Annotated in this window: 51 protein-coding genes and 1 tRNA gene (1 of these 52 running past the window's edge); 38 read left to right on the top strand and 14 right to left on the bottom strand. The window is 51.1% G+C overall.

Translation table 11 applies throughout. From position 1 onward, the window contains the following. The 5 genes from H8S75_RS10800 to H8S75_RS10780 form a co-directional block, all read left to right on the top strand. Nucleotides 1-121: the final stretch of a hypothetical protein gene (locus tag H8S75_RS10800; RefSeq protein ID WP_002600463.1), read on the top strand. The gene continues 293 nt to the left of window position 1, outside the view; 121 of the gene's 414 nt are visible here — the last part of the coding sequence; its start codon lies beyond the left edge, outside the window; it ends in the stop codon at nucleotides 119-121. Nucleotides 122-184: 63 nt separating this feature from the next. Continuing rightward, on the top strand, nucleotides 185-1,588 hold the full coding sequence (gene radA / locus H8S75_RS10795) for a DNA repair protein RadA (protein WP_187021492.1): 1,404 nt from the start codon (nucleotides 185-187) through the stop codon (nucleotides 1,586-1,588). Between the two features lie 94 nt (nucleotides 1,589-1,682). Continuing rightward, on the top strand, nucleotides 1,683-2,159 hold the full coding sequence (locus H8S75_RS10790) for a metallophosphoesterase family protein (RefSeq protein ID WP_187021490.1): 477 nt from the start codon (nucleotides 1,683-1,685) through the stop codon (nucleotides 2,157-2,159). Beyond that, nucleotides 2,156-2,728: a DUF6434 domain-containing protein gene (locus H8S75_RS10785; protein ID WP_187021483.1), complete on the top strand. Its 573-nt coding sequence runs from the start codon at nucleotides 2,156-2,158 to the stop codon at nucleotides 2,726-2,728. The genes H8S75_RS10790 and H8S75_RS10785 overlap by 4 nt, the downstream gene beginning before the upstream one ends. A 15-nt stretch (nucleotides 2,729-2,743) precedes the next feature. After that, complete coding sequence (locus H8S75_RS10780) at nucleotides 2,744-3,184, top strand: GNAT family N-acetyltransferase (protein WP_187021481.1); 441 nt, start codon at nucleotides 2,744-2,746, stop codon at nucleotides 3,182-3,184. Nucleotides 3,185-3,413: 229 nt separating this feature from the next. On the opposite strand, the gene H8S75_RS10775 is transcribed toward H8S75_RS10780, so the two are convergent. After that, a complete protein-coding gene (locus H8S75_RS10775) occupies nucleotides 3,414-4,304 on the bottom strand; it encodes a LysR family transcriptional regulator (RefSeq protein WP_187021479.1) in 891 nt (296 codons plus the stop codon). A 153-nt stretch (nucleotides 4,305-4,457) separates the two neighbouring features. Between H8S75_RS10775 and H8S75_RS10770 the strand changes: the two genes are divergently transcribed. From H8S75_RS10770 to H8S75_RS10720, 11 genes are all read left to right on the top strand, one after another. Further along, a complete protein-coding gene (locus H8S75_RS10770) occupies nucleotides 4,458-4,901 on the top strand; it encodes a MarR family winged helix-turn-helix transcriptional regulator (RefSeq protein ID WP_187021477.1) in 444 nt (147 codons plus the stop codon). Between the two features lie 2 nt (nucleotides 4,902-4,903). Next, a complete protein-coding gene (locus tag H8S75_RS10765; protein WP_187021475.1) occupies nucleotides 4,904-6,682 on the top strand; it encodes an ABC transporter ATP-binding protein in 1,779 nt (592 codons plus the stop codon). Continuing rightward, entirely contained in the window at nucleotides 6,679-8,580 is a 1,902-nt protein-coding gene (locus tag H8S75_RS10760; protein WP_187021473.1) for an ABC transporter ATP-binding protein, read from the top strand. Before H8S75_RS10765 ends, H8S75_RS10760 begins: the two co-directional genes overlap by 4 nt. Before the next feature lie 119 nt (nucleotides 8,581-8,699). Beyond that, the gene (locus tag H8S75_RS10755) at nucleotides 8,700-10,760 is read left to right on the top strand and encodes a methyl-accepting chemotaxis protein (RefSeq protein WP_187021470.1); all 2,061 of its coding nucleotides are present in this window, start codon (nucleotides 8,700-8,702) and stop codon (nucleotides 10,758-10,760) included. 162 nt (nucleotides 10,761-10,922) lie between these two features. Then, nucleotides 10,923-10,993, top strand: a tRNA-Trp gene (locus H8S75_RS10750). A gap of 192 nt (nucleotides 10,994-11,185) precedes the next feature. Continuing rightward, a complete protein-coding gene (locus tag H8S75_RS10745; RefSeq protein WP_002600454.1) occupies nucleotides 11,186-11,527 on the top strand; it encodes a hypothetical protein in 342 nt (113 codons plus the stop codon). Nucleotides 11,528-11,623: 96 nt separating this feature from the next. Then, nucleotides 11,624-12,145 carry a metallophosphoesterase gene (locus H8S75_RS10740; RefSeq protein ID WP_187021468.1) on the top strand — a complete coding sequence of 174 codons (522 nt, stop codon included), beginning with the start codon at nucleotides 11,624-11,626 and terminating at the stop codon, nucleotides 12,143-12,145. A gap of 327 nt (nucleotides 12,146-12,472) precedes the next feature. Continuing rightward, nucleotides 12,473-12,715: an HPr family phosphocarrier protein gene (locus H8S75_RS10735; RefSeq protein WP_002600452.1), complete on the top strand. Its 243-nt coding sequence runs from the start codon at nucleotides 12,473-12,475 to the stop codon at nucleotides 12,713-12,715. A gap of 44 nt (nucleotides 12,716-12,759) precedes the next feature. After that, nucleotides 12,760-12,912, top strand: a complete 153-nt coding sequence (locus H8S75_RS10730) for a hypothetical protein (protein ID WP_187021466.1) — start codon at nucleotides 12,760-12,762, stop codon at nucleotides 12,910-12,912. Then, nucleotides 12,888-15,266, top strand: a complete 2,379-nt coding sequence (locus H8S75_RS10725; protein WP_187021464.1) for an ATP-dependent DNA helicase — start codon at nucleotides 12,888-12,890, stop codon at nucleotides 15,264-15,266. Before H8S75_RS10730 ends, H8S75_RS10725 begins: the two co-directional genes overlap by 25 nt. After that, a complete protein-coding gene (locus tag H8S75_RS10720) occupies nucleotides 15,263-15,772 on the top strand; it encodes a GNAT family N-acetyltransferase (RefSeq protein WP_187021462.1) in 510 nt (169 codons plus the stop codon). Before H8S75_RS10725 ends, H8S75_RS10720 begins: the two co-directional genes overlap by 4 nt. Before the next feature lie 61 nt (nucleotides 15,773-15,833). Here the strand turns inward: H8S75_RS10720 and H8S75_RS10715 are convergent, their stop codons facing one another. Next, nucleotides 15,834-16,709 (bottom strand): LysR family transcriptional regulator, encoded by an 876-nt coding sequence (locus H8S75_RS10715; RefSeq protein WP_002600449.1) that lies wholly within the window; start codon nucleotides 16,707-16,709, stop codon nucleotides 15,834-15,836. 136 nt (nucleotides 16,710-16,845) lie between these two features. Between H8S75_RS10715 and H8S75_RS10710 the strand changes: the two genes are divergently transcribed. Continuing rightward, nucleotides 16,846-17,442 (top strand): sigma-70 domain-containing protein, encoded by a 597-nt coding sequence (locus tag H8S75_RS10710; protein WP_187021460.1) that lies wholly within the window; start codon nucleotides 16,846-16,848, stop codon nucleotides 17,440-17,442. Continuing rightward, nucleotides 17,439-18,053 carry a histidine phosphatase family protein gene (locus H8S75_RS10705; protein WP_187021458.1) on the top strand — a complete coding sequence of 205 codons (615 nt, stop codon included), beginning with the start codon at nucleotides 17,439-17,441 and terminating at the stop codon, nucleotides 18,051-18,053. The genes H8S75_RS10710 and H8S75_RS10705 overlap by 4 nt, the downstream gene beginning before the upstream one ends. Nucleotides 18,054-18,068: 15 nt before the next feature. On the opposite strand, the gene H8S75_RS10700 is transcribed toward H8S75_RS10705, so the two are convergent. Beyond that, complete coding sequence (locus H8S75_RS10700) at nucleotides 18,069-18,242, bottom strand: hypothetical protein (RefSeq protein ID WP_187021456.1); 174 nt, start codon at nucleotides 18,240-18,242, stop codon at nucleotides 18,069-18,071. Beyond that, on the bottom strand, nucleotides 18,239-18,850 hold the full coding sequence (locus H8S75_RS10695; RefSeq protein ID WP_187021454.1) for a hypothetical protein: 612 nt from the start codon (nucleotides 18,848-18,850) through the stop codon (nucleotides 18,239-18,241). The genes H8S75_RS10700 and H8S75_RS10695 overlap by 4 nt, the downstream gene beginning before the upstream one ends. A gap of 154 nt (nucleotides 18,851-19,004) precedes the next feature. On the opposite strand from H8S75_RS10695, the gene H8S75_RS10690 reads away from it, so the two are divergent. From H8S75_RS10690 to H8S75_RS10620, 15 genes are all read left to right on the top strand, one after another. After that, nucleotides 19,005-19,256, top strand: a complete 252-nt coding sequence (locus tag H8S75_RS10690) for a hypothetical protein (protein WP_002600444.1) — start codon at nucleotides 19,005-19,007, stop codon at nucleotides 19,254-19,256. Between the two features lie 184 nt (nucleotides 19,257-19,440). Next, nucleotides 19,441-20,697 (top strand): 6-phosphofructokinase, encoded by a 1,257-nt coding sequence (locus tag H8S75_RS10685; protein ID WP_002600443.1) that lies wholly within the window; start codon nucleotides 19,441-19,443, stop codon nucleotides 20,695-20,697. An 84-nt stretch (nucleotides 20,698-20,781) separates the two neighbouring features. Next, the gene (locus H8S75_RS10680) at nucleotides 20,782-21,333 is read left to right on the top strand and encodes a DUF2628 domain-containing protein (protein WP_349768904.1); all 552 of its coding nucleotides are present in this window, start codon (nucleotides 20,782-20,784) and stop codon (nucleotides 21,331-21,333) included. 162 nt (nucleotides 21,334-21,495) lie between these two features. Beyond that, nucleotides 21,496-25,281: a phosphoribosylformylglycinamidine synthase gene (locus H8S75_RS10675; protein WP_187021452.1), complete on the top strand. Its 3,786-nt coding sequence runs from the start codon at nucleotides 21,496-21,498 to the stop codon at nucleotides 25,279-25,281. Between the two features lie 149 nt (nucleotides 25,282-25,430). Continuing rightward, nucleotides 25,431-26,855: a sulfatase family protein gene (locus H8S75_RS10670; RefSeq protein ID WP_187021450.1), complete on the top strand. Its 1,425-nt coding sequence runs from the start codon at nucleotides 25,431-25,433 to the stop codon at nucleotides 26,853-26,855. Between the two features lie 4 nt (nucleotides 26,856-26,859). Continuing rightward, nucleotides 26,860-28,695 carry a sensor histidine kinase gene (locus H8S75_RS10665; protein ID WP_187021448.1) on the top strand — a complete coding sequence of 612 codons (1,836 nt, stop codon included), beginning with the start codon at nucleotides 26,860-26,862 and terminating at the stop codon, nucleotides 28,693-28,695. Continuing rightward, complete coding sequence (locus H8S75_RS10660) at nucleotides 28,673-30,217, top strand: response regulator transcription factor (protein WP_187021446.1); 1,545 nt, start codon at nucleotides 28,673-28,675, stop codon at nucleotides 30,215-30,217. Before H8S75_RS10665 ends, H8S75_RS10660 begins: the two co-directional genes overlap by 23 nt. Next, nucleotides 30,192-31,694: a sulfatase gene (locus tag H8S75_RS10655; protein ID WP_187021444.1), complete on the top strand. Its 1,503-nt coding sequence runs from the start codon at nucleotides 30,192-30,194 to the stop codon at nucleotides 31,692-31,694. Before H8S75_RS10660 ends, H8S75_RS10655 begins: the two co-directional genes overlap by 26 nt. A 64-nt stretch (nucleotides 31,695-31,758) precedes the next feature. Then, nucleotides 31,759-34,161 carry a leucine--tRNA ligase gene (gene leuS / locus H8S75_RS10650; protein ID WP_187021442.1) on the top strand — a complete coding sequence of 801 codons (2,403 nt, stop codon included), beginning with the start codon at nucleotides 31,759-31,761 and terminating at the stop codon, nucleotides 34,159-34,161. A gap of 343 nt (nucleotides 34,162-34,504) precedes the next feature. After that, complete coding sequence (locus tag H8S75_RS10645; RefSeq protein ID WP_187021432.1) at nucleotides 34,505-35,581, top strand: ABC transporter substrate-binding protein; 1,077 nt, start codon at nucleotides 34,505-34,507, stop codon at nucleotides 35,579-35,581. Nucleotides 35,582-35,600: 19 nt separating this feature from the next. Further along, on the top strand, nucleotides 35,601-36,386 hold the full coding sequence (locus H8S75_RS10640; protein WP_187021430.1) for an ABC transporter permease: 786 nt from the start codon (nucleotides 35,601-35,603) through the stop codon (nucleotides 36,384-36,386). A gap of 1 nt (nucleotide 36,387) precedes the next feature. After that, complete coding sequence (locus H8S75_RS10635) at nucleotides 36,388-37,185, top strand: ABC transporter permease (RefSeq protein ID WP_187021428.1); 798 nt, start codon at nucleotides 36,388-36,390, stop codon at nucleotides 37,183-37,185. Continuing rightward, on the top strand, nucleotides 37,161-37,940 hold the full coding sequence (locus H8S75_RS10630; RefSeq protein WP_187021426.1) for an ABC transporter ATP-binding protein: 780 nt from the start codon (nucleotides 37,161-37,163) through the stop codon (nucleotides 37,938-37,940). Before H8S75_RS10635 ends, H8S75_RS10630 begins: the two co-directional genes overlap by 25 nt. An 11-nt stretch (nucleotides 37,941-37,951) precedes the next feature. Continuing rightward, nucleotides 37,952-38,701: an ABC transporter ATP-binding protein gene (locus H8S75_RS10625; protein WP_110325894.1), complete on the top strand. Its 750-nt coding sequence runs from the start codon at nucleotides 37,952-37,954 to the stop codon at nucleotides 38,699-38,701. A gap of 222 nt (nucleotides 38,702-38,923) precedes the next feature. After that, complete coding sequence (locus tag H8S75_RS10620) at nucleotides 38,924-39,754, top strand: MerR family transcriptional regulator (RefSeq protein ID WP_187021424.1); 831 nt, start codon at nucleotides 38,924-38,926, stop codon at nucleotides 39,752-39,754. 136 nt (nucleotides 39,755-39,890) lie between these two features. Here the strand turns inward: H8S75_RS10620 and H8S75_RS10615 are convergent, their stop codons facing one another. Further along, nucleotides 39,891-41,090, bottom strand: a complete 1,200-nt coding sequence (locus H8S75_RS10615; RefSeq protein WP_187021422.1) for a coenzyme F420-0:L-glutamate ligase — start codon at nucleotides 41,088-41,090, stop codon at nucleotides 39,891-39,893. 269 nt (nucleotides 41,091-41,359) lie between these two features. On the opposite strand from H8S75_RS10615, the gene H8S75_RS10610 reads away from it, so the two are divergent. Next, entirely contained in the window at nucleotides 41,360-43,057 is a 1,698-nt protein-coding gene (locus tag H8S75_RS10610; RefSeq protein WP_187021420.1) for an alpha-glucosidase, read from the top strand. Nucleotides 43,058-43,236: 179 nt separating this feature from the next. On the opposite strand, the gene msrB is transcribed toward H8S75_RS10610, so the two are convergent. The 3 genes from msrB to H8S75_RS10595 all read right to left on the bottom strand — a co-directional run bounded on the left by msrB (nucleotide 43,237) and on the right by H8S75_RS10595 (nucleotide 45,661). Then, nucleotides 43,237-44,229 (bottom strand): peptide-methionine (R)-S-oxide reductase MsrB, encoded by a 993-nt coding sequence (gene msrB, locus H8S75_RS10605; RefSeq protein WP_187021418.1) that lies wholly within the window; start codon nucleotides 44,227-44,229, stop codon nucleotides 43,237-43,239. 119 nt (nucleotides 44,230-44,348) lie between these two features. Beyond that, entirely contained in the window at nucleotides 44,349-44,804 is a 456-nt protein-coding gene (gene mscL / locus H8S75_RS10600; protein WP_055655536.1) for a large-conductance mechanosensitive channel protein MscL, read from the bottom strand. 62 nt (nucleotides 44,805-44,866) lie between these two features. Continuing rightward, nucleotides 44,867-45,661 carry a MerR family transcriptional regulator gene (locus tag H8S75_RS10595; RefSeq protein ID WP_187021408.1) on the bottom strand — a complete coding sequence of 265 codons (795 nt, stop codon included), beginning with the start codon at nucleotides 45,659-45,661 and terminating at the stop codon, nucleotides 44,867-44,869. Between the two features lie 207 nt (nucleotides 45,662-45,868). On the opposite strand from H8S75_RS10595, the gene H8S75_RS10590 reads away from it, so the two are divergent. Further along, nucleotides 45,869-47,164 (top strand): FAD-dependent oxidoreductase, encoded by a 1,296-nt coding sequence (locus H8S75_RS10590; protein WP_187021406.1) that lies wholly within the window; start codon nucleotides 45,869-45,871, stop codon nucleotides 47,162-47,164. 141 nt (nucleotides 47,165-47,305) lie between these two features. Here H8S75_RS10590 and H8S75_RS10585 read toward each other — a convergent pair whose 3' ends face one another. The 3 genes from H8S75_RS10585 to H8S75_RS10575 all read right to left on the bottom strand — a co-directional run bounded on the left by H8S75_RS10585 (nucleotide 47,306) and on the right by H8S75_RS10575 (nucleotide 51,095). Next, on the bottom strand, nucleotides 47,306-47,656 hold the full coding sequence (locus H8S75_RS10585; RefSeq protein ID WP_187021403.1) for a hypothetical protein: 351 nt from the start codon (nucleotides 47,654-47,656) through the stop codon (nucleotides 47,306-47,308). Between the two features lie 131 nt (nucleotides 47,657-47,787). Continuing rightward, nucleotides 47,788-49,638 (bottom strand): asparagine synthase (glutamine-hydrolyzing), encoded by a 1,851-nt coding sequence (gene asnB, locus H8S75_RS10580; RefSeq protein WP_187021401.1) that lies wholly within the window; start codon nucleotides 49,636-49,638, stop codon nucleotides 47,788-47,790. Between the two features lie 86 nt (nucleotides 49,639-49,724). Beyond that, nucleotides 49,725-51,095, bottom strand: a complete 1,371-nt coding sequence (locus H8S75_RS10575; RefSeq protein WP_187021399.1) for a citrate transporter — start codon at nucleotides 51,093-51,095, stop codon at nucleotides 49,725-49,727. Between the two features lie 139 nt (nucleotides 51,096-51,234). On the opposite strand from H8S75_RS10575, the gene H8S75_RS10570 reads away from it, so the two are divergent. After that, nucleotides 51,235-53,091, top strand: a complete 1,857-nt coding sequence (locus tag H8S75_RS10570; RefSeq protein ID WP_187021397.1) for an ATP-dependent nuclease — start codon at nucleotides 51,235-51,237, stop codon at nucleotides 53,089-53,091. 449 nt (nucleotides 53,092-53,540) lie between these two features. Here the strand turns inward: H8S75_RS10570 and H8S75_RS10565 are convergent, their stop codons facing one another. Next, a complete protein-coding gene (locus H8S75_RS10565) occupies nucleotides 53,541-54,341 on the bottom strand; it encodes a MerR family transcriptional regulator (RefSeq protein ID WP_187021395.1) in 801 nt (266 codons plus the stop codon). Nucleotides 54,342-54,655: 314 nt separating this feature from the next. Here H8S75_RS10565 and H8S75_RS10560 point away from each other — a divergent pair, with 314 nt between their 5' ends. Then, nucleotides 54,656-55,594, top strand: a complete 939-nt coding sequence (locus tag H8S75_RS10560; RefSeq protein ID WP_243270238.1) for a helix-turn-helix transcriptional regulator — start codon at nucleotides 54,656-54,658, stop codon at nucleotides 55,592-55,594. After that, nucleotides 55,591-56,187, top strand: a complete 597-nt coding sequence (locus H8S75_RS10555; RefSeq protein WP_187021393.1) for a uracil-DNA glycosylase family protein — start codon at nucleotides 55,591-55,593, stop codon at nucleotides 56,185-56,187. The genes H8S75_RS10560 and H8S75_RS10555 overlap by 4 nt, the downstream gene beginning before the upstream one ends. A gap of 175 nt (nucleotides 56,188-56,362) precedes the next feature. Here H8S75_RS10555 and H8S75_RS10550 read toward each other — a convergent pair whose 3' ends face one another. Together H8S75_RS10550 and H8S75_RS10545 are read right to left on the bottom strand one after the other, a co-directional pair. Continuing rightward, nucleotides 56,363-56,932 (bottom strand): GNAT family N-acetyltransferase, encoded by a 570-nt coding sequence (locus tag H8S75_RS10550; RefSeq protein ID WP_002600410.1) that lies wholly within the window; start codon nucleotides 56,930-56,932, stop codon nucleotides 56,363-56,365. Nucleotides 56,933-56,944: 12 nt separating this feature from the next. Beyond that, nucleotides 56,945-57,421: an SAM-dependent methyltransferase gene (locus tag H8S75_RS10545; RefSeq protein ID WP_187021391.1), complete on the bottom strand. Its 477-nt coding sequence runs from the start codon at nucleotides 57,419-57,421 to the stop codon at nucleotides 56,945-56,947. Nucleotides 57,422-57,671 lie beyond the last annotated feature (250 nt).

The raw sequence follows: 57,671 nt of genomic DNA, 5'->3' as shown, positions 1-57,671 counted from the left end.
TGAGGTATTCGTGGACGACGCGGCAGTGGGAAGCATGATGACCAACATGAGCGGTAAGCTGTCTGTCAGTGTGGAACTGAACGAGGAAGAACCTGTGTCTGTTAAAGTCGTAAGAAGATAAAATCAGAATGGCAGAAAGAGGCTGGCGGTTTACCAGCCTCTTTTTTAGTAGGAAAGGAGCAGCATGGCAAAAGCGAAAGCGACATCATTTTTCTGCAAAGAATGCGGATACGAATCGCCCAAATGGCTGGGACAGTGTCCCGGATGCAGGCAGTGGAACACCTTTGTGGAAGAGCTGACGGCGAAGAAGGAACCGGCGGCGAAGAGAGGTCTTGGAGCTTCCTATGGGAACGGCCAGGGCGGCGCAGGGGAAGGCGGCTTGTCAAAGATCAGGCCTTCCTATCTATCGGAGATATCGCTGGATGAACAGGACCGCATGCAGACCGGATACGAGGAACTGGACCGGGTGCTGGGCGGCGGCGTGGTGAGGGGCTCCCTTGTTCTGGTGGGCGGAGACCCGGGAATCGGCAAGTCTACTCTGCTCCTGCAGGTGTGCAGGAATCTGGCCGCGTCGGGACAGAAGGTGCTCTATATTTCGGGCGAGGAATCGTTAAAGCAGATCAAGCTGAGGGCCAACCGGATCGGGACTGTGACAGGGGAACTGAAATTTCTCTGTGAGACGAATCTCGATACGATCGAGGGCGCCATCTCCGGGGAGAAGCCGGATGTGGTGATTATTGACTCCATTCAGACCATGTTTCGGGAAGAGGTGACTTCGGCTCCCGGCAGCGTGGGGCAGGTGCGGGAATCCACGAATCTCCTGCTCCAGATCGCAAAGGGAGTGGGAATCGCCATTTTCATCGTAGGTCATGTGACGAAGGAAGGCGTGGTGGCCGGCCCGAGAGTATTGGAACACATGGTGGACACGGTGTTATATTTCGAGGGGGACAGAAGCGCCTCCTACCGGATTATCCGCGGTGTGAAGAACCGTTTCGGCTCCACTAACGAGATCGGCGTCTTTGAAATGAGGGAAAGCGGGCTGGAAGAGGTAAAGAACCCGTCGGAATACATGCTGAGCGGCCGGCCGGAGGACGCGTCAGGCGCCGTGGTAGCCTGTTCCTTAGAGGGGACGAGGCCGGTGCTTTTAGAGGTGCAGGCGCTTATAACGCCTACTCTGTTCGGTATGCCCAGGAGAACGGCCGCGGGCACGGACTATAACCGGGTAAACGTGCTGATGGCGGTGCTGGAAAAGCGGTGCCACTATGAGCTATCCCGGTATGACGCCTACGTGAATATTGCAGGCGGCCTGCGGATGAATGAGCCGGCCCTGGATCTGGCCATCGTCATGGCCGTGATCTCCAGCTTAAAGGACAAGCCTGTGAACCCGAGAACGATTATCTTCGGTGAAATCGGCCTGGCCGGTGAGGTGCGCGCCGTTCCCATGGCGGAACAGCGGGTGAATGAGGCGAAGAAGCTGGGATTCGAGACGTGTATACTCCCGAAGACCTCACTGGACAAGATGAGGAAGATGGAGGGAATCCGCATGGTCGGAGTGGAAAATATCCGGGAGGCGATTTCACTGCTGTAAGAGTGATAAATAGAGTGGGGACTGCCATTGCGGCAAAACCTGTAATGGCAGTGCATCAGTCATCACCATAATAATGAAAGAGTGGAAAGCTGGTATGAGAGTCGGAATTCTGTCGGATACCCATGGCCTTTTACGGCCGCAGGTAAAAGACATATTAAAGACGTGCGATGTAATTTTACATGGCGGCGATATAAACAGAGAAACCATTATAAAAGAACTGGAAGCCTTTGCGCCCCTCTATGTGGTGCGCGGCAATAACGATAAGGAGTGGGCGGAGGGGATGCCGGAGGAATTGAGCTTCTCTCTGGAGGGCGTGTCATTTTACATGGTCCACAATAAAAAAGGGGCTTCCCACGAAAGCGTATCCGGCGCCGATGTGGTTGTGTATGGCCATTCCCACCGCTACGACGAACGGGTCATCGACGGCACGCTCTGGCTGAATCCGGGAAGCTGCGGTCCGAGACGGTTTCACCAGCCCATCACCATGGCGGTAATGACCATCGAAGGCAGAGCATACCAGGTGGAAAAGCTGGAATTTGCCCATGAGGAAGCGGGAGGAGCAGGTATATGAGTGAGCGGCCCAGGCTGGACAGAACCCTGGATGGGAAGACCTTTAGAAGCTACTATTATCTGAAGGAAGAGCTGACGGCATTTTGCCGGGAAAACGGGCTGCCTGTCTCCGGCGGCAAGATCGAGATTACGGAGAGAATCGCCTGTTTCCTCGATACGGGAGATGTGCTCCCGGTTTCTGCAAAGACAAAGAGCAGGCCGGAGGTGGGAGAGATCAGCGAGGATAAAAAGATCGAACCTGATTTCGTGTGCAGTGAAAAGCACAGGGCCTTTTTTCGAAAAGCCATCGGCAGTGGATTTTCCTTTAACGTGTCCTTTCAGAAATGGCTGAAAAGCAACACCGGTAAAACCTACGGAGAGGCCATAGATGCTTACGGCCAGATTATGGAGGAGAAGAAGAAAGGAAAGACAACGATCGACCGGCAGTTCGAGTACAATACGTATATCCGGGATTTCTTCGCGGACAATGAAGGACGCACCCTGGATGAGGCGATTCGGTGCTGGAATTATAAAAAAGGGATTCAGGGACACAACCGTTATGAAAAATCAGATTTATCAGCACTTTCATGAGGAACAGGAGAAGTCATGCAGATAAGGAAAATGAGAATCGAGGATTATGAAAACGTCCGCAGGCTGTGGATGAGCACTCCCGGGATGGGACTGAATGATGTGGACGATTCCGAGGCGGGGATCGGCAGATTCCTGATGCGCAATCCCAATACGTGCTTTATCGCTGTCAACGGCGATGAGGTAGCCGGTGTTATCCTAAGCGGACACGACGGACGCAGAGGCTATGTCTATCATACCGCGGTGGCGGCTAAGGAGCGGAACCGGGGAATAGGAAGCACTCTGGTGCAAAAAGCGATGGACGCTCTGGAGAACGAGGGGATCAGCAAGGTAGCTCTGGTGGTATTTGACCGGAATGAAACCGGGAATAAATTCTGGGAAAAACGTGGATTTACGGTGAGAAACGATCTGGTTTACCGGAACAAAGCCGTGAAAGAAATGGTCAGGATCGATACGTGATTCGGGAAAGTATGGCCTGTCCGGCATCACCCCCCTGTCAAGTAGACAGGCTGAATATCTAAAGCAAAGTACAGATTAACGATCACACAGATTTGTGTGGTCGTTTTTTTATGCACTCCATTTCTCTATATATTTCTCAATTCTCTTATTGGTAGGAATTGGATATTCTTAAATTATCTCAGACTGTAACGCTTCATTCCTTACTTCCAATGGTGTTTTACAATGATATCTATCGCCTGGCATATGGAAAGTGCTCCTTCATGATGCGGATAAAGCTCTTTAGCATCTCGTTTCCCTGAAGCGTCTTATAATACGCCCCGAAGGAGAGCGGCTCCAGCCCGGCTACGGGAATCCGGATGAGGGAGGGATCCGGGGGAATCAGCAGATCCGGGAGTACAGAGATGCCGTAGCCGGCCTTTACCAGGACCGTCTCGGCTTCACTGGATTCGCAGAAGTAGAAGTCAGAAGGTGAACGGCCGCCCATCAGCTGCCCCTGGAACTGGGCGACAGCAGCCGGCGTCTTGGCCGGATCGTTTAAGACCAGTTTTTCCTTTTCTAAATCCGCCACCGTCACGGTTTCCAGGGCAGACAGGGGATTGTCCCGGGAGCAGACACAGGAGATGGTGACCTTCCGCAGCTCTTTGTAGAATCCGGGTACTTTTCTGGAGTCAGGCTCCTGAAATCCGATGACCGTATCCACCTCTTCCTCCTCCAGAAGACGGTAGAGCTGCCGGAACGGTACGACGCGAAGCTCCGGATGCACCGTTGGACAGGAGGCGGCCAGCAGGCGGAGAACATCGGCCAGAAGGAACATGTGGGAGTAGCTGTGGCAGCCGATGGAGAACAGCTGTATTTCCTGTTCCAGGGGATTCTCGAACCGTTTTGTGGCCCGGATGGTCAGGGCGAGTATGTTCCTGGCGTCGTTTAAAAAGAGCGTGCCTTCCTGTGTCAGGTTCACCGTGCGGGTGGTGCGCACGAAGAGCTTCACATTCAATTCTGTCTCCAAGGAGTGGATCTGATGCGTGACGGCCGGCTGGGTGATGCTTAACTGTTCCGCGGCTCTGGCAAAGCTCAGCGTCTCCGCGACAGCCAGAAAGCAGGAAAGTTGAAAGGTATTCATGGATTTACCTCCTCTGATTAATAAAAGTATTTTATTAATGATAACATTTTTTGAATTCACTTACAAGGGAAAATCGAGTAGAATCATTCGTAACCGGTCTGTTAACCATGAAACAGTTAGGGACCGAATAATCAGAAAGGAGTTAGAAAAGGCATGTATGAGAGTAATATCATCTGGCTTTTGAAACAGTTGAATATTTCCCTGGACCAGTATGGAAGGGAGGAGATGAAGAGTGAGGATATTACTCCGTCACAGGGCTGGGTACTGAATTATCTGTTCTCCTGCGGGGAACAAGCCACGTATGCCACGGATATCCACGCGGAATGTGGGATTTCCAGAGCCGCGATCTCTTCCATGCTCAAGGGGCTGAAGAAGGGCGGTTATATCGAGATGAGGGCGGTCTCCGGTGACGACCGGAAGAAACGGATCACCCTGACTGCGAAGGCGTACAGGGCCAGAAAGACGATCGAGAGTGTCCTGAAACGGCAGATGGAGCGGCTATGCAGCGGGCTCTCCGGGGAAGAACTGGAGCTCTTTACATACACCTTGAACAGAATGATTTCAAACATAAAAACAGATTGTGTAAAGGAGGAATAACTATGATAAAAACACTGCTTAAGCAGGTGAAACAGTATAAAAAGGAGTCGCTGCTGACTCCGCTGTTTACCGCGCTGGAGGTGCTGATGGAGGTGCTGATCCCGTTTATAACGGCTTCCATCATAGATAAGGGAATCGAACAGGGGAACATCGGCCAGGTGTATTTCTACGGAGGGCTGATGCTCATTATGGCATTTTTAAGCCTTCTGTCCGGTGTTCTGGCGGGGAAATATGCGGCAGCGGCCTCGTCGGGATTTGCCTGTAATTTGAGAGACGGAATGTATGAAAACATCCAGAGATTTTCATTTTCAAACATCGACAAGTACAGTACAGCCGGCCTGGTTACCCGAATGACGACCGACGTCACTAATGTACAGAACTCTTACCAGATGATACTGAGGATTGCGGTGAGGGCGCCGTTAATGCTGGTATGCAGCATGGCCATGTGCTTCTTAATCAATGTAAGACTGAGCCTGATTTTCCTGGCGGCCATTGTGGTTCTGGCGGCTGCGCTGGGGCTGATCATGACCAGGACGACAAAAATCTTTGACGAAGTGTTCCGCAAATACGACGACTTAAACGCCAGTGTGCAGGAAAATGTATCCGCCATCCGCGTGGTCAAGGCGTTTGTGAGGGAAGAACATGAAAATAACAAATTCACAAGGGCCGCAGAAAATCTATACCGCCTGTTTGTGAAGGCGGAGGGCCTTCTGGCTCTCAACAACCCGGTGATAATGCTGGTGGTCTACGGCTGTATCATCTCCCTGTCCTGGTTCGGCGCGAAGTTCATCGTCGTGGGCGGACTGACGACAGGAGAGCTGACCTCCATGTTCAGCTACGTTATGAGCGTTCTGATGTCCCTGATGATGCTGTCCATGATCTTCGTCATGGTGACAATGAGTGCGGCCAGCGGAAGGCGTATCGCTCAGGTGCTGGATGAGAAGGCGGATTTGACGAACCCGGAGAATCCCCTTATGAGCATTCCTGACGGAAGTATTTCCTTCAGCCACGTGAGCTTTTCCTATAAGCACGGAAGCGGGGAAGAGACACTTCATGACATCGACTTACAGATCAGGCCGGGTGAGACCATCGGTATCATCGGCGGTACCGGAAGCGGAAAAACCAGTCTGGTGAACTTAATCAGCCGTCTCTATGATGTGGACAAAGGCGTCGTCCGCGTAGGCGGAAATGATGTCCGCTGCTACGATATGGAAGTGCTGAGAGACCAGGTGGCTGTCGTACTGCAGAAAAATGTCCTGTTTTCGGGAACGATTCTCGACAACCTGCGCTGGGGCAGGGAGGACGCCACCTGGGATGAATGCAGGGAAGCGTGCCGCCAGGCGTGTGCAGACGAGTTTATCGAACAATTTCCGGATCAGTATGAAACCTGGATTGAACAGGGAGGCAATAACGTCTCCGGAGGGCAGAAACAGAGGCTCTGTATAGCGCGGGCGCTGTTAAAGAAACCGAAGATCCTGATTCTGGACGATTCTACCAGCGCGGTGGATACCGCTACGGACGCGAAGATCCGTAAGTCCTTCGTGCAGAAGATCCCCGGCACCACCAAGCTGGTGATCGCCCAGAGAATCTCCAGTGTGCAGGATGCGGACCGGATTCTGGTGCTGGATGACGGCCGGATCAGCGGATTCGACACCCATGAGAATCTGTTGAAGACAAATGAGATTTACTGTGAAATCTATGAGACGCAGATGAAGGGCGGCGGGGACTTTGACCAGCCTTTGACTGCGGCAGAGACCGGAAAGGATGGTGTGAGAGTATGACAGAAGAGAGAACGGGGACGAAGGGCCAAAAGAGAGATACAAAAATGCTGTGCCATGTCATGAAACGGATCCTGTGCTATATGCTGAAAAATTATAAATTTTCGTTTTTTATGGTGGTAGTCTGTATTCTGGGTGCGGCCCTGGCCACACTTCGCGGCACGCTGTTTATGCAGAGCCTGATCGATGACTACATTGTGCCCCTTACGAGTGCCCGGACACCGGATTTTTCATCACTGGCAGCCGCCCTGGGGTCACTGGCAGTCACCTACGGGCTGGGCGTTGTGTGTGCCTATGCCTACAACCGGATTATGGTCAATGTGAGCCAGGGAACCATGAAAAAGCTGAGGGTGGAGCTGTTTACCCACATGGAGTCACTGCCTGTGAAATACTTCGACACTCATGCACACGGCGACATTATGTCTGTCTATACCAATGATGTGGATACCTTAAGACAGCTGATCAGCCAGAGCATTCCGCAGGTGGTAAATTCAACCGTCACCATCGTGACAACGCTGGTCAGCATGATCGTGCTGGACATTCCGCTGACCGCGGTGACGCTTATCATGACGGGGCTCATGCTGTTTGCCACATCGAAGCTGGGCGGCAAATCAGCGGCTTATTTTATCCGGCAGCAGAAAGATCTGGGAAACGTCAACGGTTACATCGAGGAGATGATGGATGGGCAGAAGGTGGTCAAGGTGTTCTGCCATGAGGAGAAGAGCCTGGAGCAGTTCCGCCGGATCAATGAGGAACTGCGGGAGAGCGCCAATCTGGCCAACAAGTTTTCGAACATCATGATGCCTGTCAACGCGAACCTTGGAAATATCAGCTATGTGCTTTGTGCGGTCGTCGGCGCGGTCATGGCGCTGGGCGGCTATTGGGGGCTGACGCTGGGAACGCTGGTTTCATTTTTAACGCTCAATAAGAACTTTACGCAGCCTGTGACCCAGATCAGCCAGCAGATGAACAGCATCGCCATGGCCATGGCCGGAGCGGAGCGTATTTTCCGAATGCTGGACGAAGAGCCGGAGGAAGATCACGGCTATGTGGAACTGGTCAACTCGGATATGACGCCTGACGGCAGCATCACGGAAACAAAGGAGAGAACCGGCATGTGGGCGTGGAAGCACCCCCACAAGGAGGATGGGACCGTTACCTATACAAAACTGGAAGGCGATGTGACGTTCAACGATGTGGATTTTGGCTACGACGACAACAAGATCGTACTGCATGGCATCAGGCTTTACGCCACGCCAGGACAGAAGATCGCGTTTGTCGGAAGCACGGGAGCCGGAAAAACCACCATCACCAACTTAATCAACCGGTTCTATGACATTCAGGATGGAAAGATCCGCTATGACAACATCAATATCAATAAGATTAAGAAGCCGGATTTAAGGCGGTCCATGGGAATGGTCCTTCAGGATACCCATTTGTTTACCGGAACCGTTATCGATAACATCCGGTACGGACGTCTTGATGCGACGGATGAGGAGTGTATCGCGGCCGCGAAGCTGGCCAATGCCCATGGCTTTATTAAACGCCTTCCGGATGGCTATGATACCATGCTGACCGGAGATGGGGCGAACTTAAGCCAGGGCCAGCGGCAGCTTCTCTCCATTGCCAGGGCCGCGGTTGCAGACCCGCCTGTGCTGATTCTCGACGAGGCCACCTCCTCCATCGATACGCGCACCGAAACGCTGGTGCAGGAAGGCATGGACCGGCTCATGAGGGGGAGAACCACATTTGTGATCGCCCACAGGCTGTCTACCGTGCGCAATTCAGACTGCATCATGGTTCTGGAACAGGGCAGAGTTATCGAGCGGGGAACCCATGAGGAACTGATCGGGGAAAGGGGCCGGTACTACCAGCTGTATACCGGAAATGCGATCGGATAACCGGACTGGGCCGGTGCCTGGCACATCTGGGCCGTATCTGGCATATTGCCGGAACTTTTTTACAAATCGTTTGCCCGTTATACCTTTAAGTATTATAATGGTCAGTAAGGAGGGGCAAAATGATCGAAAATGTTGAAAAAGCAAAGAATCACGCGCCGGAAAAGACGGGGCGAAAGGAAAAACGGGCGACCATATCCGGAAAGATTAATAAGCGCCTGATCAGCATCCTGTTCCCGGCGCTGGCAGTTCTGATTTTTGTTACCTGCTATATCGCCGCACTGGCGGTTACCAACCTGAGCTATCAGGTGACCGAGGGCCAGACGAAGAATGCGGTGGACACGGTAGATGAGTTCTTTAACGGCAAGAAGAGCGCCGTGGGAATTTTAAGCTATAATGAAGAGCTTCGCCGGCTGCTGGAAGAGGCGCCGACCGCGGAGCAGATTGCCGGGGCGCCGGGGAAAGAGGCGGCGGTTACGCTGCTGGAGCGGGCCTACGACACCATGGTTTCTGACGGAGTACAGGCCGTATGGCTGGCCGGAATCGGCAACGACACGTATCTGATGCAGACCGGAGAGGCGTGGACCGCCGATCTGGCCGGTATCGACTGGGACGAACAGGTTCTGGAGACGATGGGGCCGGTTGTGACGGATCCGTTTCTCGATCCGGTTACCGGAAAGATGGTTATCTCCGTCGTGGCCCCGGTTCTCTCTCTGGATGACAGCAGTATCACCGGATACGTTGGATTTGACGTGTTCCAGGACCATTTTTCACAGCTGCTCCAGGATATCAGAATCGGAAAGGGCGGCACGCTGGAACTGGTTACCGGCGATGAGTCCCTGGTATACAGCTTCGATGCCAGCCTTATTAACAGGACGGTGGATGAGGTGGATAATCTGAGTCAGGAATATATAGACGGTATCCAGAACCAGTATACCGGCGCCATGACTTATACATATGAAGGTAAAAAGTATTACTCCATCTTTGCAAAGAGCGAAGCAACGGGATGGGCCACAGTCGGAAGCATACCGGTGGAGGAGATCAACGCCCCCAGAAATCAGCTGATCGCGGTCATGGTGGTGATCTCGGTTCTCATACTGATCGCAGTTATGGTCATAGTGATCAGGCTGGTAAGGAAACTTCTTTCTCCGCTTTACGACATTGCGGTCAAGGTGGAAGGCTTTTCCAGGGGAGATTTCAGCGTGGATCTGAAGAACGACAGCGACGATGAGATCGGCCTGCTGGCTGCCAGTGTGAGGGGGACCATCCAGTCTCTCAAGGACATGATCTCCAATGCGACAACGGTCCTCGCAGAACTCTCTGACGGAAACCTGCGCCTTACGGTAGACGGTGTCTATGAGGGAGAATTCGGGAAGATCAAGGAGGCGCTGGAGGAAATCGCTGCTTCCTTAAATGATACGCTGGGGCGGATCTACGAGAGTGCCGATCAGGTATCTGAAGGGGCAGCACAGCTATCCTTCGGAGCCCAGTCCCTCTCACTGGGAGCGGCCGAGCAGGCGGGAGCCATCGAGAATCTGGCTGCGGCCATTCATGAGGTCTCCAACCAGGTGGATCATAATGCGGGGAATGCGAAGGCGGCCAGCGATAAGTCGAAGGAACTGGGCGGTGAGATTCTGGAGCAGAACCAGCAGATGAAGAAGCTGATTGCGGCCATGGACGAGATCAGGAAGAATTCCGGAGAGATCGGGGAGATCATCAGGGTTATTGAAGACATCGCGTTTCAGACGAATCTGCTGGCGCTGAACGCGGCCGTGGAAGCGGCAAGGGCCGGTGACGCGGGCAGAGGCTTTGCCGTAGTAGCGGAGGAGATCCGCAGTCTGGCCGGAAAGAGCGCCGAGGCGTCGAAGAGCACTGCGGCGCTGATCGAAAAGTCGGTCAGATCCGTGAAGCACGGGGCAGGGATCGCGGACACGGCGGCCCAGGCACTGGAAACCGTGGCCCAGGAATCCGTGAAGATGACCGATACGGTCGACCGGATATCGAAGGCATCGGCGGAACAGTCCCGCTCCATTACCGAGATTACCAGGAACATCACTCAGATTGCCTCCGTGGTGCAGACCAATTCGGCGACAGCGGAGGAGAGCGCAGCGGCCAGCGAGGAATTGTCGAGTCAGGCGCAGCTGCTGAAGGACTATGTCTCCAGGTTTCAGCTGGATAAATAAGCTTTGAGATTCAGCCTTAACACGGGGGACTGCCGCCGGCAGTCCCCCGTTTCTGGATAAACTTTCGAATTTTTGTATTTTTTATAAAAAACTGTTGCAATTTAAAAACAGGTATGCTATACTCTCATAGTGTTCAGATGAAACATGAATGAAACAAGCCATAGGGGAATAGTTCAATGGTAGAGCAACGGTCTCCAAAACCGTAAATGGGGGTTCGAGCCCCTCTTCCCCTGCTCAGTAAAAAGTGTGAATGGATAAGAAAAAGCTGGAAAGTCCTTGATCAGTAAGGAGTTCCGGCTTTTCTTTTTTTGCGGAGTAAGAGTGGCATACGCATTCTTTATGCTTCCCTTTGAATACCGGATGTGTTATAATCTTAAAAAGAATATATGTTCGGGCTGAAGACCACTTTATGATGAGGTGCCTATATGAAAAAAGCGATACTATACAAGATCAGTTATTTGGTTGAAGTGGATGAAGAAGAGGTCAGCGACCACAAGGGAAAAGAGAAGTTCTGGAAGCTGGCGTGGGGCAAACTGCCGGAGCAGGAGATTGTGCTGGATGATCAGCATAAGGCGGAATGGCAGTCAACCAGCACGATTTATCTGGATCCGCTGACGATGAACTGCGGCCAGTGCGCGAAGTGTCATGGCTGGACCACGGACCGGGAGAAGCCTGATCCGATCCGGGGATTGTCGAACGGAGCGACGGTGAACGGCGAGCTGCTCTGTGACGAGTGCCTGCCGGAACATCACCCATGGGCTTTTTGAGACTGTGAAGCGCCCGAAATCGGTTGCTGTTAATCCCCCTGGGGAATATAATATACTAAATGAATTCGTATTTGCACAAAACAGCCGGGAGGAACTATGGGAGATATCTATCTGATTTCTGACACACATTTTGGTGATTCGGGGGCCATCCTCAGATATGAGGGAAGACCCTTTCAGGATGGAAGAGAAATGAATGAACAGATGATCGAGAACTGGAACCGTGTGGCCGGAGCGGAGGACACGGTGTACCATCTTGGGGATTTTGCCTGCTACTTAAGCAGGGAAGAGATTAAGGAGATTGCGAACCGCTTAAACGGGAGAAAGATACTAATTGCCGGTAATCATGACCGGATGTTCACGACCAGGGACTGGCTGGACTTTGGCTTCGATGAGGTGTATTTTCTTCCTGCCGTGCTGGAGGATTTTTACATCCTGTCCCATGAGCCTGTGTATGTGAATATCAACAGCCCTTACGCCAATATCTTCGGTCATGTACATGGGAATCCCATGTACCAGGACGTATCCGCCAGGAGCTTCTGCGCCTGTGTGGAGCGGATTGGTTACGCGCCTGTCCCCTTCGAATCGGTGAAGCAGGCGATTCGGGATCAAAACAGGTAGAGGAGTGTTTTTTACCGGCATGTCCCTGTAATGCGGACAGTTGTGCGGGGAGGCACGAACCCTCTGGTCGTTTTATATGAAAATAATAGGGTATTTCTGTAAAAATAGATGACGTTCAAAGTTATAAATGAGAATCATTCCCGACATTAGTATTTGGTGATTGCAAAAGTGCATAGTGGTAAATCACAGACATCCTTCAAACAAAGCAAAATGCACAAGAAAAGGTGACATTTCTCTTCATGAAACGTAATTTGACAAATTGCGTCAGAAGTGATATAAATGTTTCAACAACTTTTTAACTGTTTATTTTGAGAAGGAGTCATGATTATGAAACAGTATAAGATTATGTTACCAGGCGTTGCCGAAGCAAAAGAGTTTGTTGCTGCTGCTACAAAATGTGATTTCGATATAGACGTATATTACAATAGAGTGACCATCGACGCAAAGTCTATATTAGGTGTGTTAAGCCTTGATTTAACGAAGGCTCTTACCGTGGAGTTCAACGGAGAGAATGTAGAATTCGAAACATACTTATTGGAAAAAGCACCGAGCAGGATTCATGCGGCATAAGCAGCAGAACACTCGACAAGCGACAGGAAAGGGAATTGTGATCCATGGGGACACAGTTCCCTTTTTCTGTCTGCTGGCAGCGATGCGGGGTGGGGCTGGCAGCAGCGGCAGTGGTTATGATGGCTGTCACAGGTTGGTTTAAGAACTTCGTTCAGGAAAGGAGGGTACCGGAATGGCTGACGGGGAAAAGAAAGTAATTAAAATATCGGTCCGTAACCTGGTGGAATTCGTGATGCGTTCCGGTGACCTGGACAACAGGCGGACTGCAGGGGCAGAGAAGACGGCCATGCAGGAGGGAAGCCGGATACACCGGAAGATCCAGCGGCGCATGGGGGCGGATTACCACGCGGAGGTGGTATTAAAGCATCTGGTGGAGGAAGAGCAGTTTGAGATCCTGGTGGAGGGCCGGGCCGACGGCATTATAGAGGCGCCATCGGGCGTCACCATCGACGAGATCAAGGGCGTCTACATGGATCTATATTATCTGAACGAACCCATCGAGGTCCACATGGCTCAGGCCATGTGCTACGGCTACTTCTACTGCTTCGATCATCAGCTGACCGGGGCCGTGATGCAGCTGACCTACTGCAATATCGAGACAGAAGAGATCAAGCGTTTCCAGTCGGAAAAAAGCTTTGAGGAGCTGGAAAACTGGTTTGCCGGACTGATCCACGAGTACGTGAAGTGGGCCGATTACTTATACCACCACGGCCTGCGGCGGGATGAGTCCATTAAGGATCTGGAATTTCCCTATCCTTACCGGAAGGGGCAGAAGGAGCTGGCAGTATCGGTCTACCGCAGCATTGCGCGTAAGAAGAATCTGTTTATTCAGGCGCCCACCGGTATCGGAAAGACGCTGTCCACCGTCTATCCGGCGTTAAAAGCCATCGGCGAGGGCCTTGGGGACAAGCTGTTTTATCTGACGGCGAAGACCATCACGCGCGGTGTGGCGGAGGAGACGTATGAGATCCTGCGGAAAGGCGGCCTGTACTTCAGCACAGTCACGATTACGGCAAAGGAGAAGCTCTGCTTCCTGGAGAAGCCGGAGTGCAATCCGGACGCCTGTCCCTATGCCAAAGGCCATTTCGACCGGGTGGGGGATGCGGTGTTTGACGTGATTCACCAGGAAGCGGGGATCACCAGGGAGACGGTCTTAAAGTATGCGGAGCAGCACCGGGTATGTCCTTTCGAATTCTGCCTCGATATCAGCAACTGGGTCGACGGTATCATCTGCGACTACAACTATGTATTTGACCCCAATATCAGGCTGAAACGGTATTTTTCCGAGGGAATATCGGGAGACTATCTGTTCCTTGTAGATGAGGCGCACAATCTCGTGCCCAGGGCGAGGGAGATGTACAGCGCGGTGGTGTATAAGGAGGACTTTCTTCTTATTAAAAAGATCGTGAAACCGAAGGACCAGAAGCTGGCCGGGCTTTTAGACCGGTGCAACAAGCAGCTGCTGGAGATGAAGCGGGAATGCGAGGGCTACACGATCCTGACGGATATCAAGCTGTTTATGACTGCCGTCATGTCGCTGTTCGGTGAGATGGAGAAATTCATGGACAGCTTTCCGGAATTCGAGGACCGTGATCTGGTGCTGGATTTTTACTTTGCGCTCCGGGATCTGCTGAACACCTATGACCGGGTGGATGAGAATTATCGGATCTATACGGAATTTTTATCGGATGGACGCTTTATGCTCCGGCTGTTCAATATGAATCCGGCGAAGAATTTGAAAGAGTGCCTGGATAAGGGTAACAGCACCGTGTTTTTTTCTGCCACATTGCTGCCTGTCCAGTATTACAAGGAGCTGCTGAGCGGGAATCAGGAGGAATACGCCGTGTACGCGGAATCCCCCTTCGACCGGGACAAACGGCTCCTGCTGGCGGCAAACGACGTCAGCAGCCGCTACACGAGAAGAAATGAGCGGGAATTCAAGAAGATCGTCGAGTATATCCGGAGGATTGTCTCGGCCCATGCGGGTAACTATATGGTATTTCTGCCGTCCTATCAGTATATGCGGGAGGTGGAACAGCTGCTTGCCGGGCTGGATGAGGGTGGGAAGGAGTTCGCATGGCTCGCCCAGTCGTCCCACATGACAGAACAGGAGCGGGAGGTTTTTCTGGAGGAGTTTAAAGAGGACAGGGAGGATTCCTTCGTGGGCCTGTGTGTGATGGGCGGCGTGTTTTCGGAGGGGATCGATTTAAAGGAAGGACGGCTCATCGGGGCGATTATCGTGGGGACGGGGCTTCCCATGGTGTGCACGGAGCAGGAGATACTTAAGGGATATTTCGATGAGAAGGAGCAGAAGGGCTTCGACTACGCGTATCAGTATCCCGGCATGAACAAGGTGATGCAGGCGGCCGGGCGGGTGATCCGAACCGTGTCCGATGAGGGCGTGATCGCCCTGCTGGATGACCGTTTTTTAAAACCGGACTATCAGGCACTGTTCCCCAGGGAATGGGATGGCTATTACGCCGTGAACTTAAACAGCGTGTCCGGGATTGTGACAGAATTCTGGGAAGAAAGGGAGAGACAAAGGCTATGATGAAACTGAGACTTCGGCCCTGCAAGAGGGAAGACGGCAGGGAAGTAATGAAATGGTTCTCCGATGAGAGGCAGATGCGCATGTGGTGCCGCGACGGATTTACCTTTCCGCTGACGGACGGGCAGATGGACGCCTATTACGCGGAGCTGGAGCGCGATTCCCGTGCATGGGGCTTTACGGCCCTGGATGAAGACGGGAAACCGGTCGGAAGCTTTAAGATGGCTGCGGCGGATTATGAGGCGGACAGCGTCCATATGGGATACATTGTCCTGGCGCCGGAGGTGAGAGGACGCGGCGTGGGGCAGCAGATGGTGTCCATGGCCGTAACGTACGCCGTGGAGCTTCTCGGTATGAAGCGGGTGACGCTCAAGGTATTCGACTGCAATCCAGGCGCGAAGCACTGCTACGAAAAGGTGGGATTCCGGGAAGAGGAGTATCGAAAGGAAGACTTTCCTTACCGGGAGGAGATGTGGGGGAATTCTCTGATGGCATACAACCGGCGCTGACCGGGCGGTCCCTGCCGAAGCGTGTGTGAAAATCACTTTCCGACACGCTCCGCCGGGGCGCTTACATCATGTCCATAAACTGTTTGGAAGCCTGGGAAACGGGAAGGCTTTCATTATAGGCGACGATCATCTGGCGTGCGGGCATCTTTTCCGTAAGCTTGACGATGAATAAGTCTTTGTCATTTTCCGGGATGCAGAAATCGGGTACAAAGGCGATTCCCAGGCCGATTCGTGCCAGATCGATCAGCAGATCGTTGCTGCTTAGCTCGATCTCCGGAACCAGGTCCAGCTGTTCCCGCTGGAACATATGGTGCAGGAATTCGCTGGTGGTGCTCTTCCTGTCCAGCATCAGGATGGGGTATGTCTGCAGCTTTTGCAGGCTGACCGTCTCGCCCTTCAGCGGGAAATACTCCTGATTGGCGACGAAGACGTCGTGAAATTCATTGATCACCCGGACGTTCTGTGAATTGGAGAGGCCCGAGTTAGGATAGTTGGTGATGATGAAATCAACCTGTCCGTTCTCCAGTAAGTGGGCGCACTCGATGGAGGTCTGGTTGGTGACTTTTATATGAACATTGGGGTAAGCCTTGTGGAAGCGGTTTAAGTACGGAATCAGGTAGTAACGGCAGATGGTATCGCTGGCGCCGATGCGCAGCTGGCCGCCGTTTAGGGTGTTGGCCTCCAGAAGCTGATTTTCCCCTTTTTGAATCAAATTGATGGCGGGTTCCACGTGTTTTAAGAGAATCTCGCCTTCCGGGGTAAGTTGGACTTTTTTTGTGCTCCGGATGAAGAGCGTCTGATTCAGCTTTTTCTCCAGCACTTTGATGGACTGGCTGACCGCCGACTGTGAAATAAACAGCTGTTTCGACGCTTCGGAGAAGCTCAGTGTGGCAGCAACATGGTAAAATACTTTATACAATTCATAATTAATATCCATTATTAGTCCTCCTTATAAATCTAAGGACATTCTATCACGAATGCGATGGATTTGTAAAGGAAATTGACAAAAATACCAGATTATGGTAACTTAGCGTTACCGTTACAACTTAGCAGTCAGAAGGAGAGTAAGATTTATGCATGACGATTTTTATCAGATGTACCTGGAAGAAATGAAAGCGATCACTCCCTGTACGCAGGAGGAGAACACGCAGCTGTTAAATGATGCCGCGGCCGGAGATGAGGGGGCGAGGAAGCGCCTCATCGAAGGGAATCTGGAAGCCGCCTTAACCTGTGCGAAAGCGTATGACGGAAAGGGAGTACTTTTGACGGACCTGGTCGCCGAGGCGAACATGGCGCTTACTATGGCCGTGACGGAATTCCTAACCAATCCGGGAGACGGTGATTTCGAGGGCTTTTTGACGGCGCGGATGAAGGAAGCACTTGATCTGGCTGTGGAGGAGGAAGAGTCCGCGGAGCAGACCGGAGAGGAACTGGCTGCCAGAGTCAACGTACTGCAGACTGTATCCCAGGCGCTTGCCAGGGAGCTGGGGCGTGAGGCTGCGGTGGAAGAGCTGGCGGATAAGATGAAGATGACTGTAGATGAAGTGAAGGACATCATGAAGATGGCCATGGATGCCATGAGCATGAATGCGGAAAACGCGGATCTGGAAGAACTGGCAGAAGTGGAAGGAATAGAAATTACCGAGGCTGCGGAGGATGAAGAGGAATGAAACTATATCTGATACGCCATGGACAGACGGACTGGAATATACAGGGAAAGATTCAGGGCAGTCACGACATACCCTTAAATGACACGGGAAGAGCCCAGGCGAAGCTTGTGGCGGAGGGGATGGACAGCCGGCCGGTGACAAAGATATTTTCCAGCACGCTGATGCGGGCGGTGGAGACGGCACGGATGATCGGCGACCGCCAGCAGGTGGAGACTTATCTGGTCCCGGGACTCATCGAGGTGGAATTCGGCAAATGGGAAGGCATGACCTGGGATGAGATAAAGGAACAGTATCCGGCAGAGTATGAGCGCTGGTCCATCAATCCGGTGGATGTGGCACCGCCCGGCGGTGAAACCCAGATGGAGACCATGGAACGGGTAGCAGGGGCCATAGAAGCCGTCATGGAGATGACAAACGGCCGGGAAGATATCGCGGTCGTGTCCCACGGTGCGACCATGGCTTATATTGTCGCCTATTTAATGAGAAACCATCCGGAAGAAGCGGAGATTATAGTAGATAACGCCAGCATTACTACCGTGAATTACAATCCCATCACGCAGGATTATATGCTGCTGGAGGTGAACGACACCACGCATCTCTGTAAGAGGTAGCGGCACTCTGTACGTTTACCAGGGCACGGAATGGGATAATTGGATAAAGAGTATTGCAAACAGCATGGGAATCACCGCATATCCGGGGCTTACCTGGCCTCTCTGCAGCAGGACGTAGAGAGAGCCTAAAAGGGTCAGCACGGTAAAGATCAGCGCGAGGGTTTTAAATGCTGTTTTTTTCATATTCATGGTGTGTTCCTTTCTTTTTCGGTTACGGGGAGTGTCTCACCGGAGAACTGGAGGGTGACGGCTTTGACTTCTTTATACTGTCTGCCAGCCAGCTTTTCCGGTTCCTCGTAGTCGTCTGTATTTGGAAAGATGACGGAATCGGAGTCAGTGTATGCCACAATACCGAGGGGGATTTTTTCATCTGTCCGGATGGGGGAAGACTCTGCCAGCCAGGAATCCGCAGTATTTTTATAATGGTTGGAACCGAGCATGACTTCGTACCGACCCTCCCCGCAGGAAAAGGTAATGGAGTCATCGGAAAACAGAATGGCGACGCGGTCTTCTTCCTGGCCGGACTGGCTGAAAACCGAGGAAGCGGCGGTTTCCCACTGCCCCTGTTCGTTCAGCGTTTCGACGGAAAAGAGAAGAGAAGAAATCCCGGGTTCCGTTTTATAATCATAGAATTTTACACTGCGTCCGGTCTCAATTAAGGCGACAGTCTGCTGTTCCTTTTCCGTCAGCTCAGCCTTCTGAATTGTCATGGCGCCGTCCTGTTTCCCGGAACATCCGGCTAACAGAAAAACAAGACTGAATGCCAGCGCAGTTCTTATGGATCGTTTTTTTTCCATAGAGATCTCCTTTTTTGTTTGTTTTTTCATTATATCATATTGGAACGGAGAAGTAATGAATATTTGTTATTTATGGAATAAGTTCCCACTTTTTTACATATACTAAAAAAGAATGATACAACCTATAACAGGAAAGAAAAGGAGCGTTTTCAATATGGCGAGAGGCGTAAGAAAATCACCGGTGGAAAAATTACAGGATCAGTTAAATGAGGTAAGAGAGAGCATCAAACAGTATGAAAACTGCCTCGTTACCTTAAAAGAAAAGGAAAAAGCATTAAACGAACAGATCGAACTGGAGGAGTTTAAAACAATCCGCGGCCTGCTCACAGAACAGGGAATCGGAATGGAAGAATTGAAAGAAATGCTGGAGTCGAATGTGACCGCAGTGGAAGAGCAGAGCGCGTAAAACGCCCTGCTTTTTTCTTTGCGTGAGGTCGAAAAATGGCTTGTATTCATTGTAAAACAATGAAAATTTGTGAATAAAATATCTACAGTTGACTTTTACAATTTCTCTATATTATGATAGGAACGTAGGAATTGTAAGTACTTACAAAAACAAAAAATAATCATGGTCATGGAGGATTGCGGAGATGAAAGAAGTAAGAGGAAATGTAATTGTCGGCCAGTCAGGCGGACCCACGGCGGTCATTAATTCCAGTCTTGCAGGTGTCTATAAGACAGCAAAGGACAGGGGAGCAAAAAAGGTTTTCGGGATGCTGCACGGTATTCAGGGACTGCTGGAAGAACGGTACGTGGATCTGTCGGAACACATCAAAAATGATCTGGATATTGAACTGTTAAAGAGAACTCCCTCCGCCTATTTAGGCTCCTGCCGTTACAAACTTCCGGAGATCTGTGAAGACCAGGAGATATATAAAAAGATCTTTTCCATTCTGGATAAACTGGAGGTGGAATACTTCTTCTATATCGGCGGCAATGACTCCATGGATACGATAAAAAAACTCTCCGATTACTCCATCTTAAACGGCAGCAGGATCCGGTTTATGGGCGTGCCGAAGACCATTGACAATGATTTAGCCGCGACGGACCATACGCCGGGATATGGCAGCGCCGCAAAATACATAGGTTCCATTACGAAGGAGGTAATCCGTGACGGCCTGGTGTACGACCAGCAGAACGTGACGCTTTTGGAAATCATGGGCCGCAACGCCGGCTGGCTCACAGGCGCGGCCGCCCTTGCCAAGTGTGAGGACTGCGAGGGGCCGGATATGATCTTTCTCCCTGAGATTCCCTTTGATGTGGAGAACTTCATGAAAAAGGTGGAAGAGCTGCACAAGCGGAAAAAATCCGTGGTGGTTGCGATTTCAGAGGGTGTGAAGATGGCGGATGGACGCTACGTCTGTGAGCTGACCGACACCATCGATTACGTGGATGCCTTTGGCCACAGGCAGCTGACCGGGACCGCACGTTATCTTGCCGAGAAGATTTCACGGGAAGTCGGATGCAAGACGAGGGCCATCGAGTTTAACTCCCTCCAGCGCTGCGCCTCCCATATCGTGTCACGGGTTGATATTACTGAGGCGTTCCAGGTGGGCGGCGCAGCCGTCAAAGCGGCGTTCGAAGGGGAGACAGGCAAGATGATTATCTTAAAGCGCGTATCGGACGATCCGTATATCTGTGTGACCGATATCTACGACGTCCATAAGGTGGCAAATGTGGAGAAAAAGGTGCCGAGGGAGTGGATCAATGAGGCGGGCGACTACGTGACCGAGGAGTTCGTAAGCTATATCAAGCCGCTCATTCAGGCGGAGCTGACGCCGATCATGGTAGATGGGCTGCCAAGGCATCTGTATTACACAGACGTGGAACAAAAACAGTCCAGGTAGTCTTGTCCATTTTCCACAAAGCATGCTATAATAAAACAGATTATGGAAAATGCCGTTTGAGTGATGCGGCGGACGTAAGGAGAGGTGAAGACAGAAGTGAATGGGGAACGCATGACCGACGTAAGGATCGGTGAGTATCTCGTCTCAGATATCATGACGTGTGTCGGAAAAAAGAGCGCCGTTTATCTGAGAAAGTTCGAGCAGGTTCATGAGAAAGGCTGTAGCTTTAACTGGTGTGCGGCGCTGTTTACCGCGTTATGGTTTGCCTACCGCAAAATGTGGAAGGCAGCGGCGGCTATTATGGGCTTCAATGTGATTTATACGATGGTGTTGTCCGTCCTGGAGAACACGATGCTGACGGCGGACAACGCGCTGGTGTTCATGAGTGCGGCGGCCGGTCTGTTTGTCTTATCCATGATCGTGTTCGGGCTGCTGGGCGACTGGCTCTACAGCCGCCATATAAACGCCATTCTCGATGAACAGGGATGCCGCGGAAGGCGTGCCGTCCAGAAGGATGCACTCATGGATTCCCTTCAGAAAGCCGGAGGGACCAGTATAAAAGGGATGGTCATTCTGTGGGCAGCGAGCCTGGTGCTGCAGTGGGCGATCACCTGGCTGATTTCTTTCCTTCTATAGACTGTATAAATATAAGATGCAATAATTAATACCATAAGATATATTAATTTTTCTAATTGATATATCTTGTGGTATTATTATATCAACGAGAAGTAAAGGGTGCAGTGCGTCCCGATGAAACATAAAGATTGGAACTTAATGATATTTTCCAAGGAGGAAATTATGAGCGTAAGAAGAGTGTATGTAGAGAAGAAACCGGCCTATGCCGTAAAGGCCCATGAGCTTAAGGAGGAGATTGCCAGCTATCTTGGGATAGAAACAGTGACGGATGTACGTGTTCTGGTTCGCTATGACATCGAGAATTTATCCGAGGAGACTTATAAGACAGCGCTTGAGACAATTTTTTCCGAGCCGCCGGTGGACGAGGTCTACGAGGAGACATTTCCGAGAAATGAAAATGACGTGGTGTTTGCAGTGGAGTACCTGCCGGGCCAGTTCGATCAGAGGGCCGATTCTGCGGAGCAGTGTGTGAAGCTTTTGAAGGAAGACGAGGAGCCGGTGATCAAATCGGCCACGACCTATGTGATTTCCGGAACCGTGACAGAGGCGGAAGCTGCGGATATCAAGTCCTTCTGCATCAATCCGGTGGATTCCAGAGAAACGGATGAGACAAAGCCGGAGACGCTTTTAACCGTGTTTGAGACACCGGCCGACGTTATCATATTCGACGGGTTCCAGAGCTCCCAGGAAGGCGCGTTAAAGGAGTTGTACGATTCCCTGAACCTTGCTATGACCTTTAAGGATTTTAAGCATATTCAGAACTATTTCAGGGACGAGGAGAAGAGAGACCCGTCCATGACGGAGATCCGCGTCCTGGATACGTACTGGTCCGATCACTGCCGCCATACCACATTCCAGACAGAACTGAAGGATGTGACATTTACAGAGGGCGATTACCGGGTTCCGATCGAAACGACGTACCAGAAGTACTTAGCCGACCGTGAGGTGGTGTTAAAGGGAAAGAGCGGCAAGTTCGTCTGTCTGATGGATCTGGCGCTGATGGCCATGAAGAAGCTGCGCATGGAGGGCAAACTGGATGATCTGGAAGTATCCGACGAGATCAACGCCTGCAGCATCGTGGTGCCTGTGGAAATCGATGGAAAAGAGGAGGAGTGGCTCGTCAATTTCAAGAATGAGACACACAACCATCCGACGGAGATCGAGCCGTTCGGCGGCGCTGCCACCTGTCTTGGCGGAGCTATCCGTGATCCGCTGTCCGGGCGTACGTATGTATACCAGGCTATGCGTGTGACAGGGGCTGCTGATCCGACAAAGCCGTTAAATGAGACGTTAAAGGGCAAGCTTCCTCAGAGAAAGATCGTGACCGGCGCGGCCAGCGGATACAGCTCCTACGGTAACCAGATCGGTCTTGCCACCGGATATGTAAAAGAAATTTACCATCCCAACTACGTGGCAAAGCGCATGGAGATCGGCGCCGTCATGGGTGCAGCTCCACGTAAAAATGTAATCCGCGAGACCTCTGATCCGGGTGATATCATCATTTTGCTGGGCGGACGTACCGGACGTGACGGCTGCGGCGGCGCTACCGGCTCCTCCAAGGTACATACGGAGGCGTCCATCGAGACCTGCGGCGCCGAGGTTCAGAAGGGAAATGCGCCTACCGAGCGAAAGATTCAGAGACTGTTCCGCCGTGCGGAAGTCAGCAGCATCATTAAGAAATGCAACGATTTCGGCGCAGGCGGAGTATCTGTTGCCATCGGCGAGCTTGCTGACGGCTTACAGATTGATTTAGACAAGGTTCCGAAGAAGTATGCCGGTCTGGATGGAACAGAGATCGCCATCTCCGAGAGCCAGGAGCGTATGGCTGTCGTCATCGATCCGAAGGACGTAGAGCAGTTTTTAGCCTACGCTGCGGAGGAGAACTTAGAGGCTATCGAGGTTGCCGTGGTGACCGAGGAGCCGCGTCTGGTGATGAACTGGAGAGGCAGAAATATCGTGGATATCAGCCGCGCGTTCCTGGATACGAACGGTGCTCATCAGGAGGCTTCCGTCGTTGTGGAGGTCCCGAACAGGGTAAGCGCTTCCAACTCCGGTTTGGCGGAAGGAAAGGAAGGCAGAGCGTTTGACAGGAAGGAGATTTCTGACGTCCGGGGTGAGTGGCTGTCAGTGCTTTCCGACTTAAATGTCTGCTCCCAGAAGGGGCTGGTAGAGATGTTCGACGGTTCCATCGGCGCGGGCAGCGTGTTCATGCCTTACGGCGGTAAATACCAGCTGACAGAGACGCAAGTAATGGTGGCGAAGCTTCCGGTACTTTCCGGAAAGACAGATACGGTGACGATGATGAGCTACGGCTTTGATCCGTATTTATCCAGCTGGAGCCCATATCACGGCGCTGTTTATGCGGTTGTTTCCTCTGTAGCCAAGATCGTGGCCGCAGGCGGTGATTATAAGAAGATCCGTTTTACCTTCCAGGAGTACTTCCGCCGGATGACGGAGGAGGCCTCCCGCTGGAGCCAGCCGTTCTCCGCTCTGCTTGGAGCATACGAGGCTCAGCTGGGCTTCGGACTTCCATCCATCGGCGGAAAGGACAGCATGTCCGGAACCTTTGGTGAGATTGACGTTCCGCCGACACTGGTATCCTTTGCCGTGGATATTGCCGATCAGAAGCACATCATCACTCCGGAGTTTAAGAAGGCAGGCAGTAAGATTGTTGTGTTCCATATAGAGAAAGACCAGTATGATCTGCCGGTTTATGAGCAGCTCATGGATGGGTATGAGAAGCTTTATCATGAGATTACTGCGGGCAGAGTCATTTCCGCGTATGCGGTGGAAGGCCATGGTTTGGCTGAATCCGTGGCAAAGATGGCGTTCGGCAACAAGCTGGGCGTTAAGATCGAGCACAATGTGGACCCGAGAGATTTCTTCGCTCCGGACTGGGGCTCCATCGTCTGCGAGGTTCCGGACGGTAAACTGGGTGAGTTGTCTATTTCCTACACAGTAATCGGCGAAGTTACGGACCGCGGAGTCCTGGAATACGGCAGCGCGGCCATCACCATGGACGAGGCGCAAAACGCATGGACAGAGACTCTGGAAAATGTGTTCCCGACCAGATCGGGTGTGGCAGATACGCCTGTGACGGAAGCGCTCTACGATACAAAGGACATCTATGTCTGCAGGAATAAGGTTGCAAAACCGAACGTATTTATTCCGGTATTCCCAGGTACCAACTGCGAGTACGACAGCCGAAAGGCATTTGAGCGGGCCGGTGCAAATGTGGTGACAAAGGTATTTAAGAATATGAGTGCCGATGACATCAGAGATTCCGTGGAAGCGTACAGAGAAGAGATTGCAAAAGCCCAGATCGTCATGTTCCCGGGCGGCTTCTCCGCTGGCGACGAGCCGGAGGGGTCCGCGAAATTCTTCGCAACCGTATTCCGCAACGCGGTGATCAGGGAAGAGATCGAAAAGCTGTTAAATGAGCGCGACGGCCTGATGTTAGGCATCTGCAACGGCTTCCAGGCGCTGATCAAGCTGGGGCTGGTGCCGGAAGGAACCATCACGGCGCAGAGAAATGATTCTCCGACTCTGGCTATGAACACCATCGGACGCCACATTTCCAAGATGGTTTATACCAAAGTAGTGACGAACAAGTCTCCGTGGTTACAGGGAGCCGAGCTTGGCGGCGTATACTGCAATCCGGCATCTCACGGCGAGGGCCGTTTTGTGGCCAATGATGATTGGATTAAAAAGCTGTTCGAGAACGGCCAGGTAGCGACGCAGTACGTGGACGAGAACGGGAATCCGACAATGGACGAGTTCTGGAACCCGAACGGTTCCTATATGGCGATCGAGGGCATCACAAGCCCGGATGGCAGAATTTTGGGCAAGATGGCTCACTCCGAGAGGCGGGGCGAGGCAGTTGCCATGAATATTTATGGGGAGCAGGATTTGAAGATATTCGAATCCGGTGTGAAGTATTTTAAATAAGAGAATAACAGGAATGGGAGCAGAAAAATGGCTGACAGCGATTTTTCTGCTCCTGTTTTGCTTTACATTTAAAAAACAATTCGCTATACTAAAGATAAATGTTCGACTTGCCGCAGCTATTACCACAAGTAATAGTAAGGAGAACAAAAATGAGTACAAAAAAACCAAATATTGTTTTTATATTATCTGACGATCAGGGAGCATGGGCCATGGGCTGCTCCGGCAATGAGGAGATTATCACACCGAACCTGGATAAGCTGGCAGCGGAAGGCATGCGTTTCGAGAACTTCTTCTGCGCATCGCCGGTATGCTCTCCGGCGCGGGCGTCACTTCTGACGGGGAGAATTCCGTCTCAGCACGGCGTTCACGACTGGATTCGCGACGATAATAAAAAGCAGGAGGATATAGAATATCTTGCAGGTCAGACTGCCTATACCGACATCCTGGCACAGGAAGGATACGTGTGCGGCCTGTCCGGCAAATGGCACCTGGGGAAGAGTTCTGTACCTCAAAAGAGTTTTACACACTGGTTTGCGCACAAATCTGGCGGAGGCCCTTATTATGGTGCTCCTTTTTACAGAGAGGGCCGTCTGGTCTATGAACCTGGTTATGTCACGGATGTCATCACGGATGATGCCATTTCTTTTCTGAAAGAGCATGCGGGAAAGCAGCCTTTCTATCTTCATGTGGGCTATACGGCGCCTCATGCGCCCTGGCTTAACAACCATCCGAAAGAATACACTGATTTATATGAGAATTGCCGTTTTTTGTCCTGTCCCATGGAGAAAGAGCATCCCGACAGTATTTATCTGACGAAGGAAGTCTTACAGGACTTGCGGGCGAATCAGATCGGATATTATGCCGCTGCTACCGCCATGGACTATAATATTGGACGAATCCTGGAGCAGCTTGATGAACTGGGGATCCGGGAAGAGACCCTGGTGATCTTTGGCAGCGATAATGGGTTCAGCTGCGGCCATCACGGCTTCTGGGGAAAGGGAAACGGTACCTTCCCAATTAATATGTACGAATCTTCCGTTAAGGTTCCGATGATTATGAGCCAGCCAGGGGGGATCGAGCCGGGGACGGTGAATTCCTCGCTTCTGTCTGCATATGACTTTATGCCGACACTGCTCGATTATGTTGGTATCGAGGGAAAAAGTGGGGAGAAGCTTCCGGGGAAAAGCTTCCTTCCGGCGCTGCTGGGGCAGGAATTTCATCAGGGAGAATCCATTGTGGTGATGGATGAGTACGGTCCCAACCGTATGATCCGCGGGACCAGATATAAGTTTATAAAACGGTATCCTTACGGCCCCAATGAGCTGTACGATCTGCAGGAGGATCCGGGAGAGCGGAGAAACCTGCTTCTGGCGGGGAACGAGAAGGATGAGGAGATCGGAAGAACGATGAATTACCAGCTGGAACAGTGGTTTATCAATTACGTCAATCCGGAAATCGACGGGGCTAAGGAGCCCGTGTTCGGCTCCGGCCAGATCGGCCTTGCCGGACTCTGGAGCAAGGGGGAGGTATCTCATAGCTGCGACGATTACATCAAAGAAAAGTTAAAAGAATGAGCGGGTGAGCGAGATAAAAAAGTATTGGGAGAAGTTTAAACAGGCGTTCGGGAAACTGAAGACTCAGTTGTATTTAGGATACGGCGTTACCTTTGCCGTCCTTTCCATCCTGATTATCAGCTTTCTGTTTCTGGGAGTAAAACAGCTGATGATGGATCAGATCGGCCAGAGCCGTCTGGATGTATTAAAACAGATTTCAGAGCGTTCCAACACCATAAAAAACAGCACCATCACCATATCCAATCTGTACCGGTATGATGAAGAGGTGCAGAGATGCTTAAATGAGAACGGACTCTCGGAGGAAGAGATGGAGCAGGCCGGACGCTACTTAGACGGGGTGAAGGAGAACTACGACAGGGTATTTCACGATGTGGGGGTGGCCTACGACGTGGTGATCCTGGGAGATAATGGATTCCGTTACGCCTCCAGAGGGCGGGACCACTACGATTTTGACCGGCTGGAGAGCCAGCTCTGGTATAAGCGGAGCTACGACGCGGAAAATGATATCGTGTTTATCAGCAGCTTCCGGGAGAAGTTTGATTTATCGAGCAGGGAAGAGCGGTACGTATTCGCAGCCTTTCGCCGGGTGGCCGGAACGGAAGGCGGGGAAACGGGAACGATTCTCGTCAATGTGGATGAAAAATATCTGGAAGACTTATACGGAACGGCCGAAGACCGGAGCAACCTCTATATTTTCGATAAGAAGGGCAACATTGTCTCCAGCCGGGAGAAATCCCTGCTTGGAAAGAACTTTATCGGAGTTGATAATTTCAGACGGCTTTACGGGGAGAATGAGTACCACATTATCAAAAAGCTGGGACAGGACTATCTGCTGTCCAACTATTATGATCCCCAGACCGGCTGGACGATTGTGGAAGAGATGCCGTGTGCCGTTATACTGCAGCCTTTAAACCAGGCGCTGGTGCTTCTCTTGGCGATTGTAAGCGGCTGTCTTCTGGCCGGGACGGGAGCGGCCTGCTATATGTCGGAACGGATATCGAAGCCGATCCTGAAGCTCTGCCGCCTGATGGACCGGGTGAAGCAGGGGGATTTTGATGTGATCAGCGACATCCGGGGATACGAGGAGGTCAATCAGCTGAAGGATAGCTTTAACGAGATGGCGGCTGAGATTAAGAAGCTTTTGGAGGACATTCGGGACAATGAGATGCAGAAGCGCAAGTCAGAGATGGATTTCTTAAGAGCGCAGATCAATCCGCATTTCCTCTATAATACGCTGTTTTCAATCCAGTGCATGATCGAACTGAAAAAGAATGACCAGGCAGTTCTGATGATGGCGGCCTTTACCGACCTTCTGAAGAAGACGCTGTCTGTGGACACGGATTTCATCACCCTGAAGGAGGAGTTTGAAAGCACGGAAAAATACCTGGTGCTGCAGCAGATCCGGTATGGGGACAAGATTCATTATGAGTGTGAGATGGGGGCGGAGACGGAGCGGTGCCTCGTTCCTGCGCTGATCATACAGCCGATTGTAGAGAATGCCATCTTTCATGGAATCGAGGCAAAGGAGGAGGCGGGGCTTATTATCGTGGAATCCGTTGTGTCGGAGGGAGCCCTGCTGATCACCGTCTCCGATGACGGCGTGGGGCTTGACGAGAAGGAGCTTGCCCGGATGACGGCGCAGTTTGGTGAACGGGAATACCAGTCCGGAAGATCCATCGGAATTCTCAATGTGTTAAACAGGATCAAGATTAATTTTGGAGAAGAGTACGGGCTAACGTTGGAAAGCGAGCCGGGAATCGGCACCTCGGTTACCATGAGGCTTCCCGTAGTGCTTAAGGAGATGCAAGGGGTAAATCATGAAAATACTGATAGTAGATGACGAGAGAATGATATGCGAGTGGCTTCAGTTCTGTATCGGGCAGAACCCAGAGTGCCAGCTGACCGGCTGCGCCCATAACGGAGAGCAGGCACTCGCCCTGTTTCAGGAAAATGAACCGGACGTGGTTTTTACGGATATCAAGATGCCGGTTATGGGAGGTCTTGAGCTTTTAAATCGGATTAAGGAGATTTCTCCGGAGACGGTTGTGGTCCTTTTGACCGCCTTTGCCGAATTCGATCTGGCCAGGGAGGCCATACGGCAGGGCGGAGACGACTACCTGCTTAAGACGGAGATGAACAACCAGTCGTTTAAGGAGGTTCTGGAACGGTTAAAAAAACGGGTGACTAAGCACGAGGTATCCAGAGGCGGGGCAGAGACGGAGAGCACCGGCCGCCAGCATTCCATTATCGGCGATATTTTACGGGAGGGAAGGACTCTGGGGGAAGAGGATGTAAAGAAACTTAAGGAATGCAATATCCGGTGGCGTGATGAGGGGCTGTTTGCCGTGGCTGTGTGGAAAAAAGAGGTGCTGGAGGAATTCATCCTTCCGGAGAATCCGGAGGTTCACCATGTGGTGGGATTCGAATACGACAGGCTTACGTACGTGATTGTGGGGAATCTGGAGCGGGACAGGACGGAACTGCAGAAAATCCAGCTGCTGCAAGAGTATGGGACAGCTATTGTACAGAAAAACCGTTGTATGGCGGGAATCAGCACGGTGACGGGCAGTCTGGCCCATGTGGCGGACGCGATTATCGAGGCAGCCTGCAGCTTAAGCCGCGGTTATTATATGGAAAAAGAGAAGGTCTGGCCGGCGGAGATGGCGGGAAGCGAGATTCGCAGCCTCGTGAAGCGCTGGGAGAGCGGATACCGGAAGACGCGGCGCGAGCTCTACGAGGTGTCCGGCCAGGAATTCTACCAGACCATGGAGGCGGTGCTGGACCATGCGAAGCAGGAGGGTGTATTTCCAGTCTGCATGTTTGCCGCTTTCTGCTGCGACGCCATGGAGATGGCCTATATGCGCTTTGCCGGCGAGGATGCAAAGCTGATGCACCACATGCTTCTGGAGGAGAAGCGGGCGGTAACCGAGTCTGTCAGCTATGCGGAAAGCTGTGGAAAGGTGAGGGAATTTATCCGGAACGCGCTGGCCTATCAGGAGATGGATGAGAGAAATCTGTCAAAGGGGGTGGCTGCAGCTGTGGACTACGTGAGACATCATTACAGCGAACCGATCAGCCTGGAGAGTGTGTCCAGGGAGGTTCATTTAAATACGGAGTATTTGTCGAGAATTTTTAAGGAGGAGACAGGCTGTACCTACAGCGCATTTCTCTCTGAGACAAGGCTTCAGAAGGCGGCTTATCTGCTGTCCCATACGCCGGAGCGCGTCCAGAAGATCGCGGAATCGGTGGGATATCCGAATGTCAGTTATTTCTCGACGACTTTTAAGAAACGCTACGGGGTCAATCCCTATGAATACAGGAGAGGAGAAGAAAAAGATGCGGGTAATCATGGTAATGTTTGATTCATTGAACCGGAATATGCTGAATCCTTATGGAGGGAACCTGGCGGCCACGCCCAACTTCAACAGGCTGGCGGAGCATTCCGTCACATTTGACAACTGCTACGCGGGGAGTCTTCCCTGTATGCCGGCCAGGCGGGAGCTTCACACGGGGCGGTATAATTTTCTGCACCGGAGCTGGGGGCCGCTGGAACCATTCGATGATTCCATGCCGGAGATTTTAAATCACAGCGGAATACATTCCCATATGGTGACGGACCATTACCACTATTTTGAGGATGGGGGCGCCACCTACCATACGAGATACCGGACGTGGGAAGGCTTTCGGGGGCAGGAGGGGGATGCCTGGAAGGGCGTTGTTTCCCCGGATCAGATTCCGGAAGGATACAGAAACCGTTGTGACGGGGTGGCAGATAACTGGGAACACAATTGGGTTCCACAGGATTTTGTCAACCGTTCTTATATGGAAACCGAGGAAAAACAGCCGCAGAGCCTGACGTTTGAAGCCGGATGCAGTTTTATCCGGACAAATCACGGGGCGGATCAGTGGTATTTACAGATTGAGACCTTCGACCCTCATGAGCCGTTTTTCTCCCAGGAAAAGTTTAAGAAGCTGTTTTCGGATCCCTATAACGGCGGCGTCTATGACTGGCCGGATTACCGGAAGGTGGATGAGCGGGACACGCCGGAAGAGATTCTTCACCTGAGGGCGGAATACGCGGCGCTGCTGACCATGTGTGACGAGAAGCTGGGAGAGGTGCTGGACCTGCTGGATGAGTACGGCATGTGGAAGGATACCATGGTTATTGTAAACACAGATCACGGATTTCTGCTGGCTGAGCACGGTCAGTGGGCCAAATGCCACTGCCCTTTCTATAATGAAGTGGCCAGAATTCCGCTGTTTATCTGGGATCCGGTGACGGGGGCCAGGGGAATTCACGCAGACAGCCTGGTTCAGACCATCGATCTGCCCGCGACGATTCTCGCTCAGTTCGGGCTCCGGCTGCCGGAGGACATGGAGGGAGTTCCGCTCCAGCCGGTGCTTGCAGACGGCGGGAAAGCGGTGAGAAAAGCGGCGCTGTACGGCATTTTCGGAGGGCAGATCAACTGTACCGACGGGAGATATGTCTATATGAGGAGTCCTGTGGATACAGATACCGGGATTTATCAGTACACGCTGATGCCGACCCGCCATGGCGGCCGCAGAGCGTTTATCGAAAACGGGGAACTGGAGAAGATGACGCTGTCAGGAGGTCTGTCCTTTACCAAGGGGCTTCCGGTCTTAAGAATTCCATATGAGAAGGAAACAGGCCAGGCGAAGTACGATACCATGCTGTTTGATCTGGAGAATGATCCCGGCCAGGAGAATCCGATACACGATGAGGAGGCAGAGCGGTATATGGCAGCGCTTATGGCGGAACGGATGAAGGAAAACGGCTGCCCGGAGGAAATTTTTATGAGATACGGCTTAAAAAAGTAAAACCTTGCATTTTATGGAAGGAATCTATATAATGGTCGTATCAGCAAAAAAATGGAGGCAGATTATGAAGCACGATTTTAAAAAGATAGAACCCAAATGGCAGAAAAAATGGGACGAGGCCGGTATCTTTCAGGCTGTGGACAACGATGAGAGGCCGAAATTTTACGGTCTGGTAGAATTTCCGTACCCGAGCGGAGCCGGTATGCATGTCGGCCACATCAAGGCGTACTCAAGCCTGGAAGTCATTTCGAGAAAGCGCAGGATGGAGGGATATAACGTCTTATTCCCAATTGGATTCGACGCCTTTGGACTCCCGACAGAGAACTACGCGATCAAGACAGGCGTGCACCCGAGAAAGATTACAGATGACAACATTGCCAGATTTTCCAATCAGCTGAAAAAAGTGGGATTCTCCTTCGACTGGTCGAGAGTTGTCGACACGACGGATGAAGATTATTATAAATGGACCCAGTGGATTTTCTTAAAGATGTTTGAAAAGGGCCTCGTGTTCCGTGACACGGCTCTTGTCAACTACTGTCCTTCCTGTAAGGTCGTTTTATCCAATGAGGACAGCCAGGGCGGAAAGTGCGATATATGCCACAGCGACATCGTTCAGAAGTCTAAATCGGTGTGGTTCTTAAGAATCACGGAGTACGCGGACAAGCTCTTAAATGGCCTGGATACCGTGGATTACCTGCCGAATATCAAGCAGCAGCAGGTAAACTGGATCGGCAAGTCGGAAGGCGCATTCGTGGATTTCAGCCTTGCAGACAAGGACGAATCCTTCCGCATCTATACGACACGTCCGGACACGCTGTTTGGCGTCACCTTCATGGTCATTGCGCCGGAGCATCCGATGATCGACAAGTACGCGGATGAGATCGCCAATATGGAGGCGATTAAGGCGTACAGAGAAGAGTGTGCGAAGAAGACGGAGTTCGAGCGTACCCAGCTGGTAAAAGAGAAGACGGGAGTCTGTATCGATGGACTAAACGCGGTTCATCCGCTGACCGGCAAGAAGATTCCGATCTATATTGCGGACTATGTTATGATGGGATACGGCACCGGTGCGATTATGGCTGTACCGGCCCATGACGACCGTGACTATGAATTTGCCAGGAAGTTCGGCATCGACATCGTGCAGGTAATCGAGGGCGGCGATATTACCGAGGCCGCGTACGCCGGCGACGGCAAGATGATCAATTCCGATTTCTTAAATGGCCTGACGAATAAAAAGGACTCCATCGCCCGCATGGTGAAGGAGCTGGAGAAGCTGGGTGTCGGTGAAGCCGGTGTTCAGTATAAGATGAAGGACTGGGCGTTTAACCGTCAGAGATACTGGGGAGAGCCTATTCCGATCGTTCACTGCCCTGACTGCGGCGTCGTTCCGGTTCCTTATGAGGAACTGCCGCTCTGCCTGCCGAAGGTGGATAATTTCGAGCCGGGTCAGGAGGGAGAGTCGCCGCTTGCCGGAATCGAATCCTTCGTAAACTGCACCTGCCCGAAATGTAAGGGAGCCGCGAAGCGTGAGACGGATACCATGCCTCAGTGGGCCGGATCTTCCTGGTACTTCTTAAGATATATCGACCCTCATAATCAGGAAGCGCTGGCTGATCCTGAGAAATTAAAATACTGGATGCCTGTTGACTGGTACAACGGAGGCATGGAGCACGTAACACGCCATATGATCTATTCCCGTTTCTGGCACCATTTCCTGTACGATATGGGAGTGGTGAACACGGAAGAGCCTTATGCGAAGCGTACCGCTCAGGGCCTGATCCTCGGTCCGGATGGGGACAAGATGAGCAAATCCAAGGGCAATGTCGTGGATCCGCTGGACGTTGTGGAAGAGTTCGGTGCGGACGTTCTGCGAACGTATGTCCTGTTCATGGGCGATTACGGCGCGGCCACACCGTGGAGCGACAGCTCCGTAAAGGGCTGTAAGCGTTTCCTGGAGCGTGTTGCCGGACTGTGTGAGATGGCCAGCGGAGAGGGCGTGACACCGGAACTGGAGACCGCGTTCCACAAGACGATTAAGAAGGTGTCGAACGACCTGGAGGAAATGAAGTTTAACACAGCGATAGCTGCACTCATGGGCCTGCTGAACGACATTTATGCGAAGGGGCAGATCACCAAGGACGAGCTTATCATCTATATCAAGCTGTTATGCCCGATCGCTCCGCATGTGTGCGAGGAGATCTGGGAAAGCCTGGGCGGAACGGGATTCCTCTCCATGGCGAAATGGCCGGTATACGACGAGGCAAAGACCATGGATTCAACCGTGGAAGTCGGCGTGCAGGTGAACGGAAAGCTCAGAAGCGTGGTGGCACTGCCTGCGAACTGTGATAAGGAAGAGGCATTTGCCATTGCGGTGAAGGACGAGAAGATTGTGCCGCTGCTGGAAGGAAAGACGATAGTTAAAGAGATTTACGTTCCTAACAAGATCGTGAATCTGGTTGTGAAATAAATAAAAGTAATATCCATTCACAGAAAAACGGGTAAAGAATGTCATTCTCTTTACCCGTTTTTCTGTGCCTCGCGTAAAAAGTCAAAATATAGAAACAAAAGTAAGAATTTAAAAAGTGATTTTCGGTCCGTATGCTCGTTTGATCTGAAATGCAAAAGAAAAGTAAAATAATAGAAAAATCAGCCCCTGGCAGCCGGGCTATAATGGGCTCATAAGAGGAAAACACGGATAACTTATGAGTTGGTTGCGGCAAGTCGAGTGTTCATGTGTTTTCCAATTGACAGTAAGGACCTATTATAACGAGTCGCTGTACTAAGCTCGTGAAATACCAGGAGGAATCGATATGAGACAATGGAAAAAAGTATTACGTTCAACTATGGCCCTCGGCCTTGCACTTGCACTGACAGCCTGTGGAAGCGCGGGCAGCAGCCAGAGCAGCACTGCTGGAGGAAAGGATGCAAAGGTGGAGGCGTCAGGGGATCTGCCAGTGCTTCGTGTGGCAATGATGCCGTTTATCACAAGTCTTCCGACAGAGTACATCAGGAAAAATAAGCTGGACGAAAAGGCCGGATTTAAAATGGATACCATCATGTTTGCAACAGGTGCTCCCATGAATGAGGCGCTGGCCGCCGACTTGTGGGATGTGGGCTCCATGGGCGCCGCGGCCGTCACCGGTGTGGCAAACTATGACATGATGATTATCGGGGAAGTCCTGGAGTCGACAGACGGCCTGGGAGTCTTCGTAAAACCGGATTCACCGGCAGCGCAGGAAAAAGGCTACAATCCATCGTATCCCAATGTCCTTGGAAGCCCGGAGACGGTGAAGGGAATGACGATTCTTCTTCCGATCGGCACGGCTCAGCATTTTACCACATTAAAATGGCTGGAAAAACTGGGACTGGGTATCACCGATGTGAATATTGTAAATATGGATACGGCACAGGCCTACCAGGCACTTTTAGCAAACCAGTGTGACGCGGTAGCCTTAAATGTACCGACGTTCTTTGAAGCCGTGAATGACGGCATGGTACAGGTAGGAAATCTCGCCGATTTAGGAACCCGCTACGTGGACATGGTTGTAGGCAATCGAAAAGCAGTGGAAGGAAAATCGGAGCTGGTTCAGAAATATATGGACTGTGTTGTGGAAGCCTGCAAGGCGTTAAATGAAGATCCCGACATGGCGGCTGATCTGATGGTGGATTTCTTAAAGGATGCGGGAGCAGAGGCCAGCAGGGAGAGCTGTGTCAGCGACTTGGGACGTGTGCAGTTTATCACCGCGGCTGACTGGAAAGACCGTACTTTAGGCAATTTCGCAAGGGAACTGGGAGAATTCTACATAGGCTTAGGACAGCTGGAACCGGAGCTGATGGACAAGTTTGACAGCAACATCGATCCGGAGTTTGTCAAAGGGGTAAATTAGAGAAAGTGAGGGAACGCAGATGAAAGAAATTGCTGCAAAGTATAAGTACCGGATTCTGTCGGTGTGCTCGGTTATCACCGTCCTGTTTATCTGGGAAATGGCAACCGATATTCTGCATCTGATTTCTCCCATGATGCTTCCAAGCCCGGCAAAGGTACTGGACACGTTTATCTACAAGCTGACAGGAGGGGTCAATCCAGATGGAGCGACCCTTCTCCAGCATATCGCGGCCAGTATGAAGATTGCTCTTGGAGGATACGTGGTGGGAGTGTTGATCGGAGTGCCGCTGGGAATTGCCATGGCCTGGAGCCGTAAATTCGAGATGTTTGCCAAACCGCTGTTCGATGTAATCCGGCCGATTCCGGCGCTTGCGTGGATTCCGCTGATGATTCTCTGGCTGGGAATCGGTTACTGGTCAAAGGTAGGAATTATCTTTTTTGCGGCGTTTATCAGCGCAACCATTAACTCCTACGCCGGAATCAAGAGAACGAGCCAGGTTCATTTATGGGTAGCCAGGACGTTCGGTGCATCCAACAGACAGATGCTGTTTAAGGTTGCAATACCGACGGCTCTTCCCATGATTTTTACCGGCTTAAGGCTGGCACTCGGTTCTTCCTGGGTAGCTCTGGTGGCAGCTGAGCTCTTAGCAGCGACGAGAGGGTTAGGCTACATGATTCAGGTGGCAAGAATGCTGGGACGCCCCGATGTCATCATCGTGGGAATGATCACCATCGGTGTGATTGGTTATCTGCTTTCCTTTATCCTGGAAAAGCTGCAGAATAAATTCGTCAAGGGAGGAAAATAGAATGGAAAGCGCATCCAACCGTTTTTTAAAGAAAAATATGGCCGCCGTCATGACGGTTGTGGCATTTGCATCCCTGCTTATCGTATGGGAAGCCGTGGCCCGGTTTACCAATGCAAAGATGTTTCTCCCTCCTGCATCGGAAATTCTGTGGAAATTCTTCGAGAGCTTTACGGTACCAATCGGAAGGCATACCATGCTGGTGCATATCGGCGTAAGCCTCTACCGCGTAGGTGTTGCATTCTTCTTTGCGACAATTGCCGGCATTGCGTTAGGCGTGTCCATGGGGTATTCGAAAACTGTGGAAGCCATCATCAAACCAATCTTTGAATTTATCCGCCCCATTCCGCCTCTGGCATGGATTCCCATGTCCATCCTGTGGTTCGGACTGGGCGATCAGAGTAAGTTTTTCATCATTTTCCTGGGCTGCTTCTGCTTCATTACGGTCAATACGTATGACGGAACGAAAAATGTGGACTCTGTCCTTTTAGGAGCCGCCAGAATGCTGGGAGCCTCGGAACGTCAGGTATTCTTCCGGGTAGTTCTGCCCTCGTCGATTCCTTACATTTTCGCAGGACTTCAGATCGCCATCACGGCAGGCTGGTCGGCCGTCGTCGGTGCGGAAATGGTGCGTTCGGATGAGGGCGTTGGCTGGCTCATCGTCATGGGAATGACAAACGGAAACACCGTTCAGATCATGGTAGGAATGCTGGCCATCGGCATTGTTGGATACGTTCTGGCAACGGCCATGGCAAAACTGGAAGGGAGGTTGTGCATATGGAATCAGCAGCAGGGACTGTAAATGAGGTGCTTCGGTGCGGCCACGTTTCTAAGGAGTTTGACAGCTACGATGGCTCCGGAAAGAACCACGTGCTGAGGGATGTTGACTTTTCTGTCCGTGAAAATGAATTCCTGGTGCTTTTCGGACCGGGACAGTGCGGGAAGACTACACTGCTCAATATTCTGGCAGGCCTCGACACCCCTACCTCCGGTGAGGTCATCGATCACGGCAAAAAAGTGGAAAAACCGGCGCCGGAACGCGGCGTTGTGTACCAGAAGACGGCGCTCTTTCCGTGGCTTACCGTTATGGGAAATGTAGAGTTTGGACCCAGGGTGCGTGGCTTAAGCAAGGACGAGCGGAAAAGAAAAGCGGACCATTATATCGACCTGGTTGGATTAAAGGGATTTGAAAAGAGCTATCCCTCCCAATTGTCCGGAGGCATGCGTCAGCGTGTTGGAATTGCCAGGGCCTACAGCAACAATCCCGACCTGATGCTCATGGATGAGCCCTTCGGCCATCTCGATGCTCAGACCCGTTATATGATGGAAGAAGAGCTGCAGAGGATCTGGCAGAAGGAAAAGCGCACGGTTATCTTTGTCACAAATAACATCGAGGAGGCCTTATTTCTGGCAGACCGGATTATTCTGATGACAAACTGTCCATCCACCATTAAGAAGGAATACATCATCGATATGCCGCATCCGAGAAGCTACGTGGACCCTGAATTTCTCCGCCTCCGCCAGGAGATTACGGAAAATATGGATAAATCGCTGTAAAGGAGGCGCTCATGGAAGAAAAAAGGGAAACAAAAGTAAAGGTAATGAATTTGACGAAGAAGTTCGATGATCTCCTCGTGCTGGATCATATCTCTTTCGATGTGAAGAAAGGGGAGTTCCTGTGTATTGTCGGTCCTACCGGCTGTGGCAAGACGACTTTTTTAAACAGCCTGACGAAGCTTTACCAGCCAACAAGCGGAGAGATCCTGATTAACAATGAGCCTGTGGATTTGAACAAACACAGCGTCGCATACATTTTTCAGGAGTATTCCACCATGCCATGGCTGACGGTGGAGGAGAATGTGCGGTTTGGTCTGGAGATTAAGCACACGGATCAGGAAACCACGGACCGAAAGGTAAACGAGTATTTAGAGGTGGTAGGCCTTACAAAATACCGGAAGTACTATCCGGATCAGCTCTCTGCCAGCATGCTGCAGAGGGTGGTAATCGCCAGGGCGTTTGCCACGGAGCCGGAGCTGCTGCTGATGGATGAGCCGTACGGACAGCTGGATATCGAACTGAGATTCAAGCTGGAGGACGAACTCTTAAATCTCTGGAAGAGGAACGGGACTACGGTTATCTTTATTACCCATAATATTGAAGAGGCGGTTTATTTAGGGGAGCGTATTCTGGTGCTTACCAATAAGCCTACCAGTATTAAGAAAGAGATTCGAAATGATCTGCCGAGGCCGCGGGATATTGCGGCGAAGGATTTTGTGGATTTGAGAAATGAAGTGACGGATCTGATTAAGTGGTGGTAAATTCTAAAGGTGCATACCGGAGGAAGTATCTGCCGGAAGATCTGGCAGTCTGCTTAAAGAAACGCTGAGAGAAATAGGACGCCCGGAGAGGGCCGGGCCTCCTGCTGCTCTCAGCGTTTCTTTCTTTTCTGGCGGGACCTCTGAAATGTAGAATTTCATTTTTCTATTGACATTAAACCTTGTTGAACCCTTATAATGAGGGAAAGAAGGAGGCGAAAGACAATGACGATTAAGGATATGGAGCGGCAGGTGGGAGTTACGAAGGCGAACATCCGCTTTTACGAAAAAGAAGGGCTTTTGTCACCGGCACGCGGTGAGAATAATTACCGGGAATATACTGAGGAAGACAGGGAGGTGCTGGAGAAAATCAAGTATCTCCGGATGCTGGGAGTCACGGTTTCCGATATCCGGCAGTTTCAGCAGGGGAAGCGGTCTCTTTCACAGCTCCTTAAGGAGCGGGAATACCAGCTGAAAGAGGAGGAGGCCGCATTGAACCGGATGAAACTGGTGTGCCTGGAATTAAAGAAGAGGGACTGGGATTTTCAGACGCTCGATACGGGACTATTTGATCTGCAGATGAAGGTTTTAGAGAGGAGAGGTGCGGAACGTATGAAGAAAGACAGAACAGAACCTGTGATAAAGCTGAGACGGATCGTCTGGTTTTTTGCCATGTGCGGAATCGCGTCGCTGGTATTTTTCCCGGTGAACTCGGTCTTAAGAATACCGGTTTCCGAGACAGTCATAACCGTCTGGACACTGTCCGTCACTGTGCTGGCTCTGGCGGCCTCTGTATTGCAGGCTGCAGCAGCCGGACATGGGGAGGAGGAGACAGAAAAGAGAAAGCGGGGAGAGATGCTGGTGAAGCGCGCCGAAAACAGACGCCTGCGGTATGAAAAACAGATCGTGGGATTGAATCAGATCTGTCTCGCCAGCCTCTTCGTAATCCCATTCAACCGAATGCTGGAAATCCAATGGCCATTGTGGCTGACGGCCATCTGGTTCGTGCTTGTCTTTGGATCGGCCATAGCGGTAGTGGTGGTGAAAAATATATGAGCGAGGGGTGCTGGAAAGGAACCAGGTGCTTTTAATGAGCCGGCAGCAAAAAGGAACCGGCGTCCGCCAATATACATTGGCCGGACGCCGGTTCCTTTTTATTCCCGAGAGCATCGAGCTGGACGGACAAGCTTCCTTACTTCGTGTAATTATCAAAATATCCCTGAATGAAGATAATCGGTGTTCCCTTATCTCCGGAACCGGAGGTTAAGTCACATAAGGAACCGATTAAATCCGTTAAACGTCTTGGGGTGGTACCCTGGGAAGCCATATCGCCCACCAGATTGTCATCCTTTGTACGGATTCTCTCAGAGATGGCCTTCTTTAACTCCTCACCGCTTAAATCGGCGAAATCGTTATCCGCCAGGTATTTTAACTTAAGCTCGTTGGGCTGTCCTTCCAGACCTTCCGTGTAAGCCGGTGAAACGACCGGATCAGCAAGTTCCCAGATTTTTCCGACCGGATCCTTGAATGCGCCGTCGCCGTAGATCATCACTTCCACGTGCTTGCCGGTGCGCTCCATCATCATCTGATGAACTCTGTCAACGAATGGCTGGCAGTCGCGCGGGAACAGCTTGACAGTCTCTTCCGTTGCCTTGTTGGAACCGAGGAGTCCGTAGTTCTCATTGTATCCGCTTCCGTCGATGGACGCGGTCATGATGTCATCGAGACAGCAGACCTTTTTTGCTCCTGCAGCCAGAAGACGGCGTTTGCTTCTCGCTCTGGTGTGGATGTCACAGCAGATCACGTTGTCCGTATACTTTAAGATGGTGCGGCAGTCATTGGCCAGAACGACCTCGACCTCTGCGCCCTGCTCTTTGATCACGTCCTTGTAGTACTCGATATAGTCAACACCGGTGAAGGTGTGCTTTTTATAGCCGAACAGCTCTCTGTATTTCTCTTCGCTCAGCACATCAGTCCATGGATTCACGCCCTTTGCATCCAGCTCATCCTCGTCGATTAAGTGGTTGCCGACTTCATCGGAAGGATAGGAGAGCATAAGCACGACCTTTTTCACGCCGCGGGCAATTCCCTTTAAGCAGATGGCGAAACGGTTACGGCTTAAAATCGGGAAAATAACTCCGACTGCCTCATCACCGAATTTCTCCTTTACATCCGCTGCGATGTTGTCGATGCTGGCGTAATTGCCCTGCGCTCTTGCAACGACGGCCTCCGTAACGGCAACGATATCTTTATCCTGAATCTCAAAGCCGTAGCGGCTGCTGGCGGCAGCATCTATAACGGAATCTACAACGATTTTTGCAAGGTCATCTCCTTCACGAATAATCGGTGCACGTACGCCTCTTGAAATTGTCCCTATCAAACGTTCTTCCATAGTCATCATTTCTCCTTATCATTATCTTTCGCATTTTCCCCTGTTTAGAAAAAGACTGCCTATCTATTATAAAAGAAAAATCATAAATATACAAACGTTTTTTAGCAAAATACGGCATTTTTTGTACTTTCTCCGGCCTGAAGCACGGTTTTGCAGTGGCGCGGCAGAGAAGACAGCAGAATTGTGTTAGAATTGGGAAGTATACTGCAAGAAATGTCAGACGCTCCGTATTATAATGACAATACATTTGAGACAACAGGAGGAAGACCATGGAAAGAAAATGGTGGCATGAGAAAATAGCCTATCAGATTTATCCCAAGAGCTTTAACGACGGCAATGGGGATGGAATCGGTGATTTGAGAGGAATTATAGAGAAACTCGATTATTTGAAGGAACTGGGTATTGATATTGTATGGATATCGCCGATCTACCAGTCTCCCTTTGTGGACCAGGGGTACGATATTTCCGATTATTATAAGATTGCCCCGGAGTTTGGCACCATGGAGGAGTTCGATGAGCTTCTGGCCGAGGCGAAGAAGAGAGGGATTGAGATCGTTATGGACCTGGTGATCAACCACTGCTCCGACCAGCATGAATGGTTTCAGAAGGCGCTTGCCGATCCATACGGCGAGTACGCGGACTATTTTTACTTTGAAAAGGGCAGGGACGGCGGCGCTCCCAGCAATTACCGGTCTTATTTCGGAGGAAGCGTCTGGGAGCCGGTTCCAGGCACCGACCTCTACTATCTGCACCTGTTTGCAAAGGAACAGCCGGATTTAAACTGGAATAATCCGAAGATGAAGGAAGAACTGTTTGCCATGATCCGCTGGTGGCTGGAAAAAGGGGTGGCCGGATTCCGGATCGACGCCATCATCAATATTAAAAAGGATCCGAATTTCCCGGATTTCCCGGCAGACGGTCCCGACGGGCTGGCTTCCTGCACCAAAATGGTGGAAGAGGTCGAGGGGGTCGGCGAGCTGCTGGAGGAGCTGCGGCAGAAGGCCTTCGATCCGTATCAGGCATTTACGGTTGCGGAAGTATTTAATATGAGGGAAGAGGAACTGAAGGAATTTGTGGGAGAAAATGGTCACTTTTCGACGATGTTCGATTTCTCTGCTCATCTGCTGACGGGAGGGGAACACGGCTGGTACGACGCAAAGCCAGTCAAATTCTCCGAATGGAAGAAGACCGTAATCGAATCCCAGCTGGAGGTTCAGAACGTGGGTTTTCTAGCCAATATCATCGAAAATCACGATGAGCCCCGCGGCGCGTCCACGTATCTGCCGGAGTATGCGATGAATCCCAGAGGCATCAAGATGCTGGCGGCTGTTAATATCCTTCTTCGCGGCCTTCCGTTTCTCTATCAGGGACAGGAGATCGGAATGAGAAACTGCCCCATGGATTCCATAGAAGATTACGACGATATCAACACGAAGGACCAGTACCGGACGGCTCTGGAGGCTGGCTGTACAGAGGAAGAGGCACTTGACGCCTGTATCCGTTACAGCCGCGACAACGCGAGGACACCGATGCAGTGGAGCCATGGGAAGGAAGCCGGATTTACGACGGGAAAGCCCTGGCTGAAGGTGAATCCCAATTATACGGAGATCAACGTGGAGGACCAGTTAAAAGACGAGGATTCAGTCCTTCATTTCTATAAAAAGCTGATTGCCCTTAGAAAATCGGAAGCGTACCGGGAGACGCTGATCTTTGGCAGATTCGTCCCGGCATTTGAGGCGGACGAGGATGTCTTTGCTTTCTATCGGGAAAGCGAGAGCGGAGAGCGGATATTTATCGCCGCCAATTTCGGAAAAGAAGAGAAGAGGTTTAAGCTTCCGGAGAAGAATTACACGGTTCTCCTGACGAATGATGACAGTGCTCCGGAGGGGACACTCAGTACCCTGGAGAATGACGGCACACTTTGTCTGAAGAGCTGCGGAGCAGTCGTTTTGCGGGAAGAAGCATAGTTTACCGGGAGCACCTGTTTCCGACCGTCCGAATTATGGAGGCCGGGCTGGTGCTCCCGGTTCTTTTCTTTATGCATACATGATTCTAATCGTTTTAAGTTCGGTTACCTAGTACAGCGTTGCGCAAGTTCCAGTGAATTCTGCACTCGCTATTGACGCCAGGGGCATCTCTGATGGTCTCAGACGAGATCCATATAATCCCGGTAGCCCTCTTTTTCCATCTCCTCATACGGAATGAAGCGAAGCGCCGCGCTGTTGATACAGTACCGCAGTCCGCCCCTGTCGATGGGGCCGTCGTCGAAGACATGGCCCAGGTGGCTGTCTCCCGCCCGGCTTCGGACTTCCGTCCGTTCCATGTGATGGCTTTGATCTTTGAGCTCCTGTACCGAAAGGGATTTGACGGGTCTCGAGAAGCTGGGCCAGCCGCATCCGGAGTCAAACTTATCAGAGGAGGAGAAGAGAGGTTCCCCCGTAACGATGTCCACGTACAGTCCGCGCTCGAAATGATTGAAATACTCATTCCGATAGGGGTGTTCTGTCGCCTGATTCTGTGTAACCTCAAATTGAAGCGGCGTCAGCCTGCTTTTCAGCTCTTCCGGAGAGGGGACCGTATAGCTGCGCTTTTTTCCAGGGCTTTCGACGGAATCGTGATCCCTGCGAAGCCGTTCCTCCTCGTTAAATACATCCGCTTTTCTGACGTCAATATGGCAGTAGCCGCCCGGATTCTTCTTTAAATAATCCTGATGATACTGCTCCGCGGGATAGAAATTTTCAAGCGGAAGCACCTCAGTTACGACCGGGACGGTATATTTTCTTTGCTGTCTGGAAATGGCGGCTAAGATGGGTTCCCGGTCCGCCGGATCTTCGTAATAGATTCCGGTGCGGTACTGGGTTCCGCGGTCGTTTCCCTGCCGGTTTAAGATGGTAGGGTCGATGACTGCGAAATAAGCCTCCAGCAGAGTCGAAAGCTCCGTTTCCTCCGGCCGGTAAATGAGTTTAACCGTCTCCGCGGCGCCGGTAGTGCCGGTGCAGACCTGTTCGTAAGTGGGATATTCCACCAGGCTGTTTCCGTATCCGACCTCTGTTTCGCAGACGCCGTCCAGTCTGGACATGTATTCTTCCATGCCCCAGAAACAACCGCCTGCCAGGTAAATGGTTTTATGCTGATTCAAATCGGCAGCCTCCTTTCCGATGCTGTTTCTTACGATTCCCTGATCGGGCAGTCTTTATTCCCGCGAGCAACGAGCCAAACGGACACGCTGGCGCGTCCATTTGACTCTTGCAGGCAATACTACTCGGCATTCTGCTGTGCTTTCAACAGATCGCGGATTTCCGCCAGCAGTTCTTCCTGTGTCGGACCAGCCGGTGCAGCTTCTTCCTTTTTTTCTTCCTCGTGACGGAGACGGGAACTGATCATGGCTACCGCTTTGATCATAAAGAACATACAGGCGCCGATAATCAGGAAATCCAGAATATTCTGAAAGAAAAGCCCGTAGCGGACGGCAGCTTCGGCCTTAATAATTTCGCCTGCCGCATCTTTTACAGCCGGGCTGAGAACAATTTTAAAGGTATCGAAATCAGCGCCTCCCGTGACTGCGCCCAAAAGCGGCATCAGAATATCATTTACCAGAGAGGTAACGATCTTACTGAACGCCCCGCCTATGATAACGCCGACCGCCATATCGATGATATTCCCTTTCAGAATAAACGCCTTGAATTCCTGCATGACTCCCTTTCCCTTACTCATGATTAAATCCTCCTTCTCTTTCGTGGAAAATCATCTGAGGAAAGGACGCCGGTTCGCGGCTGTTACTCCTTTAACGGCAGATACAGTTCGATGTAATAAACCGGCTGGCTGACGTCGGCCTCCTCCGACACAGCTGTCTGCATCTCATCGACCGCGCAGCTCAGCAGAAATCCGCCGTAGGCCGTACCTTCCAGCTTATATCCCTGATCTCTGGCCCAGCAGACCGCCTTCATGATGGAACGGGTGTCCGGAATGCGGCTGGCGGATGCGATAACCGTATAGACGCACCGCTCATGCTGAATAAAGAGGCGGCCGGATAACTGTTCCTCCAGTCCGATGATGGCAGCGGTATCTGCGGCGAATAAGTAGTATTCATCTACCTGGCCCGGCATGCCTTCCCTGAGTTGATATTCCTGATAGATATAGCATAAATCATGAACGGCCAGCTTGTCAATGAGACTCTCATCAACCTTATAATAGCGGCGGAGCGGACGTATGTCATAATCATTTAAAAAATCGTCAATATTCTTATAAAGCTGAGTAAGATACTTTAGATGGATTAAAGAACGCCGGTGCCGTTCCACCTCCCGTTCTTCCTCTGCTATTTTTTCCTGAATCATGGTATAATAAGAACCAAAGGAACTCTGATGAAGAATTCGGTTGATATCCTCAATGCTGAAGTTCAGCCTCCGGTAGAACATGATGTCGAGAAGCTTTCTCATATCCTCATAGCTGTAGCACCGGTAGCCGTTTTCCAGCTTCTGCGGAGTGATAATGCCTTTTTTTTCATAAAAACGGAGCGAGTCGCGGCTGATGCCCAGTCTTTTCGACACGTCTCCAATCGTATACTGCTTCATAATATGATCCCTTCTTCCATACCCTGATATTTTAGCACAAACAACACGGGAGGGGACCTTACAGTTTTCTGTCTACGTTTACAAAATTTTAACGAAGTTGTTCTTGTAAAAGGAAGACAAATGTGATATTATTGCAATAATAGTAATTAATACTGATTTTGACAAATATAGGAAATGATAATATGAGAGTCGGAAAGGGGTATTCACATGGGTGAAACAAAAAAGAAACTGGTAAAATGTCTGGTATGCGGCGCGGTATTTGAAGATGGGGTAAGCGTATGTCCCGTATGCGGAGTGGGACCGGAGAACTTCGTCCCGTTTACGGAGGAGGAAAAGTCCTTCCACAGAGACACGGAAGAGATATTTCTGATTCTGGGAGGCGGCGCGGCGGGGTTAAACGCGGCAGAGGCCATACGAGAAAGGAATTCCACAGCCTCTATCGTGATGGCGACGAACGAGGAGATACTGCCCTACAGCCGCCCCATGCTGACGAAATCCATGCTGGGAGAGAACAACAGGGAACAGCTTCTGGTTCACGACGCACCGTGGTATGAGGAGAACCGGATTTTAACCCTGACAGGAAAGACGGCGGAGAAGATCGATCCGGAGGCCAGAGAAGTGACCTTTTCGGATGGAATCCGCTTAAAATATGACAAACTGGTTTATGCCCTGGGTTCGGAATGCTTTATTCCACCAATTCCAGGTCATGAGAAGCCGCAGGTTATAGCGATCCGGAGAATCACCGATACGGAAAAAGCAGGCGCCCTTCTTTCTCAGACGAAGCACGCCGTGGTAATCGGCGGTGGTGTTCTGGGACTGGAAGCAGCCTGGGAACTGAAAAAGGCGGGCCTGGAGGTGACGGTTCTGGAACTGGCACCGCAGCTGATGGGCCGACAGCTGGATGCGGGAGCCGGTGAATTCCTGAAGGATCTGATTCAGAATGTAGGAATCGCCATCCATTTAAATGTGAAGATTGAAGCGATCGAGGGAGAGACGGATGTGACGGGAGTGCGCCTGGGCGACGGCACCGTGATTCCGGCTGAGTTGGTGGTAGTATCTGCCGGTGTCCGTGCAAATGTCGGTGTGGCAAAAGACGCGGGAGCGGAGATCGGAAGAGCCGTCAAGGTCAACGCATTTATGGAGACCACCATTCCGTCCGTATACGCATGCGGAGACTGCGCCGAGTATGAGGGAATCAACTATGCGATCTGGCCGCAGGCGGTGGAGATGGGCAGGACAGCGGGCGCCAATGCGGCCGGCGACGGCCTTGTTTACCACACCGTACCCGCAGCACTTACCTTTAACGGTATGGAAACTTCCCTTTTTGCCGTGGGCGACGTGGGAAAGAATTCCGAAATTGAGTATACGGTGAAGCACGAGGAAGACCCGGAAAAGAAGATATATAAGACCCGGTATTATGCGAATGGCAGATTGACCGGAGCGATTCTCATCGGTGATACAAAGGAGATGCAGAGCGTGACGGAGGAGATGGAGCAGGCGTAAAATATCTGAAATAGCATGGCAGGAAGTAATGAATTTTAAAATATCACTTAAATATAGTAATAGAAAACAGCGGCCACGTTTATCGTGTGCCGCTGTTTTACTGTTACTTGTTTGCCGTTACCAGTTTTACCGTTATTTGCTCTACTGTTTTCCGCGAAGTGCCTGAAGCGTATTCTGGATTTCTCCGAGAAGTGCGGTTTTGTCAGTCGGTACGGAAGCGATCATCTGCTGAATACGGCTTACGCAGTGATCGTTGCCGACCTTTGCGAGAGATTTAAGTGCAGCCACTTTCACTTCATCTTCGGGTGAGTCGAGGAGTGCCATCAATACATTGCTGGAATCGTCGCCCACGGCTGAAGCACATGCTTCTGCTAAATGTACCTTTGTCTCTGAATCAGAATTTAAATAACTTTTCTTAATCTTATCCCATTTGCCCTTCTGAACCAGTTTTTCTAATGCTTCTGTTGTTGCTCCTTTTGATGAACCAAACATATTATTCCCCTTTTCTAAGTGTAAAAACGTCTAAAAATATTATAACATGAATATTTCATTTTACAATACAATTTGTCGGAAAATAATCACCAAAATTATTAAATGTATATAAAGTGTGCGCGGCCAGATCCTTAAACCAGGGAAATCTTATAGGTCTTCATCCAGTAATCGATCTGAAGTATATAGGCCAGCATCTGCGGACCGGCCATCAGCTGGCCGTACCATGGTTTTCCGTAATCGGAGGGATTTTTAAGAAACGTCTCCAGCTTTTTTCTGTCCAGAAACTGCATGACAGGCGAGGACGAATCGTTCATGATTTCGAGGACACGGCTGGTGAGGAGTTTTTCGTAATTCGTGTCGTAAGTCTTCGGATAGGGCGATTTCCTGCGGAACAGGATATCGTCGGGCAGAAGGCCTTTCCCGGACTGACGCAGAAGGTTTTTGACCAGGCCATCCCTCGTCTTCATGTCCCAGGGTACATTCCAGACGTATTCCATGATCCGGTGGTCGGCAAACGGCACCCTGGCTTCCAGGCTTGAATACATGCTGGCGCGGTCCATGCGGTTTAAAAGGGTCTGCATGAACCAGCGAAGATTTAAGTAAGAGATTTCCCGGCGGCGCGCCTCTGTGGGCGAGTCTTCGGACAGGGTGGGAGTCTCTGCGACAGACCGCTCATACGTTTCTTTGACGTATTCGTCCATCTGCAGGTAATCGAGAAAATCATCTTTCAGAAGGATTTTTCTCGCTTCTAAGTTCATCGTCCACGGGAAGGTGTGGGCTCGGAAGCATTCCTCCTTGTGGAACCAGGGATAGCCGCCGAATATTTCATCGGCGCATTCGCCGGTCAGGGCTACTTTGTTATGCTCCTTGACCAGAGAGCAGAAATGCAGCATGGACGAATCGATGTCTCCCATGGCAGGCAGATCGTGGGCCAGTACCGAATCACAGAGTCGGTCGGCCTGATCAGTGTTGCCGCACTCCAGATAGTGGTGGTCGGAGTCCAGAAACTCCACCATCCGGTCCACAAACGGGCGGTCCTGGGAGGGCTGGAAGGAATTGGCCTTGAAATACTTATCATTGTTCACAAAATCAAAGGAAAACGTGGTCAGTTTTTTTCCCTGCTTTTTAAGCTCCGCGGCACAGACGGCGGAAACCAGGCTGGAATCTACTCCCCCGGAGAGGAAGGTACAGATGGGAACATCGGAGACCATCTGGCGTTTGATAGAGTCCTGAACGAGAAAGGCCGTCTTCTCAATGGTCTTTTCGTAGCTGTCCTCATGAGGAAGGCTTACTAATTTCCAGTAACAGTGGGAAGAGACGCCCTCGGGGGAACAGATGAGAAAATGGCCGGGGAGAACCTCCTCCATACCGGCAAATACACCACAGCCATAAGTTCTGGCGGGACCGATGGAGAAGACCTCGTTCAGTCCCTTACGGTCCAGTTCCGGTCGGATGCCGGGAACGGACAGGATTCCTTTCAGTTCCGATGCGAACAGAATCTCGTCGCCGCGAACCGTGTAGAAGAGAGGCTTTACACCCGCACGGTCACGGAACAGGATGACACGGTCGTGTAAGGCATCGTAAAAGGCGATAGCGAAGATGCCGTTCAGCCGCTTGACAAAGTCGGGGCCGTATTCGATACATCCGGTGAGAATCACCTCCGTGTCACTGGTGGTGGCGAAGGAGTGTCCCTGCGCGCGCAGTTCCGTCCGCAGCTCCTCCGTGTTATAAAGCTCCCCGTTGTAGGCGATGGAATATATGCGGCCTCCGGCTTCCTTTTCCATGGGCTGATGTCCGCTGACTAGGTCTATGATGGACAGACGGGCGTGGGAGAGACCGGTATGTCTGCTCAGGTAAACGCCGGAATCGTCGGGGCCGCGGTGCCTTTGCACCGCGGCCATGTCTTTTAAGATATCCCGGTAACGGGCCTTCTCTTCTAAGTAATTGCGATGCGGGTTATAAAAGCCTGCAATTCCACACATGGCAGATTCCTCCATTTCATTAAGATGCGTGATTCAAAAAGTGCAATTTGATAAAGCGTGATTCAAGATACGTATTACTGTTACTGCTACAGCAGAAGGCAGCCGGTTAAAAAGGCAAAGAGAAAGCCGATTAAGACCGGCGGAAGATTCTTACGGGCCAGGTCTAAGGGGCTGACGTTGCAGATGGCGGCCACGGGGATAAGTCCCCAGGGAACGATGGTACCGCCTCCCACGAAGATTGCGGTAAGCTGCCCGAGAGAAGCCAGCACTGGCACCGAAGCGCCGACGGCGGTGCCGAAGGTGTGTGCCAGGGAGCCTGTCAAGGGAAGGCCGGAGAAACCGGAACCGTCGAGACCGGTCAGACTGCCTACGACCATCTGGATAAAGGCTGCCATATATTTGTTTAAGGGCGTATTGTGAGCCAGCCAGACGGCCCAGTCATTCATGATGCCGCTCTGATACTGATCGCCCATGATCGTGGTAATGCCGCTGCCGCCAAGGAAAAAGAATGCGCCGATGATAATAACGGGGGCGAAGATCTTGATGGCGAAGAGGAAACCGCTTGTCACGTAATCGGTCACCTTTTCCAGCGACTGTCTGCCAAATCCGGCGACTGCGCCGGCACACATCACCAGTACGGCGGTACCGGAAACCATGCTGGTGGCGTCTCCGCCCTTTAAGTCAAAGGCCAGCATCAGAAGAATATCGGCGAGAAAGGCCGTGGGAGTGAGGACCGCGATGGCGATGGCCGCTTTCGTCACTTTCTTCCGCTCCTCAGGCAGGTCCTCTGCGGACACGGTCTCTGTGGCTGCCATACTCTTACGGTTTAAAAGATATGCGGCGGTTACGGTGACAATGCCCATGACCCAGAAAACAGGACGGCCCTGGGTGAGAATATCGGAAGTGGAAATTCCGGCGGCACCGGCGGAAATTGCAGGCGCACCCTGGATGACGAAATCATAGCTTAAAGCGATTCCGTGACCGAAAAGGTTCATAGCCATGGCCGCGGCGAGCGGTTTTAAACCGGCCTTGACTGCAAATGGCAGCATAATCGCGCCGACTAAGGCCACGGAAGGTGACGGCCAGAGGAAGAGGGAGAAGAGCAGCATGGTGATTCCGAGAATCCACCATGTGACGGAGGGGGTCTTCATGATTTTCGACATGGGGACCATCATCAGGTAGTCGCTGCCTAAGTCTTTTAAGCATTTGGACAGAGCCGTTACCAGGGCGATGGTGGCTATGACTTCCATGAATTCTTTCGCGGCGAACAGAATAGAATTAAACACGGTCATGATTCCGCCTGTTATGGAACCAAGACCGATGGTTCCGAGGAGAAATAGAAAGCCGATACAGACGGCGGGGGTGTCTTTTCGCAGGACCATGACAGCGAGAATTACAAGAACACCGATTAGATAAACATAGTGCAGAGGGGTCAGCACTACGGCATAATCGAACATAAGAACCACTCCTGAATTTAGAATATAATCCATAGTATGAAGCGCGGGAAGAGCCAGTGCTCAATAGTTGCGAAAATTTCAGCGGAAGCTTGAAATTTGCCCTGGCATCTCCTATACTTAAACCTAAAGGAGAACACATATGCAGATCACATCAGTCCACATCAGGAATTTTAAATCCATCCGTGAGATGGAGATTCATGGTATCGAAAATGCCCTGATTCTGGTGGGAAAGAACAACACGGGGAAGACCTCAGTGCTGGATGCCATCCGTGCGGTGGCCGGTTCTTACCAGATACGGGAGAACGACTTTAATGAAAGAAAACAGAATATTGAGATATCCATCACCCTGAATTTTACAGAGGAAGATCTTCATATGTTCCACCGGGCGGGAATCGTGAGCCAGTACAAGCGGTATGACGCATGGCGCAGGGATTTCTGTGCAAAGCTGCCGTCGTATGAGAAGGAAGCCCTGTCATTTACATTTGTGGTAAACTGGAAGGGGGAGTCCCGCTTTTTCGATGGATATAAGAAGAACAACCGGTATATCCAGGAGGTATTTCCCAGGATTTATTATATCGATACCGAGCGTCAGCTAAAACAGTTTCAGGATGATCTGTTCATGTTCCAGGAGGATGAGCAGCTGATCAGACTGCGCGCCCACGTCTGCATGTTCGATGCGGCAAAGGAGTGCAACCAGTGTTTCAAATGCATCGGTCTGATCAATCAGAAAAAACCGGAAGAATTGAAGCTTTACGAGACGTCCAAGCTTCTGGAATATAAGATGTATCAGCTTAATTTAAAAGAGTTTACGGAGAAGGTCAACGCTAATTACAGAAAGAACGGCGGATTCGAGGAAATCAAGTTCACCTTGAACTGCAATCCGGATGAGATGTTTCATGTGACGGCGGAGACGTACCACGAAGAGCACGGGCGGCTGAACCCCATCGAAAATCTAAGCGGGGGCATGAAGAGCATCTATATGCTGTCGCTGCTTCAGACGTACACGGACGATGAGAAGAGGATCCCCAGTGTGATCATTGTGGAAGATCCCGAGATTTTCCTTCATCCTCATTTGCAGAAGATATCCAGTGAGATCCTGTACCAGCTGTCGAAGAAGAATCAGGTGATTTTCACGACCCATTCGCCGAATATGCTGTTTAACTTCACCAGCCGCCAGATCCGTCAGGTGGTCCTGGACGAGGAAGACTATTCCGTGGTGCGCAAACGCACGGATATCGACGCCATTTTAGACGATCTCGGTTATGGGGCCAACGATTTCCTGAACGTGAGCTTCGTCTTTATCGTGGAAGGAAAACAGGATAAGAGCCGGCTGCCGCTGCTGCTGGAGAAGTATTATTCGGAGATTCACGATGCTAACGGCAATCTGTCCCGGATTTCGATTATCACCACCAACAGCTGTACCAATATCAAGACGTACGCCAACTTAAAATACATGAATCAGGTGTATTTGCGTGATCAGTTTCTGATGATCCGCGACGGCGACGGAAAGAACCCGGAGGAACTGGCGGGCCAGCTCTGCCGGTACTACGACGAGCGGAGCCTGGAGGATGTCGATAAGCTGCCGAAGGTCACGAGGAGAAATGTGCTGATTCTCAAGTACTATTCCTTTGAAAATTACTTCTTAAATCCAAAGATTATGGCAGAGCTTGGAATTGTGAAGAGCGAGGAGGCATTCTATGAGACGCTCTTTTCCAAATGGCAGGAGTATTTATACCGCCTGCAGTCAGGCCGCCATCTGACAGAGGTTCTGGGAGGGACACTCTCATCTGTGGAAGAACTGAAGGCGCATATGGAAGAGTTTAAGATCTATATGAGAGGCCACAACCTCTATGATATCTTCTATGGCCCGTATAAGAAACGGGAGACGGAGATTCTGAGAAAGTACATGGAGCTGGCGCCGAGAGAGGATTTCAAGGACATATTGGAGGCCATCGACCGGTTTGTCTATTTTGACAGCAGGAAAGTGGACGCTTAAGGCACGAGGCCCGGCCGCCATGGAAATGAGAACTGACAACCGATAAAAGTTAGGAAAAGAGAGGTGAGATGGCATGTTAATCGCTCAGTTTTTACCCCTGATCTCAATTATTTTTACTGCTGTGCTGCAGTTGGCAAAATTGGCTGCACTGATCTGTTTTATTCTGTGCTGTATTAAATATTTGAAAAAATAAGCTAGTATGACCCATACTAAATGCCTTGCTGGTTCGGTGAGGATGATTTTTCGAGAGCGCAGACGCAAAAACGCAGGCGTAGTGGGGCTACGCTGAGGCTTTTGCGTCTGTGCTATCGGAAAATCAGACCAGCGAAGCAGTAAGGTATTTGGTGTGGGTTATACTAGAATATAAGAGCCGCTGGACAGAAGAAAGCGGGCCGGAAAATCCTGTCATATTTTCCGGCCCGCATTTTTATATTGATGATGGAATTGGACTACGCTTTTTCTACCGGAAACAGGATCGCTGTCTCCAGTTCTTCCGCAGAAGAGACCGTATTCTCATCCTTTAGATACCGCTCAATGCTGATTCCGGTAAGCTGGTATTCCGGATGCTGGTCCAGATATTGACAGATCGCCTGATACCCGATGTGTACCTCCTCCAGCGGCCCCTGATGGATCGCGGTGACACAGAGGGATTCCGGCAGAAGCTTCGTGTCCGGATGAGCTTCCGCTACCTGAAGCTGTGCTTCCACCTCCATCCTGTCTTCGTTGAATTCATTTCCCATGTAGACCAGCTGACAGGGACCCGCGCGGTGCAGGCCGCGTTCCTTTGCCTGTGTCATGAGGTCAGAGATGAGGCCGTGAATGTCCTGGGCCTTGACGGCAATGGTGCGTTTAACGGAGAAGACGCGCTGCTCCGGTGTGTTCATGACAATGACGTGATAGTTCCGATTCATGGTTATGCCCTCCTTAAAATGGGAGATATCCCGTTCCATGCAGGTGAGCGTCTCCGTCAGACTGGCCGCCTGCTCTTTTACGCGCTCGTACTGAAGCAGAATCTGGATATTTAACTCTGCCTCCGTAAGCGTCAGCAGCCGTTTGATTTCGGCCAGTGAGAAGCCGTATCGCTTCAGCTTCTCGATTCGCTGAAATGTGGGGATCTGGCTGCTGTCATAGTAGCGGTACCCGTTCTGTTCGTCCGTGGCGGCCGGATGCAGCAGGCCGATGCGGTCGTAATGGCGCAGCATCCTTGCGGAAATGCAGCAGAATTTTGAAAATTCTCCAATGGTAAACATAGGAACCTCCCAAAAGTGAAATGGTGTTGTGCTGATATTGCGTTGTCAGGTGTAGAACCGGTTCTGATTGTATTGTACACCTTCCCACTGTGATAAGGTCAAGAGGTAATTTTTCTTAATCCGCGGTGTGTCCGTTCTGCCCCGGCAGAACGGACACACCGCGGATTAAGAAAAATCTTGAATTTAGAAAAGATAAAAAGCAAAAGATAAAAAGCAAAAGATAAAAAACAAAAGATAAAAGCAAAAGATAAAATAATTAATTAAAAGTGTACAGTTATAATATTGCTGACATAGCATGTCAGGTTTTGTCTGATATGATGAAAAACGAGGTGATAGCAATGATAGAGAGCCGGCTGTTCAAAATTATTTACCATCTGATGGAAAAGGGACAGGCCACTGCACCGGAGCTGGCGGAGAAGTTTGAGGTGTCGGTGCGGACGATTTACCGGGATATTGATAGGATCAGCGGGGCGGGGGTGCCTGTCTATTCGGTGGCGGGGCGAAGCGGGGGAATTCGTTTGCTGGACCGATTTGTGCTGGAGAGATCGCTGCTTTCGGAAGAGGAGATGAGGGATATTCTGTTCGGCCTGCAGAGTCTGGCGGCGGTTCAGAATTCTGATATGGAGACGGTCTTATCGAAACTGAGGGCTGCGTTTCAGATGGCGGATACGAGCTGGATCGAAGTGGATGTTTCCCGCTGGGGAAGCGACCCGGAGAGGGAACGGATGGATTTTAACGTGCTGAAACAGGCGGTTATGGCGAGACGGCAGATCCATTTTAAGTACTATGGCTCCAATGGAATAGCCAGTGAACGAGACTGCCATCCGTACAGGCTGATCTATAAGGACAAGGCGTGGTATCTGTATGCGTGGTGCCTGGTCAGAGAAGATTTCCGGCTGTTCCGTTTATCGCGGATCAAGGAGATTGTGCTGACGGGGATCCTGTTTGATCGCATACCGGAAGGAACAGAGCCGGATCTGACACGATGGGAGAAGGAAAGAGAGCCTGTCTCTGTGGTTCTGCGTTTCCCGAAGGAAGCGGCCTCCAGAGTATATGACGTGTTCGATGACCGGGTGGTTACGGAATGTGACGGGGAACTTACTGTCCGGGCGGTTATGCCGGACAATGAGTGGCTGTACGGCTTCCTGATGTCCTTTGGAGATAAAGTTACCGTATTGAGTCCGCTTTCTTTGAAGCGAGAGGTGGAAAAGAGACTGAAGTCTGCACTGCATCACTATGAGGAGAAACGATGAATATCAGAGAAGAAATGGAAAAAAGAAATAGTAATCAAGAGGCGTTTGTATTTCAGGATTTAGAGGTGAAGCCCGAGCAAATCCGGGCGGTTTTGATTAATGAAGTGGTGCCATCAAACCCGGCTGATGACTTTTACGGCGGTGACGGGGCGGCCTATTTATCGACGGCAATTCCGCTGTTTCAGAAGGCCGGAGCACAGGTGAACAATGCGGGAGAACTGCTGGAGCAGGGTATTTACCTTACAAATGCAGTGAAAATGCCGAAGACGGCCCCGGCCATTGAGAGAAGCACCATCGAAAAAAGTCTGCCGTATCTGGAGTGGGAGCTGTCTCTCTTTCCCCATGTGAAAGTAATCATGCTGATGGGTGATGTGGCGAAAAAGGCCTTTAACATGATAAGCAAAAAGGCCGCTGGGAAAAATGTGATTCCGTCGGTGTCCACCTATAAGATACGAAAGAGTGAAATATGGTATCAGGGTATCCGGATTATGCCTTCCTACATTATGACCGGGCAAAATATTTTAATTGAAAAGTCGAAGGCCGAAATGGCGGCTGAAGATATTTCCGTCATGCTTTCCATAATCAAAGAATAGAATATGCCTGCATCATACCGCACCGCGGAGTTGAATCGCGGAGGTATGACGCAGGCATTGTTTGTTTGACAGGAAAGCCCGTACTGTTAATTGCTGCAATCCACGCCCTAAGGGGATATGGCTGCTGAAACGGCCATGCCCCGGCGCGCGAGTCCGGTAATCTGTTTAGATCGGGTTACGCCTGACTGGCGTGTTCCGGGAGAAGGTCTGTTTTCAGCAGACCGTATAAATAGTAGTCGCACCAGGAAGAGACCATTTTTCCCTGCCGGATGCAGCCCTCCCGTGTGAAGCCGGCTTTTTCCAGCGTTTTGCAGGAGGCGGTGTTTCTTACGTCCACATCGGTCCAGAGCCTCTGAAGCTCCGTGCGAGTGAAGCAGAAATCCACCACGCTTTTCAGGGCTTCCGTCATGAGGCCATTTCCCTGACAGGCAGGCGAGAGTCGGTAGGAGACCTTGGCCATCCGGTCGTTCTCGATTAAGTAGACCCAGAATTCCCCAATTACCTTATTGTCTTTCTTGTTCGCGATGCCCCAGTGGAAGCTTTTCGTTGGTTTCTGATTGGCGGCTGTGAACAGCAGTTCCGGGTTTAAATCGTGTCTGCCGGGCCGCTTTCCCCAATAGAGGTACAGGCCGGGATCGCTCAGCCACTCCCGCAAATCGTCAGTATCCTCCGGCCTGAGCTCCCTTAAAATCAGCCGTTCTGTTTCAAGAACCGGTTTTTTGATCAGATAGTCTTTTAAACTCATGGCCGCCACCTCTCAGAATGTAAATACGCCAGACCAGTCGAAATCAGCCGATTCCTCCAGGCTTTTTGGCCAGGAAGCGCACCAGTCGGGCACACAGGGCTGTGCCACCCGGTCGAGGCTGGGAGTATAGGGCTTCAAGTCGATGACCGGTGTGTTGTCACGTGCGTCGATATGGCTGAGTCCGATGATGCCGGCCGCCGGATCGATTCGAAGAATCTGCGCCGTTGAGAGCGCGACAGGGTTAGGGCGTTCCGGGGAGCGGGTGGCAAAGGTGCCCAGCGTCGCCGGCGAATTGCGGTAGGGAGAGCTGACCTTAAGCACACCGCGGGAAGCTTCATTGTCACAGGCGTCGAACCACCAGAAGATCTGAATATGGCTGAAGCCATCCAGTCCCTCCAGGGCGGAACGATAAGGCTTTTCCAATAAAATGAGTGGCATTTCATTCTGAAATACAACTTTGCCGACAGGCTTTACTATGAGATTGTTCATGCTTTTTTGTCCTTTTTCGTTTTATTACGGCGCCGTTATCTTAATTGTAGCAAGTGTTTTTTATACTTCAACCCCTTTTCAAAAAATATATAAAATTCACAGAACAGAGGCAATTTTTCCAGTGCCGTGAACCAATGTCATTTAGTTTATGAGGGTCAACAGAGACTATTCATTGTCAGATAGTTGCGTAACAGGCTTAAGAGAGGGTATAAACAGTTTCCTATGCGGGACATGCAGAGAATAGAAGGAA

It is taken from the genome of Hungatella hominis (assembly GCF_014288005.1).
GTDB classification, from domain to species: Bacteria; Bacillota; Clostridia; order Lachnospirales; family Lachnospiraceae; genus Hungatella; species Hungatella effluvii.
This window is presented reverse-complemented; position numbering and strand designations above follow the sequence as displayed.

What these genes read in the sequence shown, in the direction of transcription:
- radA (WP_187021492.1), top strand. Translation starts at nt 185, where the DNA reads ATGGCAAAAGCGAAAGCGACATCATTTTTCTGCAAAGAATGCGGATAC.
- H8S75_RS10790 (WP_187021490.1), top strand. Translation starts at nt 1,683, where the DNA reads ATGAGAGTCGGAATTCTGTCGGATACCCATGGCCTTTTACGGCCGCAG.
- H8S75_RS10785 (WP_187021483.1), top strand. Translation starts at nt 2,156, where the DNA reads ATGAGTGAGCGGCCCAGGCTGGACAGAACCCTGGATGGGAAGACCTTT.
- H8S75_RS10780 (WP_187021481.1), top strand. Translation starts at nt 2,744, where the DNA reads ATGCAGATAAGGAAAATGAGAATCGAGGATTATGAAAACGTCCGCAGG.
- H8S75_RS10775 (WP_187021479.1), bottom strand. Translation starts at nt 4,304, where the DNA reads ATGAATACCTTTCAACTTTCCTGCTTTCTGGCTGTCGCGGAGACGCTG.
- H8S75_RS10770 (WP_187021477.1), top strand. Translation starts at nt 4,458, where the DNA reads ATGTATGAGAGTAATATCATCTGGCTTTTGAAACAGTTGAATATTTCC.
- H8S75_RS10765 (WP_187021475.1), top strand. Translation starts at nt 4,904, where the DNA reads ATGATAAAAACACTGCTTAAGCAGGTGAAACAGTATAAAAAGGAGTCG.
- H8S75_RS10760 (WP_187021473.1), top strand. Translation starts at nt 6,679, where the DNA reads ATGACAGAAGAGAGAACGGGGACGAAGGGCCAAAAGAGAGATACAAAA.
- H8S75_RS10755 (WP_187021470.1), top strand. Translation starts at nt 8,700, where the DNA reads ATGATCGAAAATGTTGAAAAAGCAAAGAATCACGCGCCGGAAAAGACG.
- H8S75_RS10745 (WP_002600454.1), top strand. Translation starts at nt 11,186, where the DNA reads ATGAAAAAAGCGATACTATACAAGATCAGTTATTTGGTTGAAGTGGAT.
- H8S75_RS10740 (WP_187021468.1), top strand. Translation starts at nt 11,624, where the DNA reads ATGGGAGATATCTATCTGATTTCTGACACACATTTTGGTGATTCGGGG.
- H8S75_RS10735 (WP_002600452.1), top strand. Translation starts at nt 12,473, where the DNA reads ATGAAACAGTATAAGATTATGTTACCAGGCGTTGCCGAAGCAAAAGAG.
- H8S75_RS10730 (WP_187021466.1), top strand. Translation starts at nt 12,760, where the DNA reads ATGGGGACACAGTTCCCTTTTTCTGTCTGCTGGCAGCGATGCGGGGTG.
- H8S75_RS10725 (WP_187021464.1), top strand. Translation starts at nt 12,888, where the DNA reads ATGGCTGACGGGGAAAAGAAAGTAATTAAAATATCGGTCCGTAACCTG.
- H8S75_RS10720 (WP_187021462.1), top strand. Translation starts at nt 15,263, where the DNA reads ATGATGAAACTGAGACTTCGGCCCTGCAAGAGGGAAGACGGCAGGGAA.
- H8S75_RS10715 (WP_002600449.1), bottom strand. Translation starts at nt 16,709, where the DNA reads ATGGATATTAATTATGAATTGTATAAAGTATTTTACCATGTTGCTGCC.
- H8S75_RS10710 (WP_187021460.1), top strand. Translation starts at nt 16,846, where the DNA reads ATGCATGACGATTTTTATCAGATGTACCTGGAAGAAATGAAAGCGATC.
- H8S75_RS10705 (WP_187021458.1), top strand. Translation starts at nt 17,439, where the DNA reads ATGAAACTATATCTGATACGCCATGGACAGACGGACTGGAATATACAG.
- H8S75_RS10700 (WP_187021456.1), bottom strand. Translation starts at nt 18,242, where the DNA reads ATGAATATGAAAAAAACAGCATTTAAAACCCTCGCGCTGATCTTTACC.
- H8S75_RS10695 (WP_187021454.1), bottom strand. Translation starts at nt 18,850, where the DNA reads ATGGAAAAAAAACGATCCATAAGAACTGCGCTGGCATTCAGTCTTGTT.
- H8S75_RS10690 (WP_002600444.1), top strand. Translation starts at nt 19,005, where the DNA reads ATGGCGAGAGGCGTAAGAAAATCACCGGTGGAAAAATTACAGGATCAG.
- H8S75_RS10685 (WP_002600443.1), top strand. Translation starts at nt 19,441, where the DNA reads ATGAAAGAAGTAAGAGGAAATGTAATTGTCGGCCAGTCAGGCGGACCC.
- H8S75_RS10675 (WP_187021452.1), top strand. Translation starts at nt 21,496, where the DNA reads ATGAGCGTAAGAAGAGTGTATGTAGAGAAGAAACCGGCCTATGCCGTA.
- H8S75_RS10670 (WP_187021450.1), top strand. Translation starts at nt 25,431, where the DNA reads ATGAGTACAAAAAAACCAAATATTGTTTTTATATTATCTGACGATCAG.
- H8S75_RS10660 (WP_187021446.1), top strand. Translation starts at nt 28,673, where the DNA reads ATGAAAATACTGATAGTAGATGACGAGAGAATGATATGCGAGTGGCTT.
- H8S75_RS10655 (WP_187021444.1), top strand. Translation starts at nt 30,192, where the DNA reads ATGCGGGTAATCATGGTAATGTTTGATTCATTGAACCGGAATATGCTG.
- leuS (WP_187021442.1), top strand. Translation starts at nt 31,759, where the DNA reads ATGAAGCACGATTTTAAAAAGATAGAACCCAAATGGCAGAAAAAATGG.
- H8S75_RS10645 (WP_187021432.1), top strand. Translation starts at nt 34,505, where the DNA reads ATGAGACAATGGAAAAAAGTATTACGTTCAACTATGGCCCTCGGCCTT.
- H8S75_RS10640 (WP_187021430.1), top strand. Translation starts at nt 35,601, where the DNA reads ATGAAAGAAATTGCTGCAAAGTATAAGTACCGGATTCTGTCGGTGTGC.
- H8S75_RS10635 (WP_187021428.1), top strand. Translation starts at nt 36,388, where the DNA reads ATGGAAAGCGCATCCAACCGTTTTTTAAAGAAAAATATGGCCGCCGTC.
- H8S75_RS10630 (WP_187021426.1), top strand. Translation starts at nt 37,161, where the DNA reads ATGGAATCAGCAGCAGGGACTGTAAATGAGGTGCTTCGGTGCGGCCAC.
- H8S75_RS10625 (WP_110325894.1), top strand. Translation starts at nt 37,952, where the DNA reads ATGGAAGAAAAAAGGGAAACAAAAGTAAAGGTAATGAATTTGACGAAG.
- H8S75_RS10620 (WP_187021424.1), top strand. Translation starts at nt 38,924, where the DNA reads ATGACGATTAAGGATATGGAGCGGCAGGTGGGAGTTACGAAGGCGAAC.
- H8S75_RS10615 (WP_187021422.1), bottom strand. Translation starts at nt 41,090, where the DNA reads ATGGAAGAACGTTTGATAGGGACAATTTCAAGAGGCGTACGTGCACCG.
- H8S75_RS10610 (WP_187021420.1), top strand. Translation starts at nt 41,360, where the DNA reads ATGGAAAGAAAATGGTGGCATGAGAAAATAGCCTATCAGATTTATCCC.
- mscL (WP_055655536.1), bottom strand. Translation starts at nt 44,804, where the DNA reads ATGAGTAAGGGAAAGGGAGTCATGCAGGAATTCAAGGCGTTTATTCTG.
- H8S75_RS10595 (WP_187021408.1), bottom strand. Translation starts at nt 45,661, where the DNA reads ATGAAGCAGTATACGATTGGAGACGTGTCGAAAAGACTGGGCATCAGC.
- H8S75_RS10590 (WP_187021406.1), top strand. Translation starts at nt 45,869, where the DNA reads ATGGGTGAAACAAAAAAGAAACTGGTAAAATGTCTGGTATGCGGCGCG.
- H8S75_RS10585 (WP_187021403.1), bottom strand. Translation starts at nt 47,656, where the DNA reads ATGTTTGGTTCATCAAAAGGAGCAACAACAGAAGCATTAGAAAAACTG.
- asnB (WP_187021401.1), bottom strand. Translation starts at nt 49,638, where the DNA reads ATGTGTGGAATTGCAGGCTTTTATAACCCGCATCGCAATTACTTAGAA.
- H8S75_RS10575 (WP_187021399.1), bottom strand. Translation starts at nt 51,095, where the DNA reads ATGTTCGATTATGCCGTAGTGCTGACCCCTCTGCACTATGTTTATCTA.
- H8S75_RS10570 (WP_187021397.1), top strand. Translation starts at nt 51,235, where the DNA reads ATGCAGATCACATCAGTCCACATCAGGAATTTTAAATCCATCCGTGAG.
- H8S75_RS10565 (WP_187021395.1), bottom strand. Translation starts at nt 54,341, where the DNA reads ATGTTTACCATTGGAGAATTTTCAAAATTCTGCTGCATTTCCGCAAGG.
- H8S75_RS10560 (WP_243270238.1), top strand. Translation starts at nt 54,656, where the DNA reads ATGATGAAAAACGAGGTGATAGCAATGATAGAGAGCCGGCTGTTCAAA.
- H8S75_RS10555 (WP_187021393.1), top strand. Translation starts at nt 55,591, where the DNA reads ATGAATATCAGAGAAGAAATGGAAAAAAGAAATAGTAATCAAGAGGCG.
- H8S75_RS10550 (WP_002600410.1), bottom strand. Translation starts at nt 56,932, where the DNA reads ATGAGTTTAAAAGACTATCTGATCAAAAAACCGGTTCTTGAAACAGAA.
- H8S75_RS10545 (WP_187021391.1), bottom strand. Translation starts at nt 57,421, where the DNA reads ATGAACAATCTCATAGTAAAGCCTGTCGGCAAAGTTGTATTTCAGAAT.